Raw genomic sequence first — 46,740 nt, forward strand, 5'->3', positions numbered from 1 at the left:
GTGTTGTTCTGTTGCAGCTTGGTGTAAACCATGTTCAGTTCCACCGCGAGCGAGGAAAGGATCACCATCAACGGAATAAACACGATCAGGCAGATAATGCCGAGTGTAAGGAGGGAAGCCAGCCCGTTGCGATCGCCCAGCGCGGTACGCAATTTGTTTTTCACCGGGTTGAAAATGATGGTCAGGATCGCGGCCCACAGAATCGCCGAGAAATAGGGTGACAGCACGTCAAAGAAAGCCCAGGTAACAAGGGCCAGGATGAGAATAAAGAAACCTTTGGTCAGTCCGTTAAATCGCATAGTGAGTCCTGGTGAAGAAGAAACTGTGTCGACTATAGAACTGATTTAAAGATTTACCAATAATTGCGCCGAAGTCGTGCCGGGTGGCTTTTTGTTAACAATCGCGGTATAACACCCTTCTTTGGATGTTTAGATGTCCATACGTTTAGAAGGTAATATGCAAACAGAACAACAAAACGGGCAGCTTAAGCGCACCATGAAAACCCGTCACCTGATTATGCTCTCGCTGGGGGGCGTTATCGGCACAGGGTTATTCTTCAATACCGGATACATCATTTCGACAACCGGCGCGGCGGGCACGCTGCTGGCGTATCTTATTGGTGCGCTGGTGGTTTGGCTGGTTATGCAGTGTCTGGGCGAGCTTTCCGTAGCAATGCCGGAAACCGGCGCGTTCCACGTCTACGCCGCTCGTTATCTCGGCCCGGCGACAGGGTATACCGTGGCGTGGCTCTACTGGCTTACGTGGACAGTGGCGCTGGGATCGAGCTTTACCGCAGCCGGGTTCTGTATGCAGTACTGGTTCCCGCAGGTTCCCGTCTGGACGTGGTGCGTCGTCTTTTGCGTGGTGATTTTTGCTCTTAACGTCATTTCCACGCGCTTCTTCGCCGAAGGGGAATTCTGGTTCTCGCTGGTGAAAGTCATCACCATCATCGCCTTCATTATTCTCGGCGGGGCGGCGATCTTCGGTTTTATCCCGATGCAGGACGGTTCACCGGCGCCGGGCTTAAGCAACATTACTGCCGAAAGCTGGTTCCCGCACGGCGGTCTGCCGATCCTGATGACCATGGTGGCGGTCAACTTTGCCTTCTCCGGAACGGAGCTTATCGGCATCGCGGCAGGAGAAACGGAAAACCCACACAAGGTTATTCCGGTTGCTATTCGCACCACCATCGCCCGGCTCATCATCTTCTTTATTGGCACCGTATTTGTGCTGGCGGCGCTGATCCCGATGCAGCAGGCTGGCGTGGAGAAAAGCCCGTTCGTGCTGGTGTTTGAAAAGGTCGGCATTCCGTATGCGGCGGATATCTTTAACTTCGTGATCCTGACGGCGATCCTCTCGGCGGCGAACTCGGGCCTGTACGCCTCTGGCCGTATGCTGTGGTCTCTGTCTAACGAGAAAACGCTGCCACGCTGCTTTGCCCGCGTCAACAAAAACGGCGTGCCGCTGACGGCGCTCTCCGTTTCCATGCTGGGTGGCGTGCTGGCGCTGTTCTCCAGCGTGGTTGCGCCGGATACGGTGTTTGTGGCCCTGTCAGCCATTTCCGGTTTTGCGGTGGTGGCGGTGTGGATCAGCATCTGCGCGTCACACTTCGTGTTTCGTCGCCGTCACGTGCAGTCCGGGCAGCCGCTTTCGGCGTTGCAGTATCGCGCGCCATGGTATCCGCTGGTGCCCGTGCTTGGCTTTATCCTCTGCCTGGTGGCCTGTGTCGGCCTGTGGTTTGACCCCAGCCAGCGTATTGCCCTTTATTGCGGGCTTCCGTTTGTCGCCCTGTGTTATGGTGCGTACTACCTGACCCGAAACCTGACCACGCAGGAGCCTGAACATGTCGCAGAATAATCCGCTTACCGCCCTCCTTGAAAACCAGCCGTTTGTCGTGCTGGATGGGGCGATGGCAACGGAGCTGGAAGCGCGCGGTTGTAACCTTGCCGACAGCCTCTGGTCGGCCAAAGTGCTGATGGAAAACCCGGAGCTGATCCGGGACGTGCACCTCGACTATTACCGCGCGGGGGCACAGGTGGCGATCACCGCCAGCTATCAGGCCACGCCTGCGGGCTTTGCCGCACGCGGGCTCGACGAGGCGCAATCCCGGGCGTTGATTGGCAAAAGCGTAGAGCTGGCACGCAAAGCGCGGGAAGCGTACCTGGCAGAGAATGCGCAGGCGGGCACGCTGCTGGTGGCGGGGTCGGTAGGGCCGTACGGCGCGTACCTTGCCGATGGATCTGAATATCGCGGCGATTATGTGCGTCGCGCTGAAGAGTTCACCGCGTTCCACCGTCCCCGCGTGGAGGCGCTGCTGGATGCGGGCGCGGATCTGCTGGCCTGTGAAACGCTGCCTTCTTTCCCGGAGATTAAGGCGCTGGCGGCGTTGCTGACGGCGTATCCTCGCGCCCGGGCATGGTTCTCATTTACCCTGCGTGACAGCGAGCACCTGAGTGACGGGACGCCGCTGCGGGATGTCGTTTCTGCGCTCGAAAGCTATCCACAGGTTGTCGCGCTGGGGATCAACTGTATCGCGCTGGAAAACACCACCGCTGCGCTGACGCATCTGCACAGCCTGACGTCGCTGCCGCTGGTGGTCTATCCGAATTCCGGCGAGCATTATGATGCGGTGAGCAAAACCTGGCATCACCATGGTGACGCCTGCGAGACGCTGGCGGGGTATTTACCGCAGTGGCTGGATGTCGGTGCGAAGCTGATTGGCGGCTGCTGTCGCACCACGCCGCAGGATATTGCGGAGCTGAACGCACAGCGGTAATCCTGACTCCCGGTCAGCGGTTACGCAGGCCGGGAATAATTCTCTTTATACACTTCCCGATATTTCTTTCTGGCCAAATAAGATGCCTGTCCCCAATGGATAACATCAGTTCGTGCACGAATGATATTATCCCCTGACCTCGTTTCTTTTTGAATAAATGTAATTACTTTTCATACTCCAGCAACAAATTCGCGTTGATAATTTCGTGTTTATGACTGTCATTGTGGGTTAAAAAGTTAAGTTTTAGATTGATAATCTATCACTCTTGGTTAATAAAGTATAAAAATCTAACTGCTGGTGGATTCATTTTTATTATTCTAATTAAACCTATTATTTAAGCATGTCTTTTGTTTTTGTTCTTGTAGGGTATTTTGCCTTTTGTTTTTTCATCGTCGGGTTACTATTTATTGCATCAGCGAAGCGCAGGGAGATATGCGTAAGTTCAACTGAATTTGCTGATGACGATGTTTAAGAGATTATTTGATTGCTGAGTAATTTAATTAAGCCCAATTTTCGGGCGGGGCGCATATTGCCCAAATTCAGCCATCAAAAATCTTCTGTGTGTGTCATTCACTTAATTTACAGGACGATTTTTATGAAAATGAACAAACTCTTTACTGCACTGGTTCTGGCTTCTGGTATGGCTGCTTTCGGTGCTCAGGCAGACCAGGGTAGCGGCGTTGTGACCTTCACTGGTTCCGTTATCGACGCGCCATGTTCAATCGCGGCAGGTGACGAAGATCAGACCATTAGCCTCGGCCAGGTTTCCAGTTCCGCAGTGGCGAACGGCGGCACCTCTACGCCGGTTCCGTTCTACATCCACCTGGAAAACTGCTCTGTTGAGACCGCTACCACTGTGACCACCACCTTCTCCGGCGCGGATTCCAGCGTTGACGGAGCGGTGCTGGGCGTGACCGGCAATGCAACCGATGTTGGCGTCGTGATGACCGACGGCGACAGCAACACCATCACCCTGGGTGAAGCCACGACTGGACAGAACGTGGTTAATGGCGACAACACCCTGACCTACTCCGCGTACATCATCGGTGGAGAAGCGCCAACCGAAGGTGATTTCACCGCTGTGACTAACTGGACGCTGGCCTACGAATAAGCCCTGACCTTATTTCGATGACCCGTCAGGCGGCCTTAGCTGGCCGTCTGATATTCGAAACCGACTGAATAAGTGAAAAGGGTTTGCTATGGGTTATATATTTTCGAATACAACAAAAATAGTCAAAACACTCCCTTTTCTCCTGTCTGGTTGTTGCCTGCCTTTATTCGCTGCAAATCAGGGGGAGGGTGCCGTCCTTATTCAGGGGGCGGTGCTCTATACACCCTGTGCAATTGATCTTGGTAGCCGCGATCAAACCATTGATATGGGCGATACGCCCGTGTCGGAGATTGCTACCAAAGGCTATGGCCCCACACGTGCGTTCACCGTTCGCTTAATTAATTGCCTGATGCTGCCGACACCCGGGAGCGGGAGATATGACTCCGAGTACTACCAGATAACGTTTGAACCAATGACGGGCGCAGACCGGTTTTCCGTGCGTGGAGACGCACAGGGAATTGAGCTGGCGATCCGCGATACCGACGGCAATATCGCCGCGCCCGGCGTGGCCTTTCCCGCCAGAGAGGTCACGGCGGGCAGCATGAACCTGAATTATTCGCTTCAGCTTGTCAGCAACGGACAGCCGCTCAAAGCCGGGGATTACCAGTCTCTGATCCGCTTCAGAATGGATTACAACTGAGATGAAAAAAACGATACGGACATTCCGACGCTCAACGCTCAGCGTGCTGATTTTGGCTCTAATCGTGCCGGTGGCGAAAAGCGGGGCCGACGATGACATTCAGTTCAATACTGACGTGCTGGACACGCAGGACAAGAGCAATATCGATCTTAGCCACTTTTCGCGTCGCGGCTACGTCATGCCCGGCGACTACACCTTCAGCATCATGGTGAACAAAGAGATCCTGCGCGAGGAGCGGATTGTGGTCTATCCCGAGGGTGAAAACGGCCGGGACAGCCTGATCTGCCTGACGCCAGAGCAGCTCTCTCGCTTTAACCTGAAGGCCAGCGTCATGGACGATCTTCGCTGGCTGCGCGACGGTGAGTGTCTGGACAAAGCCAGCCTCGAAGGACTGGATATGCGCGTCGACCTGGCAAAGGACACGCTTTATCTGGCGATCCCGCAGGCGTGGCTGGAGTACACCGCGCCAAACTGGGATCCGCCTTCGCGCTGGGATGAGGGTATCCCTGGTGTGATTGCCGACTACAACCTCAATCTTCAGGCGCAGCAGAATCAAACCGGTTCAGACAGCCAAAATATCAGCGGGAATGGGGTCCTGGGGGCCAATCTGGGACCATGGCGCGCCCGCGCCGACTGGCAGACCAGCTGGAACAAGCGTGACGGGAAGACGGACAAGGATTTCGCTTTTAGCCGTTACTATCTCTACCGCGCCATTCCTTCACTGAAAGCGAAGCTGACGGTGGGGGAAGATTACCTCAGCTCCGATATCTTCGATACCTTCCGCTTTAGCGGCGTTAGCCTGAATTCCGATCTCAGTATGTTGCCGCCGAGCCTGCGTGGCTACGCGCCCGAAGTGACGGGCATCTCCCGTTCGGGCGGCAAAGTGACCATCAGCCAGCAGGGACGCGTGATACACGAAACGCAGGTGGCCGCCGGGGCGTTTCGCATTCAGGAACTGAATGATGCCATCTCTGGCACGCTCGACGTAAGGGTGGAAGAGCTGGACGGCAGCGTGCAGGTCTTTCAGGTCACGACGGCTTCGGTTCCCTACCTGACGCGCCCGGGTGCGGTGCGCTACAAGCTGGCGGCGGGTAAACCCTCTGAGTGGGGGCATAGCATGACCGGGCCGATGTTCACCTCGGGCGAAATCTCCTGGGGCGTGGCCAACGGCTGGACGCTGTACGGCGGCTCGGTGATCGGTGGTGACTACAATGCCCTGTCGGTGGGGATCGGGCGCGATCTCTTCATCCTCGGCGCGCTGGCCTTCGACGTAACGCAGTCGCGGGCGGTATTGCCTTCTGAAGGCACGCTGTCCGGTACCTCTTACCGGGTGAGCTACTCAAAAACCTTCGACGAGTATGACAGCCAGGTCACCTTTGCCGGGTACCGTTTCTCCGAACGCGACTTTATGAGCATGTCGGAGTACCTCGATACCCGCTACGGCAGCGGCACGTCGCACAGCCCGAAAGAGAAATACACGGTGTCGTTTAACAAACGCTTCCGGGATGTCGGGCTGAGCGCTTACCTCAACTACAGCCATCAGACCTACTGGAACAGCGCGGATAACGATCGCGTAAGCCTGTCGCTGTCGCGCTATGTCGATCTTGGTCCGTTCAGGAACATGAGCGTATCGCTCACGGCCTACCGCAGCGAGTACTACTCCCTGAAGGATGACGGGGCCTACATTTCGGTGTCGCTACCGATAGGTAACGGCACCTCGCTCAGCTATGGCGCCACAATTAACCGCACCGATAACACCCATCGCGTGAGCTATTACGGCCGGGTGGATGAGCACAATAGCTTCCAGGTCAGCAGCGGCCTTTCCCGCAGCGGCCCGACGGCGTACGGCTACTACACCTGGCAGGGCGATAGCGCGCAGGTGCAGACCAACGCCAGCTATCAGTCCGGCAGCTATACCGCGCTGGGCATGAACGTGACCGGCGGTCTGACCCTGACCACCGAAGGGGGCGCAGCGCATCGCTCGAACGCGCGGGGCGGCAGCCGCGTGCTGGTGGATACCGCAGGCGTCAGCGGCGTGCCCGTTAAGGGATTCGGCGCCTCGGTGAAAACCAACCGATTCGGGAAGGCTGTGATTGGTGATGTGAACAGCTACTACCGCAATCCGATCCGCATTGACGTCGACAAACTTGATGAAAATGCTGACGTCACCCGATCCGTCTCGCAGGCTACGCTCACCGAAGGGGCGATCGGCTATCGGCAGTTTGACGTGATTGCGGGTGGTAAAGCGATGGCCTTTATCCGTAAGGCTGACGGGAGCTTCCCGCCGTTTGGGGCCTCGGTGATGAACGAGAAAAACCAGGAGACGGGGGTGGTGAATGACGAAGGAAGCGTCTGGCTAAGCGGCATTCAGCCAAACGGCAAAATGACCGTCAAATGGGATGGACAAGCCCGCTGCGTGGTAAACCTGCCGGCCACGCTGCCAGCCGTGCTGGAGAACCTGCTTTTAACCTGTTCGCCGGAATAACCGGCCTGAAAAACGAGATGAGTTAATCAAGATGACAATTGTGCGAATTTCCGCCCTGACGGGCCTGGCGCTGATGGTTTCAGGCGTGGCAACAGCCGCCGTATCGCTGGACAGAACCCGGGTTATTTTTGACGGCGCGGCAAAATCCGTGAGCCTGCGCCTGACCAATGAAAATAAAACGCTGCCGTATCTGGCGCAGGGGTGGGTAGAAGATGCTCAGGGTAAAAAAATTACCGATCCGCTGGTGCTGCTGCCGCCGGTTCAGCGCATTGAACCGGGTGAGCAGAGTCAGATCAAGGTGCAATCCACCGCGGGGATCCAGCGCCTGCCACAGGACAGGGAGTCGCTGTTCTATTTCAATCTGCGCGAGATCCCACCCAAAAGCAGCAAGCCTAATACGCTTCAGCTGGCGCTCCAGACCCGCATCAAGCTCTTTTATCGCCCGGCCGCTATTGAAGTGCAGCGTGCTGATTATTCCACGCCGTTTCAGGAACAGCTGACTCTGGCGCGGGAAGGGGATAAATACCGCGTGAATAACCCGACGCCGTATTACATCTCGCTGGTTAATGCGTCTTCGACGCTCACCGGCAAAGCGGCGGCAGGCTTCAAGCCGATTATGGTTGAGCCGAAAGGTCAGCTAGTGCTGGCACCGTCCGCTGCTGCGCTCGGCAGCGCGCCCGTGCTGACTTATGTCAACGACTTTGGTGGCCGCGCAAAGCTCATCTTCAGCTGTGGCGGCAGCGAGTGCAAAGCCGTGCCGCAGGAAAAGAAAAAGTAACCGCCGGGAGAGTGGCATGACTATCGCGTACTGGAAAAAGGGGAGCGGGCTCGCGCTGATGCTGCTGGCAGGATCGCTAAGTGCCGCGGACGAATTGATCGATGGGAGCTATGGGCTGCTGCACGTGCGCGGTGCGCTGACGGAAAGCGCCTGCCGTCTGGAGATGGACTCCGCGTGGCAGGAGGTGGACATGGGAACGACGGCAACGGGGGCGCTTAAAAAACCGGGCGACCAGGGTACGCCGGTGCGGGTGGAGATCCATCTGGAGGATTGTATGCCGTCACCTACCTCAGTACGCGATGCGTGGAGCGGCGATCTGCTCTGGAGCCGGGATCAGCCCTCGGTCACGGTCAGCTTTGTTGCACCGGGAGAGTTGTTTAATCCGGGGTTGGTCCGCGTGAGCGGAGCCAGCGGGGTGGGGCTACACCTGACCGACAGGCTGCATCGTTCGGTTCGTCTTAACGATGAGGGGCATCCGCTGCTGCTGGAGTCAGATGACAACACGCTTTTTTATTATCTCGCACCGGAACGTACCTCTGCACCGCTGGTGGCGGGGGCATGGCAGGCGCTGATCCACTTCAGGCTTAATTATGACTAGTTCACGTTTTGCTCTGCTTATCGCTTTGTTGCTGGCCAGTCCAGCGGCATGGTCATCCCTGACGGTAAACGTCACCGGCGTGGTCGTGGAGGGGGTGTGTGAAATCAACAACGGTGAAACTGTTCACGTGGATTTTGGCAGCAACCTGCAGGCGCGCCAGCTGGACGGTGAGAACTTTATGAAAACCATCGACTATTCGCTGGTTTGTGAAGATCTGACCTCTAACGATCTGGAGATGCAGTTTGAAGGCACGGCCACCTCGTTTAGCGACGACTATCTGGCCACCGACCGCGAAGGGCTGGGGATCAAATTGTATATGAACGGAGAATCGATGCCGCTAAATACCTGGATGCCGTTTACCTGGCCGGAGGTGCCTGTTTTGCAGGCCGCGCCGATAAAAGATGACGCATCTACCGTGGAAACGGGCGTGTTTAGCGCGTCAGCCACGCTGAAAATTCAGTATCAATAACAGGTTAACGGTGATGAATATAATGCTCCGAACGATCCTTGCTATGCTGGTTCTTGTTGCTACTCAGCCCGCTTCAGCCTCTGTCTGGAGCTGGATTGATTCCATTACGCAAAATAGCAGCATTAATTTTGACTATAACTTCACGCTTGCTGATTGGGATGAAAATGACTCAACGCCAAATCCTTGCTATGGGCTTAATGCCTGCACCATTTTTATCAGCCACAGGCATGATGCTTCAGGAACATCAGGCTGGGGGGTTGTTCAAGGATGGGGGGTTGCGGCTTATCCCTTTATAAGCAGTAGTGAAACACTCGGTGAGGTGGGCAAGGAGTTAAAAAAAGTATTTCCTCTGCCCTACAGTGGTACGACTAACCATAACGGTACCGTCAATTTTGAAGAGTGTGTCGGTTTTTTTTATGCGCCAGGCGTCAACATGGGGACAAGCGGCCCCGTGGTCGATCAGAAATATGCAGGATACAACATACTGCCAGGCAGCATTTGCGGTACTGCCCCACAGCCCAGTGGCTCCTGCGATTTCAATCAGGACGTACTGACCCTCGATCATGGCACGCTGACGCGTCAGGAGCTTGACGGGCATGAAGTCAGTGAAAACGTCAGTATTAACTGTACGACATCACAGACGCTCAAGCTGTATATCTACTCCGCAGACAACGTGCAGCTGCGTGACGACGGCAGTCTCTATTCCGAGCTTTATATGAATGACAACGTGCTCGGCACGTCGGGCTTCACTCTGGACGTCGCCGAACAGGAAAATGTCGTTGTGAAATCAGTTCTTCATACAAATGGCAGCGTGGCGGCAGGTGAGTTTGCGGGCTCCACTGTGATGCTGATTACGGTGGAGTGATGACAATGACTGCGTTGCCCTTGAACAATATCGATCTCTACTGCGCGCTTATGATGGGTGAGATCGTTCCCTATTATCAGCCGCTGATTAACAGCCGGACCCAGCGGTTGTACGGGCTGGAAATATTAATGCGTTGGTCACTCTCTGAGGAAAATGTCTCTCCCCTGGCGCTTATCCGCGCATTTGATGAGAACGGCTTGTTGCCAGAAATGACGCAACACCTGCTGCGCCAGGTTGCGGCAGATATTAACGAACTGGATGCATTGCTGCCTGACGGTCTTCATCTTTCGCTTAATGTGAGCCCTTCTCAGGTCGCGAAGCCCGGTTTTGTGTTTGATACGCTTTCGTTTCTGGCGGCTATTCCTCTGGAAAAATACTGTCTGGTGGTCGAGGTCACTGAAGAACAACCATTACCGCCTACGCCTGAGGTTACGGGCGCTTTTCTGAAGTTGCAGCTGGCGGGGGTCGAGATCTATCTGGATGATTTTGGTACCGGCTGCTCGAATCTGGCATACCTTGAGCAATTTAGCGTGGATGGGGTGAAGGTTGACCAGCTTTTCGTTAAGCATCTTTCCTCTGATAAAGCGACAACATCCATTGCAGCGAGGGTTGCGGACCTGGCGAAAGCGCGGGGTCTTGGCATCATTGCTGAAGGGGTGGAAACCCCTGAACAATCACAGCTGCTGCGCGATATGGGGATTGTTATTCAGCAGGGCTATCTTTTTTCCTGCGCATTAAGTCGATCGCAGTTACGGGAGTATCTTGCCGCCAGAAGGTTGCATTTCCAGATGAAAAATAGGGAATAAAAGCGTCGTTGGTTATTATTTGTCATGACGTAAGTAAAAATTTCCAGTCAGTAAGATACGCAATTGAATGGGTATTTTGTCACTTTATCCCAATACGCTAAACTAGCTATCGGCATTAAAGCCATGAAGAGTGTGGGTTAATATTGGAGCTGGTGGCAGTGTTATGCATTTCATAATAAACAACAATGTCTCTTTCAACGTTGCTGAAAGGACGGTGTCGGATGGAAACACGCAACATGTGCTTTCTAATCCGGCATGCAGACTTCTTCTCGTACTCCTGGAAAATAATAACCGGCTTATGACCAGAGAGGATCTTTTGCAGAAGGTGTGGGGCGATTTTGGATTAACCCCATCGAGTAATAGTTTGAACAATAATATCAGTATATTGCGTAAGATTTTTACAGAGTTTGAAATTCATGATGTGCTCAAAACTGTCCCTAAACAAGGCTTTGAGTTGGCGCTGAATAACCTTCAGTTCAACGAAAAATCCAGAGACTATTTGGTGATGCAGGCGATTTCAACACCTGATAAAGAGCCCAGTGTAAATAAGACCAGGTTGATTAAATGGACCGGCGTGTTGTTCATTATTATTGGGGTAGCAATCGCTTTATATCTCAATTTTTTCGACAAACGCGAGGATGTCACGCTTTTAAAACAAGTTCAGCAGTGCAAAATCTTTTATCACAGCAAAGTGAATGCAAAGAGAGTAGAACACTTTTTTTCTGAAGGCAAAGGGATGAAATTGCTGACGAAGTGTTCAACGCCTGCCTATATTTTTTACGATGACAGTAGAGTACATGAGAAAACCGAGCTTCTTGAAATCTTTGTCGCAAAATGTACGGTCGATAGTGAAGGGGAATTTAGTGAATGTAAAAACTTCGTCTCGACTAAAGTGGGCTAGCCTTGCTGTGCTGTTGATTCTGGTGTTTATTGGCGCGCTGCTGTACGTGCCCAAGGATACCCGCGCGCTGGATTGCATAACGGATATGAATCTTGAGCTGGGCAAAGATAATGACAAGATCGTTGCCAACATCCACCTTGTCGTTCACTTCGTTCCAGATGCGCTCAGCTACATTACCGAGTATGGGATCGTGACCTACAACAACCAGCGCTATATCGTCGATCGCTATGCCCGACTGCGTTATTCCGGAGATAACACTCACTCTTTTACTGAATTTAAAAGAGAAGGCATAGAGAAGAACAGTAGCGAAACACTACCTGAGTTTTTATCAGAAAAACTGACTTCAGCCCAAAAGGTCTTTTTATTTAAGGTGCGGAAGTTACAGGGTGAAGTATGGAGCATCAGCGATTTGCGGCGTACGGTATTAGTGTGCGCTAAATCAGACTGACGCCGTTATTTTTTAAATTATCTCTCCGCCTCTTAATGCTAAGAGGCCGGAATCTTTTTGCCGGTAAAACGCATTTGGGTGTAAATATCATGCCATTAAACGTTCTGATAACACAGGATAGTTATCTCTTTCAGGGGTTAAAGCAGTGTATTTCTCTTGTGCATATTCAGGATCTTACGCTGTTTGAAACCCCTCATCGTGAGTGTGTGGTCCTGGTAGACAGCAGAATGCCGATGAACGATCTTGAGCACGGGTGGCGTGTTGTCTCGGCTATGTTTGAGCAAACTAAGGCTATAATGCTTTGTATGAATCAACCCGCGAGCTTGCCCTTCAGCGTAAATCCCTGTGGGGACACTGTTGACATGAAAACCAGCCCAGAAAATATTACGCTAATGATCATCAATAAAATTCCTGTTTTAATGTCGGATAAACGGTCACAGCTGGTGAAAATAAAAATAGAAGAAAAAGAGATGGCATTAATTAACGCATTTCTGTGCGGAAAGGATATCGAAGAGATGGCAAAGATGTTTTGTTGTTCTCAAAAGCAGGTCTATAGACTCAGAGACAAAATTTGCCAGCGGCTTAACGTCAGACATTTTTATCTTGCCTGCCTGTATATTTTTCGCCATGGCTTACTGCAACAATCTTATACATTACCCGAAACCTGGTTACGGGATTAAAAGTGAAGACGCGAAACGGCAACCCGCGTTACCGTTTCGCATTTCATTAAGCCGCCTCCGCCAGTACAAACATCCCGTACGGGTGGATCTCAAGATAGTACGCATCGCCCACGTCCGGCTGCAGGCGCGTGGCGTTCACCTGTAGTAAAATCTCCTGTCCGTGCCAGTCGACAATCACCTCATACTGCGGACCCATATAGGCGACGTGGCGGATAGTGCAGTGCTGGCTCGCCTCGCCGTGCTGGCTGAGCGTAATCGCCTCCGGACGCACGCCGACGGTGCCTTCGCCCTGGGTAGCAAAGTGCAGCGGACGCGGCAGACGATAGCCGTGGATTTCCACGACATCCTCGCTGAAGCGGGCCGGGAAGAGGTTGGCATCACCCATAAAACTCGCCATAAAGCGAGACGCCGGCTGGCGATAGAGATCCTGAGGCGAGCCAATCTGCATAATGTTGCCCTTGTTCATCACCAGCACGGTGTCGGAGACCGCAAACGCCTCGCTTTGATCGTGCGTCACGTACAGCGAGGTGATGTTGAACTGCTTTTGCAGCTCGCGGATTTTGTCCCGCATGCTGCGCCTGAGGTTCGCATCGAGGTTGCTCAGCGGTTCATCGAACAGCAACACTTTGGGTTTGAGGATCAGAGCGCGGGCCAGCGCTACGCGCTGCTGCTGGCCGCCAGAAATCTGATCCACGTAACGATCTTCAAACCCCTCAAGATCAACCATCGCCAGGGCTTCTTTGACCCGCGTTTTTATCTCTGCGCGCGAAACGCCCAGCATCTTCAGACCGTAGCCCACGTTCTCGCCCAGCGACATATGCGGGAAGAGCGCGTAGGACTGGAACACCATACAGATATCACGCTGCTGAATGGAGCGGTGGGTCACATCCTCACCATCGATGTAAATCTGCCCTTCGGTCGGTTTTTCCAGCCCGGCAACCAGGCGCAGCACGGTGGTTTTACCGCAGCCGGACGGGCCGAGCAGCGTTACCATTTGTCCCTGCGGGATCGCCAGGTTGATGTTTTCAATTACCGTGTTTGCGCCAAAGCGTTTGGTCACGTTGCGCAGTTCAACAAAATGTTTCTCAGTCATAGTGTTACGCCTGGTTTTTGGCTTTTGAACGGGAGATACGCGCCTCGCCGATCAGCCAGTCAAAGAGGAAAATGATCGCCAGCATGACCACAATCAGGATCGAGCCGTAGGCAATCGCCACGCCGTATTCGCCGTCTTCCACGCGGTTCAGAATGTAGGCCGTTGCCACGCGGGTGTCCGGCGTGACGAGGAACACAATGGCGCTGACGGTGGTGATGGCGCGCACAAAGCTGTAAATCAGCGCTGATAAAATGGCCGGACGCAGCAGCGGCAGCAGGATGTGGGTGATGGTGCGCAGGCTTCCGGCACGCAGGCTCAGCGAGGCCTCGTCCAGTGACTTGTCGATCTGCCCTAATCCCGCGATCCCGGCGCGAATGCCCACCGGCACGTTACGCATCACCATGGAGATAATCACGATGGCGGCGGTGCCCGTGAGGTACACCGGCGCGCTGTTAAAGGCCAGAATGTAGGACACGCCCGCCACGGTACCCGGTACGGCAAAGCAGAGCATGGTGGTGAACTCGATGGTCTTTTTACCCCGGAACTGCTGGCGCACCACAACCCAGGCAATCAGCAGTCCGAAGGCGGCGGTGATCGGCGCGGCAATCCCGGCGTAGAGCAGAGTATCGAGCAGCGAAGGCCACGCGCCGTCGCTCATCCCCTGGCCGAACAGCTTGATAAAGTTATCCAGCGTCAGGGTGTAATCCACGCCCCAGTTGACGGTAAAGCTGCCATAGAAAATGCTGCCGTAGAGCAGGGCGTTAAAGGCGATCCACACCGCCAGCAGGGCGATCACGCTCCACACCAGCGTCACCGGCAGCGGCTGCACGTCGCCGCGGTACGATTTACCGGACACGGTGACGTAGGAGCGCTTGCCGATCCACATGTACTGGATGCAGAACACCAGCAGCGAGAACAGCAGCAGGAAGGCCCCAAGGGTACTCGCTGCCTGATAATCCAGCTGTGAGCCGGTAATGTAGAAGTAGATCTGCGTGGCCAGCACGTCGAAGTTCCCGCCCAGCACCAGCGGGTTACTGAAGTCGGCCAGCGACTGCACAATCACGATTAAGAACGCATTCGCCAGCGCCGGTTTCAGCAGCGGCACGAAGACGCCGTTAAAGGTCTGCCAGCGGCTGGCGCGCAGGGTGTACGAGGCCTCTTCCAGCGACGGGTGGATGGTTTTGATCGCGCCGTCGAGGATCATAAAGGCCATCGGCGTGAAGGCCAGCACCTGCGCCAGCCAGATGCCGGTGAAGCCGTACAGCCAGTTGGTATTGGTTAACCCAAACCAGTCCACCATCAGCTCCGTCATATAGCCAGAGCGTCCCATCATCAGCGTAACGCCCAACCCCACCACAAACGGCGGGGTCACGATGGGGAGAATCGAGAAGATACGTCCAATGATGGCGCTGCGTTTAGCGATGCGCGTGGTGTAGATCGCCAGCACCAGGCCAAAGAAGGTGCAGCCGACCCCGACGGCTATCGACAGCAGAATCGAGTTGATGATGACCTGGATAATGTGCGCCTGCGACAGCACGTTCATAAAGGCCAGCGGGGCGAATTCACCTGCGTCGTTGGTGAACATCGGAATGAAAATGGCGATGCTCGGCCAGACGATAAAAATGCCGATCAGCGCCACGATGGTAATCAGCGAGCCGATGACAAAGCGATCGCCGCCCAGCCACTCCAGGCGGGTGAGGGCCAGCGTCATGATGGCGCCCAGGGCAACAAACAGCACGATGGTGGCATAGCCTAAACCGCGTCCTTCCACGGTGGCGCTGATGACCACGAACGCCATGCACAGCAGCGCCCAGCCCGCGTCAAGGTAGTGGCGGCTGCGCTGCTCGCGCTTTGCTTCGTTAAACGGGCGCACCAGCAGCAGGCTCGGCATCAGATACCACAGCCAGCTGATGTTGAAGTGCGACCAGCTGTAGGCGTCGAGGATCTCATCCCCGGTAGATTCCAGCAGGCCGTAATCAAGGCTCCAGCTCGGCAGCAGGGCAAAGGCCAGCCAGCCAACGAAAACCCAAAGGAAGACCGCATCCCGTTTTTTCACGGGATGAAGAGCGAGTGTCTGTGACATAGCAATTCCGGGTGTTAAGGAAATTGTAGGCCGGGTAAGCGTAGCGCCACCCGGCAATTACCGCGGTAGTGAGCTTATTTACCCATCTTCACGTCGCTGACCCATTTATTGATTAGCGCTTTACGCACGTCCGTGGAGCCGTATTTGTCCATGTCATAGCTGATGAGCTTCAAATCATCGAGCTTGAGCGAGTTCGGCGAAGTTTCCGCCGTGGTGTTGGTCAGGATTTGGTAGGACTTGCCCTTCTTCCACGCCAGCTCCTGCGCTTCTTTCGAGAGCACCCAGTCCACGAACAGCTTCGCGTTCTCTTCGTTGCGCGCGCCCTTCAGAATGCTCACGCCGCCAATTTCATACCCGGTGCCTTCGCACGGAGAGATCAGCTCCAGCGGCGCACCCTGCTCTTTTTCCAGCGAGTAGTCGTGCAGGAAGCCGATGCCGATGGCGGTTTCACCGCGCGCGGCGTTACGCGCCGGGGCAATACCGGATTTGGTGTACTGAGATACGTTGCCGTTCAGCTGTTTCAGGTAGTCGAAGGCCTGGTCTTCCCCCCACAGCTGGACGAAGGTCGCCAGCGCGGTATAGGCGGTGCCGGAGCTTTGCGGATCGGCGATCTGGATCTCGCCCTTGTATTCCGGTTTGGTCAGATCCTTCCAGCATTTGGGGACCGGCAGGTTTTTCTCTTTCAGGCGCTGGGTGTTGACGCCAAAACCTAAGATCCCGACGTAGACCGCTGAGGAGAGGTTGCCCTTCACCTTGGCCGGATCGCGGAATTTCTCCATGATCTGTTCCAGGTTTTTCGATTTATAGGGCTGGAGTAACCCCATCTCACCGGCCTGGGACTGCGGATCCAGCGTGCCGCCGTACCAGACATCGGCCTGCGGGTTTTTCTTCTCGGCATCCACCTTCGCCAGCGTGCTGCCGGAGCCGTTGCGGATAAACGAGGTTTTAACATCGTATTTATCACCGAACGCTTTGGTTTCGGCTTCGCACATTTCGTTGGTGGCGCTGCAGTACACCACCAGACGGCCTTTGGCCTGTGCGGCACCGGTTAAGGTAGCCAGCGCGATCCCGGAAGCAATGAGGGTAGAGAGAAGCGTTGTTTTCATTATTCAGCCCTTTTTATGACGTTATGTGACTGCGAGAAGCGGTGATGCCCGCCATCAGCAAGGGCATCAGTAATAAACCCATCAGGACGGCGGCAATCGAGAGCAAACTGAACATCCCCGACCAGCCGTAGCGTTCAATCACCTGCGACAGCGGCCACCCGGCCAGCGATGCGCCCAGATAGGCAAATACGCCCAGAAAGCCGGTAATCGAGCCTGCCGCCTGTTTATGTCCACACTCAACGGCGGCAAGGCCAATGAGCATCTGCGGGCCGAAGACGAAAAATCCGACCGTAAAAAAGCACATCGCCAGCAGGGCGTAGTGGTGCACCGGTGCCAGCCACAGCGCGGCGACAGACACCATCAGCCCCAGCGTGAACAGTAAAATCATCGGTGCGCGCTGGCCGCTGAACAGCAGGTCTGATCCCCATCCAGCAAACAATGCACCCAGTAAGCCGCCCACTTCGAACAGCATCACCGTGGCGTTGGCGCTGAGCAGGTTCACGCCGTGGCTTTCTGCCAGCCAGATGTTGCCCCAGTCGTTCAGGGCGATGCGGATGAGATACACCAGCACATACGACGCCCCGAGCAGCCAGATCATCGGGTTTTGCAGCATGGTGGTGCGCAACATCTGCCATAGCCCCATTGGCGGGCTTTGCTGCTGCTGGCGCAGCTCCAGCGGATCGCTCCGCCACTCCCCGACCGTGGGCAGACCCTCTTCCTGCGGTGTGCCCCGCAGCTGTGTGGTCAGCCACAGGCCGAGCACGATACTGATGATCCCCGGTGTCAGCATCGCCGCCTGCCAGCCCCATCGGTGGGCGGCAACGGCGCAAATCAACGGAATAATCGCGCCACCGATATTGATGGAGGTATTCCAGCAGCCCCACCAGAAGCCGCGCTCGTTACGCGAATACCAGTGGGTCAGCAGCCTGGCGCAGGGCGGCCAGCCCCAGCCCTGAAAGAAGCCGTTCAGCGTCCAGATAAACAGCAGCAGCGGGAAAGCATCGCTAAAGCTGAACAGCACGTTCAGCACGCCCGTTGCCAGCAGCCCGATGCCCATAAAGGCGCGCTGTCCGTGGCTGTCGTGCCAGAGCCCCGCGGCGAATTTGGACAGCCCGTAGCTGAGATAAAACAGCGAGCCGATAAGCCCGATATCGCCCTTACTGAGCCCCAAATCCAGCTGTAGCGCGGGTAAAACAGTGTTCAGACTTTTTCGCGTCAGGTAAAACGCGGCGTAGCCAATCACCATACAAAGGAGCAGCCTGGGGCGCAGCGACCGGTAACGTTGTGAAACCTCTTCAGCAGACAGTGCGTGCATGGCGTTCTCCGTTTGAGATGACTGTAGGGAAGTGCGGCATAAATGGGATGAGACAAAGTCTGGAGTGACTAAGACTTTTTCCTGGTCAGCGCGGCGTTTGTTGCAAATTTGTGGGCAGGTTAACAATTACGCGCGTCCCGAGACGGGATTCCAGCGTCAGTTCGCCGCCGAGCGCCGAGACGCGTTCGCGCATGCCCTGAATGCCGAAGCCGGGCAGCTGCTGCGGGCTGATGCCTCTGCCGTTATCGTGCACCTCGAGGTAGAGCCGCGCGTGACGCTGGCAGAGCAGAATCGTGACTTCGCTGGCGTTGGCGTGTTTGCAGACGTTGTTGAGCAGCTCCTGGAGCAGGCGATACAGGGTAAAGACCAGCGTTTCGCTTTCCGGCGGCGTGGGAAGCCGGTAGTCAAAACGGCAGCGGATCCCGCGTTCAGCAAAGGCGAACTCGTTGACAAGGTGGTGCAGAGCCTCCTGGAGCGACAGCTCGTCCAGCACGGGTGGGCGGAGCTGGCGCAACAGCTGGCGCGTGGAGTGGTGAATACGCCGCGCGAGGTCGTTGATCTGTCCGGCGGCCTCAATGACGAGCGGCGTATCGCTCGCCCGCTTCACCAGCTGAGACTGGATCTGGATAGCGGTGATGTTCTGGCCGATTTCGTCGTGAAGCTCGCGCGCCAGCTGCTTGCGGGTGTCCTCTTCGGAATGGATCAGCTTTTCCGCCAGCGCCCGTCTGGCCTGAAGTTCACTCTCAAGCCGATGGCGATAGCGTTCGAGGTTCATCGCCAGATGCTGCTGGCGGCTGATGGCGATCCCCAGGCCAATCCCCAGCAGCGACTGGGTAGAAAGAAAAATTTCCAGTTCGAGAAGGTCGCTAAACCCGACGCCCACCTGGCGGGCAATGGTGATCATCATGCTGCCGAGCAGCCCGGAAAGGACACCGCCCTGCCAGCCGAATTTCCACGCCATCACCACGTTGGGCAGGAACACGACAATCAGCAGCAGCCGCTCCAGCGCCGGGGAGAGCACCATCTGCGTGCCAATGCCGATAATGAAAAACAGGCTGCACCAGATAATCAGCGAGGTGCGCAGCGGCGGATTGCTGGTGTCCAGCCCCAGCAGGTGGTAACGATGCTGCTGGCGTAAAAATTCGAAGACCAGATAGACGAACGGCGTAAGCAGTACGCCACCGGTAAAGGAGCCGAGCAAAAGCAGCGTGGCCGGGCTGTCCAGAAAGGGCGACAGGAGCAAGGTTTGCAACAGGGCATTCACCGTCACCGCCGCAATCAGCGTCGACAGCCGCTGCCAGTAGAGCGGGAAGCGATGCCAGTACTGCTGCGCCAGCCAGGCGCTGACGATGCCGATAAGCGGCACGGCCAGCATCAGATAACGCGTGAGGAGCTGCTCACCGTGCAGCCACAGAATGGCGGCAAGGGGGGGGAGAATTAATGCAGGCCAGTAGCGGCGTGAAAGTAAAATCATCAGCGCCAGCCACACGCCCTGCGGCAGAAACAGCACCGCCTGCTGGCCGTTGTGGGTAAGGTAGAAGCTCAGCGTCCACAGCATCAGCCAGCCGGTTCCCCAGGCCAGCATAATGAACAGGGACAGGATCAGATGCCGGACAGCGCGCCGCATCAGTGGCCCGTGAGCAGTTGGTTATCAAGCGCGAAGTGCACCAGGTCGATGGTGCTGCTGCACTGAAGCTTGCCCAGCACGTTGGCGCGATGGACATGAACGGTTTTATGGCTCAGCGAAAGCGTATAGGCAATCTCCTTCACGCTTTCGCCTTTCACCAGCAGCTCAAACACTTCGCGCTCGCGCGGAGTGAGCGCCTCAAGCACTTTTGGCATCGGCTCGCCGCCGCGCAGCGCTTTTACCGCATCAGCACACAGGTAATGCCCGCCCATGCCGACGGCGCGCACGGCCTGCACCAGCTCCTCCGGGCCGCAGCGCTTGGTCAGATAGCCGCTGGCGCCCGCGTCGAGGGCACTTTGCACAAAGGCGGGTGTGTCGTAGATGCTCAGGATGATGGCGCGAAACGTCGGCCGCTGCTGGCGCAGGCGCTTGAGCAGGCTAAGACCGTTTTCGTCCGGCATCGCGACGTCCATCACCGCCACGTCGATATCGTTGCGCGACAGGGCGGGCCACGCCTCCGCCGCGCTGCTAAACTGGCCCTCAACGATCACATCCTCTTCCAGATTTAACAGCTGGGCGAAACCGGAACGCACCACCACGTGATCGTCCACCAGCACCACTTTAATCATCTCGACACCTTTTGCTCATTCGTTGACCTATGATGCCCGTTGCCGGCGGGCTGGCAATCCTGCGGCTGCGGTTATGTAACCGATGTAACAAAATTGCAATAAAGCCACAGCCCACTTTTTAACTATCCTTTGCCGGTTTTTTTCTAAAAACGATTCGGAATGAGCGATGCCTTTTTATTCCTTTATCAAAATTCCCGCGCCGGAAATACTGCCCTCATAACAACAAGGGGAGCAGGCACTATGGCAATTTCATCGCGAATCACATTACTCGGCGCACTGGCGCTGTGGGCTTTTCAGGCGCAGGCGGTGGACGTCACCGTCGCGTATCAGACTTCCGCTGAGCCGGCGAAAGTCGCGCAGGCGGATAACACCTTTGCCAAAGCGAGCGGGGCGAATGTCGACTGGCGCAAGTTCGACAGCGGCGCGGCGATTGTGCGGGCGTTAGCCTCGGGCGACGTGCAGATTGGCAACCTGGGCTCCAGCCCGCTGGCGGTGGCCGCCAGCCAGCAGGTGCCGATTGAAGTCTTCCTGCTGGCGTCGCAGCTCGGAAATTCCGAAGCGCTGGTGGTGAAGAAAAGCATCACGAAACCCGAAGATTTGATCGGCAAACGCATCGCGGTGCCGTTTATCTCCACCACGCATTACAGCCTGCTGGCAGCGCTGAAACACTGGGGCATTAAGCCGGGCCAGGTGCAGATCATTAACCTGCAACCTCCGGCGATTATTGCCGCCTGGCAGCGTGGCGACATCGATGGAGCATACGTCTGGGCGCCCGCCGTCAACGAGCTGGAAAAAGAGGGCACCGTGCTGACCGACTCCGAAAAAGTGGGGCAGTGGGGCGCGCCAACCCTTGACGTCTGGGTCGTACGTAAGGACTTTGCCGAGAAACACCCTGAAGTGGTGAAAGCCTTCGCCAAAAGCGCCATCGACGCACAGCAGCCATACATCAGCAACCCGGATGAATGGCTGAAACAGCCCGCCAACCTGGAGAAACTCTCTCGTCTGAGCGGCGTGCCGGAAGCTGACGTGCCGGGGCTGGTAAAAGGCAACACCTATCTGACGCCTGCGCAGCAGGTCCAGCAGTTGAACGGGCCGGTGAGCAAAGCGATTGTCGACACTGCGACGTTCCTGAAAGAGCAGGGCAAAGTGCCTGCGGTGGCGACGGATTACAGCCAGTTCGTGACCGATCGCTTTGTGAAATAAGGGGGCTGCAATGCTGAACATTACAAACCTGTCTGCCGATTACGGCGGCAAACCCGCCCTGGAAGAGATCAACCTGACGCTGGACAGCGGTGAACTGCTGGTGGTGCTGGGGCCGTCCGGCTGCGGGAAAACGACGCTGCTGAACCTGATCGCCGGGTTTGTACCGTATCAGCACGGCACGATCCAGCTGGAAGGGAAACGGGTTACGGGGCCAGGCGCAGAGCGCGGCGTGGTCTTCCAGAATGAAGGATTACTCCCGTGGCGAAACGTTCAGGAAAACGTTGCGTTTGGTCTGCAACTGGCAGGTGTAGCGCGTGAACAGCGCCTGAATACGGCGCGCGATATGCTGAAAAAGGTCGGGCTGGAGGGAGCTGAAAAACGCTTTATCTGGCAGCTTTCAGGCGGGCAGCGTCAGCGCGTCGGGATCGCCCGCGCGCTGGCGGCTAACCCACAGCTGCTGTTGCTGGACGAACCTTTCGGGGCGCTGGATGCCTTCACCCGCGAGCAGATGCAAACCCTGCTGCTGCGCCTGTGGCACGAAACCGGCAAGCAGGTGCTGTTAATCACCCACGATATCGAAGAGGCCGTGTTTATGGCGACCGAGCTGGTGCTGCTCTCACCGGGGCCGGGACGCGTGCTGGAGCGCCTGCCGCTTGAGTTTGCCCGCCGCTATGTGGCGGGAGAGCCGGTACGCAGCATCAAATCCGATCCGCTGTTTATTGAACAGCGTGAATACGTCTTAAGCCGCGTGTTTGAGCAACGGGAGGCGTTCTCATGAGCATTGTTTTCAGTGAAAAAACGCGGCGGACGCGCCTTGCCTTACGCTGGCCGTTCTCTCGCCAGCTCACCTTAAGCCTCAGCACGCTGGTGGTGCTGCTGGCGGTATGGTGGGCGGTTGCCGCGCAGCAGTGGGTCAGCCCGCTGTTTCTGCCCCCGCCAGGCCAGGTTCTGGAAAAACTGATTACCATCGCCGGGCCGCAGGGCTTTATGGATGCCACGCTCTGGCAGCATTTAGGCGCCAGTCTGATGCGTATTCTGGTGGCGCTGCTGGCGGCGGTCATTATTGGCGTTCCGGTGGGGATCGCGATGGGACTGAGCCCGACGGTACGCGGCATTCTCGACCCGCTGATAGAGCTTTACCGTCCCGTCCCGCCGCTGGCTTACCTGCCCCTGATGGTGATCTGGTTTGGCATCGGCGAGACGTCAAAGATCTTACTGATATACCTGGCGATATTTGCGCCGGTAGCCATGTCGGCCCTGGCTGGCGTAAAAAGTGCGCAGCAGGTACGCATACGTGCGGCGCAGTCGCTCGGCGCCAGCCGCGCGCAGATACTGCTGTTCGTCATTTTACCAGGCGCGCTGCCGGAGATACTGACCGGGCTGCGCATCGGCCTTGGGGTGGGCTGGTCTACGCTGGTGGCGGCAGAGCTGATAGCCGCCACGCGCGGCCTTGGGTTTATGGTGCAGTCGGCGGGAGAGTTCCTGGCGACTGACGTGGTACTGGCAGGGATCGCGGTGATCGCCGCGATTGCCTTTGGATTAGAACTGGGACTGCGCGCGCTACAGCGTCGCCTGACGCCCTGGCATGGAGAAATACAATGAGTGAACGACTGACCATTACCCCGCTGGGGCCATATATTGGCGCGCAGGTGTCGGGCCTGGACGTAACCCGTCCGCTGAGCGATAACCAGTTTGAGCAGCTGTACCATGCGGTGCTGCGTCATCAGGTGGTGTTCCTGCGCGAACAGGCCATTACCCCACAGCAGCAGCGCGCGCTGGCCCTGCGTTTTGGCGACCTGCATATCCACCCGGTCTACCCGCATGCGGAAGGGGTGGAGGAAATTATCGTGCTGGACACCCATAACGATAACCCGCCCGATAATGACAACTGGCACACGGACGTTACCTTTATCGACACACCGCCAGCCGGGGCGATTCTGGCAGCAAAACAGCTGCCGGAGACGGGTGGGGATACGCTGTGGGCCAGCGGGATTGCCGCGTTTGAGGCGCTCTCCGCGCCGCTCCAGACTCTGCTGAGCGGCCTGCGGGCGGAGCATGACTTCAAAAAATCGTTCCCGGAGTACAAGTACCGCAAAAGCGAAGAGGAGCACCAGCGCTGGCTGGATGCGGTCGCAAAACATCCCCCGCTGCTGCACCCGGTGGTGCGTACCCATCCGGTGACCGGAAAGCAGGCGCTGTTTGTGAATGAAGGGTTCACCACGCGTATCGTGGACGTAGCGGAAAAAGAGAGTGAGGCGCTGCTCGGCTTCCTGTTCGCGCACATCACCAAACCGGAGTTCCAGGTGCGCTGGCGCTGGCAGGAGAACGATCTGGCGATCTGGGATAACCGCGTCACGCAGCATTACGCCAATGCGGATTACCTGCCGCAGCGAAGGATTATGCAGCGGGCGACGATCCTGGGGGATAAACCGTTTTACCGTGCGCCTTGATTGCCGGGTGGCGGCGTTGCCTTACCCGGCCTACGTTTAATTGTAGGCCCGGTAAGCGCAGCGCCACCGGGCAACGGAGCTAAAGGTGTGCTTCTATATACCGCTGATAGCGGTTTGCCTTCAGATAACACAGATCCACCAGCACCAGCCCGTCGATACAGTTATTGAACGCCGGATCGCTGCCGAAATCGATAAACTGCACGCCGCCGGGTTCGCATAGCTCGGAATACTGTTTGTAGAGCGGCGGGATGCCGCAACCCAGGTTGCCGAGCAGGGATTTCAGCTTTGTCAGGTCATCCACGTAATCCACTCCGCCAAACTGTGCCAGCACGTCCGGAAGTGAGGCCGGGTAGGGTTGACGCGAGGCGGCTAAGGGATGGCTGGCCGGAAACCAGAGACGATAAAACGCCACCAGCAGATCCCGTGCGGCAGGCGGTAAGCCGCCGGAGATGGACACCGGACCAAACAGGTAACGGTAATGGGGATAGCGTGCCAGATAGGCGCCAATGCCTGACCACAGATAGTCCAGACCGCGACGCCCCCAGTAGCGCGGCTGTATAAAGCTGCGCCCCAGCTCAATACCGTGCTCAAGTATGTCCTGCATTTTTTCGTCGTAGTGGAACAGGCTGTAGCTGTACAACCCCTCGACGCCGCGCTTTTCCACCTGCATGGCCGTTGGCATAAAGCGGTACGCGCCGACAATCTCCAGGTCATCGTCATCCCACAGAATAAGGTGCAGATAGTCATCATCGTAGCTGTCGGTATCCCGGCGCTTCCCGCTGCCTTCCTCCACGGCACGAAAGGCAATCTCGCGCAGCCGCCCCAGCTCGCGCAGCAGAGGCGCCTCTTCCTGCCCGTTGCGCTGCCAAAGATAGATGGCCTTACCATCGCTGGTTTTGCCCAGACACTCGGCCTGCGCCAGTTCGCGCTTGAGCGTCGCCCTGTCTTCCGGGCGGGCAATGGCGCACTGGGTTTTAAAGACGCCAGGCAATCCCTTGCCAAGACGTATCACGTGCTGACGACACTGCTCGGCCATCTCACGCGATGAAAGGGTAGAACTAAACCGGTCATTCCAGGCAATCTGCTGGCCGATTTTGATCGGCAGCTGACTGTGACGGCGGCGAAACATCTGTTGCATCAGCAGCAGCATGGATACCGTTGGCGAGACCAGGGTACTGGCATAAAACAGCAGGCTGTTGTGCGCCTGGATATGTACCGGGAGTAGCGGCACCCGTAGTTTGCCGGCCAGCTTGATAAAGCCCGGATGCCATTTTTTATCGCGGATGCCTTTGCGCGTTGGGCGGGAAACTTCGCCCGCCGGAAAGAAGATCAGCACGCCGGCGTTTTGCAGGTGCTGCTCCATCTGTATCAGCGAGGCTTTTGCGGTTCTGCCGCCCATATTATCTACGGGAATAAACAATGAACTGAGGGGCTCAAGGTGGGACAGCATCCTGTTGGTAACAACCCTCACGTCGCGTCGCACGCGGGAAACGGCATACAGCAGCGCCAGCCCATCCAGGGTGCCGGTGGGGTGGTTCGCTATCACAATGAGTGGGCCGTGTTCGGGGATTTGTTCGAGGTCGCGGGCGGAAACGGAGCAGTGAATATCAAGGTGTTCCAGAACCTGCTCCACCATATCCAGCCCTTTCAGGTGACGGTGGCTGGCGGCAAACTGCTGAAATTCGTCTTCGTGAAGCAGTCTTTTTAACAGACTTTTTTGCCAGGGTGCGGGCCTCGCCTGAGGCCAAAGGTCATCAAGAACGCTGTCGAGACTAAACATTGATCACTCCTCCTGCCGTCTTGCCCAGACAGTAGAAGGAGGAGATGTCGTTTGTATTGCAGTTTGGTGAAGATTAGTGCAGAGAGCAGGCCGGGTAAGGCGAAGTCGTTACCCGGCGCTAAAGCGGATTAACGCAGAATTTTCTTCTCAGCCAGATCCAGCGCGAAATAGCTGAAGATCAGATCCGCGCCCGCGCGTTTGATCGCCCCCAGGCTTTCGAGGATCACTTTCTCTTCGTCGATGGCACCCGCCTGCGCGGCGAATTTGATCATCGCGTACTCGCCGCTCACCTGGTAGGCGCCCAGCGGCAGTTCGGTGCGTTCGCGAATGTCGCGCAGGATATCCAGGTATGCGCCAGCAGGTTTCACCATCAGGCAGTCAGCGCCCTGGGCTTCATCCAGCAGAGACTCACGAATCGCTTCGCGGCGGTTCAGCGGGTTCATCTGATAGGTTTTACGATCGCCTTTCAGCGCCGTGCCGGCTGCTTCACGGAACGGGCCGTAGAAAGAGGAGGCAAATTTGGTGGAATAGGACATGATGGCGGTGTCGGTGAAGCCCGCAGCGTCCAGCGCCTGACGGATCGCCTGTACCTGCCCATCCATTGCCGCAGAAGGCGCAATGAAATCCGCACCCGCAGCGGCGGCAACTACCGCCTGCTTGCCCAGATTCAGCAGGGTCGCATCGTTGTCCACGCCGTGATCGCACAGCACACCACAGTGGCCATGAGAGGTGTATTCGCAGAAGCAGGTATCGGACATGACGATCATCTCCGGCACACTCTCTTTGCAGATGCGCGACATACGTGCGACGAGGCCGTCTTCTTTCCAGGCATCGCTGCCGGTCGCGTCAGTGTGGTGGGAGATACCGAACGTCATTACCGAGCGGATGCCCGCATTCGCAATGCGTTCGATCTCGCGGGCCAGATGCTTTTCAGGAATGCGCATCACGCCCGGCATCGCGTCGATGGCTTTGTAGTCATCGATCTCTTCTTCAACAAAAATCGGCAACACCAGATCGTTTAAGGTCAGTGTTGTCTCTTCAAACATGGCGCGCAGTGCGGGAGACTTGCGCAGGCGACGGGGACGTGCAATTAAATCGGTCATGGTATGCCTGATGTTTGTGGAACAAAGAGGTATAGTGTACCTGAAAGCAGGGAGCGGTGTTTTACTAAAGTTGTCTTTTAGATTTTCGAAATCGACTAATATTCGCTGTATGTATTTTGTCTATATTATAAAACTTATTCTGGTGTTCAGCGTGGTGTTTAATATTGGTGAGGTTTCTATATTGGTTCGGGATTATAAATATAAATGATTTATTGCTTTTTATTATATGTGCCGAAGCAACTAAAGTAGTTTGCAATCAGTTGAATTTATAATATTTATTCATAATGATTGATATTTCCATGGTTTTATAAGCTTATTTGTCTGAATACGGACTTAATGGAATCATTCATTGAACCTTTTCGAAGTGAAACTGCATAATTCCTTCCGCAATTTAATGTTGCTAAATGATTTGATGGACAAACTTGCTTACGTCCCTGAGGAGGGATGACCCAATGCAAACATGGAAAAAGAAACTGGTTGTATCACAACTTGCATTAGCCTGCACACTGGCTATCGCTTCTCAGGCCAATGCGAAAGATATATCCGGCACAACATATAATACTTTTGGCTATGACAATACCGCGTCCACGCCCTGGTATTATGGTTATGCTGACTGGGATTATTCAGATGCCACACATGATGGTGACATTTATCCAGTCATCAATAAATCAACCGTAAACGGAGTTATTTCGACATACTATCTTGATGATGGTGTCAATGGCCGTGCGAACGCGTTGAGTATTTCTAACAGCACCATTAACGGCATGATCACGTCAGAGTGTATGACCACGACGTGTGCAGATGGCGTGGATACTGACGGTACCACTCATACCCAGTATGATCGTTTTAGCCTGACTGTTGATAACTCCACCATCAACGATACCTACGAGCATTACGCCTACGATGTCGTCAATGGTGAAACCACTGAAACGCATTATCTGGACACCTATGGTCTGGGTAACGCGATCACGCTGGACGTTGAATCTGATATCGTTATTCAGAACAACTCCCATATCGCGGGCATCACGCTGACGCAGGGTTATCAGGAGCTGGATAACACGCCATACGACGGTGTTGAAGGCGTTGCTAATAGCAGCAATGTCTTTACCGATACGCTGGTGGTGAAAGATTCTGTTCTGACCTCTGGCGCGTACAGCGATCTGGGTACCAGTGGCTTCTACGGTCAAACGGCGAAGCCGAGCGACTACGGTGAAACCAACGCCACGGCTGCGGATGATGCGGCGCTGATCGTTGTTGCTGGCGCGTCTGATAACGCTATGCAGACCACCGCTACCTTCGATCACTCTACCATTACCGGCGATATCCTTTTCGCCAGCACCTTTGATAACAACTTCTACGAGAATGGCGATCCGGTAACGGATACCACCGATGACGGCGTCTATAACCCAACTACCAACGGCTGGGATGATACCGACAAGCTGGATGTCACGCTGACCAACGGCAGTAAATGGGTTGGCGCCGCGCAGTCCAGCGTTGAAGCCATCGGCACGGCGCAGATGTATGGTGAAGGCTACAGCGATGTAGACTGGCACACGCTTTCTCCAAACAGCATCTGGCCTGATTCTACCTTTGACAGCAACGGTCATGTTGCAGGTGAAGAAGTTTATCAGAGCGGCCTGTTCAACGTGGCGCTGGATAACGGTTCCGAGTGGGATACCCCTAAGATCTCCAACATCGACGCGCTGACGGTGAACAACCAGTCTCAGGTCAATGTTGAAAACTCCGGCCTGCTGGCAGATTCCATCACCCTGACCAATGCGTCTAGCCTGAATATTGGCGACAGCGGTGGTGTGGCTACCGACAGCCTGTATCTGGATAGCTACAGCCGTGCTGCACTCACTGAAGAGACAGCTGAGCTGTATGCCAACACCATTACCGTGGACAACGGTGCAGAGCTGGCGCTGGGTCTGGGTCAGGTTGATACGCACAATATGGTGCTGACCGATGGCGGTGTGCTTAACGTTGCCAGCCGTGATTATGTGCTGAACAGCGACCTGAACAACGCACGCTATATCACCAACGATCGCTCTAAAGCGGACTACGACTATGGTGTTGTCGCGCTGAACTCTGACGGCCATCTGGCGGTGAACGGTGACGTTGCCGGTAACTATAAAGTGCGCATCGACGATGCGACCGGCGCAGGCTCCGTAGCTGACTACGAAAACAAAGAGATCGTTCGCGTCTATGACAATAACGCGGATACCGCTGCCAGCTTTACTGCGGCAAACAAAGCTGATTTAGGTGCATACACCTATCAGGCGCAGCAGAAGGGCGACACCGTTGTTCTCCAGCAGGAAGAGCTGACTGACTACGCCAACATGGCGCTGAGCATTCCTTCTGCTAATACCAACATCTGGAATCTGCAACAGGATACCGTGGGTACCCGTCTGACCAACAGCCGTCATGGCCTGGCAGATAACGGCGGCGCATGGGTGAGCTATTTCGGCGGCAACTTTGACGCGGATAATGGCACCGTTAGCTACGATCAGGACGTAAGCGGCATTATGGTAGGTCTGGATACTCAGATCGACGGTAATAACGCGAAGTGGATGGTCGGTGGTGCGGCTGGTTTCGCGAAGGGTGATATCAGCGATCGTACTGGTCAGGTCGATCAGGACAGCCAGACTGCGATGATCTACGCGTCGGCGAAGTTCATGAACGACATCTTCCTCGACAGCTCCCTGAGCTACACCCGCTTCAACAACGACCTCTCTGCTACCATGAGCAACGGTCAGTATGTTGACGGTAATACCACGACTGACGCCGTTGGTTTCGGGATGAAACTGGGCTATGACTGGAAACCAAACCTGTCTGGCTACGTCACGCCTTACGCGGCGATCTCTGGCCTGTTCCAGTCCGGTGATGACTACCAGTTAAGCAACGACATGCGTATCGATGGTCAGTCTTACGACAGTATGCGTTATGAACTCGGCGTGGATGCAGGTTATACCTTCAACTACGGCGGCGAGCAGGCATTAACGCCTTACTTCAAACTGGCTTACGTGTATGACGATGCCGACAACAATGCTGATATCAACAATGACAGCATTGATAACGGCGTGGAAGGCTCTGCGGTTCGCGTGGGACTGGGCACTCAGTTCAGCTTCACGAAAAACTTCAGTGCTTACACTGATGCGACTTATCTGGGCGGCGGCGACGTTGACCAGAACTGGGGAGCAAACCTGGGTGTGAAATATACCTGGTAAGAGAAAAGCGCGGGGGATTTTTCCCCCGCTTTTTTATGTGCTTTAAAAATAATAAAGAACCGACAGATACAGATGACTTGAGGTATGCATGAACGTTAATGCGAAACCACTTTCTGAATTAAGCCGGCTCATAAAGTGTCTGGAAGTCGCCGGTACCCCATTTAAGATCGAACCACAACAATTAATAACGACCGGCAATAATGATGATGAACCATTGACCGTTGTCATACAATCCGGCCTGACGGCCGTCCACCGTAAATCAGACGAATTACTTATGGGTATTGCGCGGGCACCGTATATCCACGGTTTAAGCGCATGGATAAATGAAAACTATCTTGAATATTCTTTGATGGCACAGACGCCTTGTACCGGATTTTATTTACCGGCATCTGACGCGTACCAGCTTATTCAGGACGCGCAACTTTGGCAAGAGGCTTTCTGCTGGCTGTCATGGCTTAACCATTTATTGGGAAAACGTGACATGCAGTTGGTCGGAAATAATTCCTATAGCCAAATCCGGGCGATGCTGATCAATATGGCCGAGTGGGATGACACGCTACGTTCAAAAATTGGTGTTATGAATCATATTCAGCGTAGCACTCGTATTTCTCGTTCGGTCGTTGCTGAGGTTCTGGCGGCGCTGCGACAGGGGAACTACATCAATATGAGCCGGGGCAAACTGATCAGTATCAACCGTTTGCCCACGGACTATTGAGATCAGTTAGAGGCCGTAAGCACCTGCGCTTTATTGGCGCTCAGCTCGGCCACCAGGTTATTTATGCCATCACTCATATTCACGAAGCGTGTATTTGGCGACCGGGTGACCACCACAAAAGCGCCTACGTTTGATTGCGGAATCATCGCCATGTAGGTGATGAATCCGCCACCTCCACCGGTTTTTTGAATAATCCCAGGTCGGCCATCTTTTGGCGCCATATACACCCAGCCCATGCCGAGGGCATCGGCTTTACCTGGAACATCCATGCCAATGACGCGTCGTAGCTGAGCACGCTGGTAGATGAGCGTCTGCATTCGGTCGGCCTGATTGCTACGCGCGTAAAAATCCGATGAGAGGAACTGTTGCATCCAGCGCATCATGTCGCCAGGCGTAGAGTAAACGCCACCGCTGCCAATGGCGGCCAGCGTGTTATTGCACGGGCTGGCCCCTTTTTCCGCCACCATCAGACGCTTGCACTGGTCCGGGGAAGGGGTGTAAGTGGTATCTTTCATTCCGAGCGGACGCGTGATCTGCTCTTCAAACAGTTGAGGGTAAGGCTTACCCGACGCCGTCGCTAAAGCGTCGGCCAGCAGATCAAACGCCAGGTTAGAATAGCCGGCCTGCGAGCCCGGGGCCGATTTCAGGGTTGCTGTGCTCAGGTAGTTCCAGCGTTGCTCGCGGGTTGGCCAGACAAAGACAGGGCGATGCGCAGCGCCACCGGGCTGTTCTCGCGGCAGGGCGCTGGTATGGGTCGCCAGATTCACCAGTCTGATCGGCGTTCCCTGATATGTCGGAACGCGAGCGCCGGGCGGTGCATATTTGCTGAGCGGATCGTCGAGTTTCACCACGCCCTGATCGAGCAGTTTCACCAGCATTTCGCTGGTCATCAGCTTGGTTATCGATGCGACACGGATAACGGAATCCAGCTGCGGACGAATGTTATTTCCCGGTCGTGTTTCACCGAAGCTGCGAAACACCCGCTGGTTACCGTCGATCACGACCAGCGCCATTCCCGTCGCACCGCTGCCGTAATAAATAAGGTTGGCGTAGCGATCGGCAATGTCAGAGGCCAGAACCGGGGCCGTCAGAGGCTGTGCTGCCTGGGCGGTGGACAGGCTCACCGCACACAGCGCGGCGATAGATAGCAGACAACGTTTCAACGAAAAGCATCCATCAAGTGAATAAGGAAAGTTACGGGTAGTTATACTACTAATCGGCGTCGGGCAATGGCCCGATTTGCATAACGATAGCGAGAAAAACGTAACCGTGGGTAAATTTGAACAATTTACTTGCGGCGTGGCTCCCATTTTGTGACATCGACCGTATGATAGACGCTACGATCGCTGTTGCGAATGAAACGCACCGAAACAATTCCTGAAAACTGTGAAGCGAACTAATAATTCACCCGCAGGTCTCACTTTTTTGCCTGAGCCGGGAGTCTGGCACAGGCAAGGTTTCGTGTGGCGATATGTTGAACACAGCAACAGCCATAACAACAAGAAGGAAGCACAATGTTTAAGTCTTTTTTCCCAAAGCCGGGGCCCTTTTTCCTGTCGGCATTTATTTGGGCACTGCTGGCTGTCATTTTCTGGCAGGCCGGTGGCGGCGCGTGGCTGACCCGTCTTACGGGGGCAACGGGCGACATTCCCATTAGCGCAGCGCGCTTCTGGTCCATGAGCTATCTGCTTTTCTACGCTTATTACGTGCTCTGCGTAGGGCTTTTTGCCATGTTCTGGTTCGTCTATTCTCCTCACCGCTGGCAATACTGGTCGATTCTCGGCACGTCGTTAATCATCTTTGTCACCTGGTTCCTGGTGGAGGTGGGCGTAGCGGTCAACGCCTGGTATGCGCCGTTTTACGATCTGATCCAGACGGCGCTGAGTTCGCCGCATAAAGTGACCATTAACCAGTTCTACCATGAGGTGGGGATCTTCCTCGGCATCGCCCTTATCGCCGTGGTGATTGGCGTGATGAATAACTTTTTCGTCAGCCACTATGTGTTCCGCTGGCGTACCGCGATGAACGAACACTATATGGCGCACTGGCAGCACCTGCGGCATATCGAAGGTGCCGCACAGCGTGTGCAGGAAGACACCATGCGTTTTGCCTCTACTCTGGAAGATATGGGCGTGAGCTTTATCAACGCCATCATGACGCTGATCGCCTTCCTGCCGGTGCTGGTGACGCTCTCGTCGCACGTTCCGGAGCTGCCGATTGTCGGCCATCTGCCATACGGCCTGGTGATTGCTGCGATTGTCTGGTCGCTGATGGGAACGGGGCTGCTGGCGGTGGTGGGGATCAAGCTGCCGGGGCTGGAGTTTAAAAACCAGCGCGTGGAAGCGGCCTACCGTAAAGAACTGGTGTATGGCGAAGACGATGCCAACCGTGCGTCACCGCCTACCGTGCGTGAGCTGTTTGGCGCCGTACGTCGTAACTATTTCCGCCTCTATTTCCATTACATGTATTTCAATATCGCGCGCATTCTTTATCTTCAGGTTGATAACGTTTTCGGGTTGTTCCTGCTGTTCCCGTCCATCGTTGCGGGTACGATTACGCTCGGTCTGATGACCCAAATCACCAACGTCTTTGGTCAGGTTCGCGGTTCGTTCCAGTATCTGATCAGCTCCTGGACTACGCTGGTGGAGCTGATGTCCATCTACAAACGTTTACGCAGTTTCGAGCGTGAGCTGGACGATAAGGACGTGCAGGAAGTCACCCATACATTAGGTTAAAAAGGAATTGCTATGCCATTTGCCGTACCACGTGCATTACCGCTGACGTTACTCGCCGCTTTTGTGCTGGCGGGCTGTGCCGAAAAAGGGGCTGCCCCGCTCAAAGAAGGGGAGAAGCCCGTTGATGTGGCGAGCGTGGTGCGGCAAAAAATGCCCGCCAGCGTGAAGGATCGCAGTGAGTGGGCTGATGCGCTGGCCGCGACCTTCAAAAGCCAGAAGATCGCGCCTACCGAGGAGAATATCTGCTCGGTGCTCGCGGTGGCGCAGCAGGAATCGATGTATCAGTCAGATCCTGTAGTGCCTGGCCTGAACAAAATCGCCTGGAAGGAGATCGACCGCCGGGCCGAATCGATGCATATCCCGGTTTTCCTGGTGCATACCGCCCTTAAAATCACCTCGCCAAACGGTAAAAGCTACAGTGAACGGCTGGATACGGTGAAAACCGAGAAACAGCTTAGCGCCATTTTCGATGATTTCATCAATATGGTACCGATGGGGCAGAAGCTGTTTGGTTCGCTAAATCCGGTGCATACCGGCGGTCCGATGCAGGTCAGTATCGCATTTGCGGAAAAGCATACCGACGGCTATCCGTGGGATATCGACGGTACGGTACGTCAGGAGGTCTTCTCCCTGCGCGGTGGGCTGTGGTTTGGGACGTATCACCTGCTGAATTATCCGGCCAACTACGATAAACCGCTGTATCGCTTTGCCGACTTTAACGCGGGCTGGTATGCCAGCCGAAATGCAGCCTTCCAGAATGCGGTAAGCCGCGCCAGCGGTGTGAAGCTCGCTTTGGACGGCGATCTCATTGCTTACGGCAGCAGTGAGGCCGGGACCACCGAACGTGCGGTGCGAAAACTCTCGACGAAGCTGGAGATGAGCAACAGCGACATTCGCCGACAGCTGGAGAAGGGCGACAGCCTGGCGTTTGAGAAAACGGATCTGTATAAGCAGGTCTTTGCGCTGGCCGAGAAGAAAAGTGGAAAGGCTTTACCCAGAGCCATTCTGCCAGGCATTCAGCTGGAAAGCCCGAAGATCACGCGTAACCTGACGACCGCCTGGTTCGCGAAACGCGTTGACGATCGTCGGGCACGCTGTATGGGACTGTAATCAGTGGCGGTTGCGCCAGCGCAGGACAAGGGCAATCACGCCCAGAACCATGCTCCCCGCGAGGAAGGGAATGAGTCCAAATACGGTGCTCACGCCTAAACCGATTTCAACGCGCGGGCGGCCTGTATCCTGCACCTGCATCAGATGCTCATACACGCCAGGGGCATGCACCAGCATATTCAGCAGTTGGGTTCCTGCCCAGAAACAAAACAGAACAAACAGGGCATAGGCAATATTCCCCGCCGTGGAGGTTTTTGGTTGTTTTCCGCCAAAAATCGGTTTCGACAATGTAAAGTCTGCCATAAGACCTCCCGATAATATCACTCTGTTTTAATACGCGTCGTACAGGGTGAGTGTGACAGGTCATAGCATTTGTCAATATCAGAATCGTGGGAAATTCGGCTCAGGATTTCTCCTGGATTGTCGATTTCTGCATCACGTCACAAATTGATAACATAAGTGAAACTGCGCTGCATTTCAGAATTTACGTATCCGCCACAGACGCCATTATCAAACTGTGAGAGGATAGTTTTTTTTCTGCCGGAGTTGTCATGAAGCTCACTTCCAAATTACGCCGTGACTGGCATTACTACGCCTTTGCGATCGGGCTGATCTTTATTCTCAACGGTGTTGTCGGGCTGCTGGGATTTGAAGCGAAAGGCTGGCAAACCTATGCGGTTGGGCTGGTAACCTGGGTAATCAGTTTCTGGCTGGCGGGATTTATTATCCGCCGTCGTCCCGATGAGACGACGACGGCGGAGAAAGCTGACTAAGCGTTAGTTAACGGAACTTTTCAGGGCGCTGTCAGCGGCGTGGCGCTCCAGTGCCAGTTCAATCAGGCGGGTGATCAGTTCCGGATAGCTTATCCCGCTGGCCTGCCACAGCTTCGGGTACATGCTGATATTGGTAAAGCCCGGCAGAGTGTTGATTTCGTTAATCACCACCTCGTTATCCGGCGTCAGAAACACGTCGACGCGCGCCATCCCACAGCATCCCAGCGCCTGATAGGCTTCAACGGCGATCGCCCGGATCTTGTCGTTAACGTCGGGATCGAGCGCGGCGGGAACCACAACCTGGGCACCTTTGTCGTCAATATATTTGGTGTCGTAGGAATAGAAGTCACTGTTCAGTACCACTTCACCACAGGTACTCGCCTGCGGGAAGTCGTTGCCCAGTACGGCGCACTCAATTTCACGACCGTTAATTCCCTGCTCAACCACCACCTTATGGTCAAACTCAAAGGCCAGACGAACGGCATCGTTAAACTGCGCTTCGCTGGTGACTTTGCTGACGCCGACGGACGAGCCCTGATTCGCCGGTTTCACAAACAGCGGCAGGCCGAGTTGCGCCTGGATCTGCGCGAAGCTGTGTTTATCGCGGTTGGCGCGAGTGAGCGTCACGAACGGCGCAATATTCAGACCGGCGTCGCGCAGGAGACGTTTTGTGACGTCTTTATCCATGCAGGCGGCAGAGCCCAGCACATCGGAACCGACAAACGGCAGGTTCGCCATCCGCAACATGCCTTGCAGGGAGCCGTCTTCGCCCAGCGTGCCGTGAACGATAGGGAACACTACGTCAATCTGTGCCAGCGCCTGCGCGTTCCCGGCATCGATAAGCTGTCCCTGTTCCACGCCTGGAACCGTTGCGACGCTGATATCAGAAGGATTAAGGGCAATGTGCGCCGGATCGTCAGCGTGTAACAGATACTGGCTGGCATCGTTAACATGCCACTGGCCCTGTTTATCAATGCCCAGCAGCACTACGTCAAAACGGCTTTTATCAATCGCATCAACGATATTTTTAGCCGATTGCAATGACACCTCGTGCTCTGCCGATTTTCCCCCAAAGACAATACCTACGCGCTGCTTTGCCATCTCACTCTCTTCCAGTCTGACGAAAAGCCCATAACATACCACGATGCCCGGCGGGTTTCGCGGCCTTCTGCCATAATGTTTTGGGGATGCTGAAGGGGGGCGCGTGAAAGGAAAAGGTCTGCTTATTCTTATTGTTATTGCCGGGATCGCCACGGTGGGCTACCGCTGGTTGCCGCCGTATTACAATCCTTTCGTGCCGCTTACGCTTGACGATCCGCCCGGAAAAATAACCCAGTTTAAACTTCGGCGTTTAACACCGCAGGCATGCGAAAGCCTGTTAGCGCAGGCGAATCAACACCAGCTTATCCGTACCCAGGCTGTCGCTGACAGCGCCGGTGAGTGTCCGCTGAGTAACGTGGTGCGCGTGCGCGATTTTGGCCCGGTGAGCCTGAACAGCAGCTTTCTGGCCAGTTGTCCGCTGGCGTTAAGTTCTGCGCTGTTTGTCAGCCAGCAGGCCCGACCGCTCACCAAAACCTGGACCGGAAGCGAGCTTACGCGTATTGAACATCTGGGCAGCTTCGCCTGCCGCAATATCTACAGCCGCCCGGATGCGCGGCGCAGCGAACATGCCACGGCGGATGCGCTGGATATCAGCGCTTTCAGGCTGGCAAATGGACAGCGCGTTACCGTCCTGAACGGCTGGAAAGCGGAAAAGACGCAGCCCTGGCTACAGGCCCTGCTCTCGGCAAGCTGTGGCTATTACGGTAACGGTCTGGGGCCGGACTATAATGCCGCCCATGCCAACCATTTCCATCTGGGGATGCGCGGCTATGGATTATGTCGATGAAGCATAATCTTCCGCCAAAAAATGGATAAATTGTGACTTATTTCACAAATATGATGACTGGGAAGATAAAACACCAAAGTCTGCAAGGCCGCATCTCTGGCGCTATGTCATTGCGCGTAACTTGCTAATCTGTCGGCGAATTCGCCTAAAAATGAAGACTATTTCTGTTATGGAATCCTGGAAAGTTAATCTCATTTCAGTCTGGTTCGGCTGCTTCTTCACCGGACTGGCTATCAGCCAGATATTGCCCTTCCTGCCGCTGTATGTGTCGCAGCTGGGAGTGACTTCCCATGAAGCGCTCTCGATGTGGTCCGGCCTGACGTTCAGCGTGACGTTTCTGGTCTCCGCCATTGTGTCGCCGATGTGGGGCAGCCTGGCGGATCGCAAGGGGCGCAAGTTGATGCTGCTCCGCGCCTCGCTGGGGATGGCGATAGCCATTTTGCTCCAGGCCTTCGCCACCAACGTCTGGCAGCTGTTTATTCTGCGGGCGATAATGGGGCTGACCTCCGGTTACATTCCGAATGCCATGGCGCTGGTGGCCTCACAGGTACCGCGTGAGCGAAGCGGCTGGGCGCTCAGCACGCTTTCCACGGCCCAGATCAGCGGGGTCATTGGCGGCCCGCTGCTCGGCGGCTTCCTGGCGGACCATGTCGGGCTGCGTGCGGTCTTTATCATTACCGCGATCCTGCTAACGATCAGCTTTCTGGTCACCCTTTTTCTGATTAAAGAGGGCGGGCGGCCTGTTGTCAGTAAATCCGAACGCCTGAGCGGAAAAGCGGTTTTCGCCTCGCTGCCTTATCCTGGCCTGATGATTAGCCTCTTTGTGACGACGATGGTGATCCAGCTCTGTAACGGTTCGGTAGGGCCGATTCTGGCGCTGTTTATCAAGTCGATGGCGCCGGACAGCAGCAACATTGCTTTTCTGAGCGGGATGATTGCCGCGGTGCCGGGCGTGTCGGCGCTGATGTCTGCTCCGCGTCTGGGGAAACTGGGCGACAGGATCGGTACGGCACGTATTCTGATGGCAACGCTCATCATTGCGGTGATCCTTTTCTTTGCCATGTCATTCGTCACCACACCTCTTCAGCTCGGCATCCTGCGCTTCCTGCTTGGCTTCGCGGATGGCGCCATGCTGCCCGCTGTTCAGACGCTGCTGGTGAAATATTCCAGTGACCAGGTAACCGGCCGCATTTTTGGCTACAACCAGTCGTTCATGTATTTAGGCAACGTAGCAGGCCCGCTTATCGGCGCCTCGGTCTCGGCGATGGCGGGTTTCCGCTGGGTATTTGCCGCGACGGCGGTGGTGGTCCTGCTGAATATTATTCAACTGGCCTTTGCCTTGCGACGCCGCAGGCGAATCGCTGAGGCAAAGTCGGCCCGGTAAACACGATAATATATTATTTATTCTTATGAACGCCGCATTTTTATATAACGAAATGCGGCGCCTTTCTTTCAGGAAAACGTTTCGCTTTCGCGCTGAAATATCTTTTTTGGCAGCGATGTCACTTTTGCATAAGATAAAGCCAATCCATGCTTTTCATTATTCAGAGAGGGTGTTAATTTCAGGGGAAATCACATAAGGAAATAGCACCATGAAAAATCTCATTGCTGAGTTGTTGGTTAAGCTTGCCCAAAAGGAAGAAGAGTCGAAAGAGCTGGTTGCCCAGGTCGAGGCGCTGGAAATCGTTGTGACGGCGCTGCTGCGACAGATGGCAAAACCGGAGCAGGAGGCGTTGATCGACAACGTTGAAGGCGCGCTGGAAAAAGCGCGTCCTGATTCCCAGGTGCCTGCGGAAGATGCGGAGCTGCTTCAGCAATACGTAAAGAAGCTTTTAAGGCATCCTCGCAGCTAACCTGTCTGAGGTGAAATGACGTGTCACAGAATTGTCATGCAGGATGCCTGGCGTCGCTCTGTTTTTATTTTTACACATTTATGCAGGGAAAATTAAATTGAGACAGAGCACACCTTTCACCGCATAATTTCTGTTATTAATTACCGCCTCCCCCCCGGCGAAACCGGTTAATGAATATTGTGCCGATACAGGGCTGAAATAACCGCAGAGCCCGGCGAAAATCAGAGTCGCAGGGTGGTTTTTTTCCCGTAACGAGCCAGACTTAACGTGGAACTTCACATAAAGGATGGTGCAATGAAAACAACAATACTGGTTACCCTGCTCTCTGGCCTGTGTCTGATCGCCTCAGCACACGCGGAAGAGAAAACGTTAACGCCCCAGCAGCAGCGCATGACGACCTGTAACCAACAGGCGACATCGCAAAGCCTGAAAGGGGATGCCCGTAAAACGTACATGAGCGACTGCCTTAAAAATGGTGCGGCTAAACCCGGTGAAAAAAGCCTGACCCCACAGCAGCAAAAAATGCGTGAGTGTAACGCCCAGGCGACACAGCAGATGCTGAAAGGCGACGATCGCAGCAAGTTTATGAGCGCGTGCCTCAAAAAACAGGCGTAGTGCTAACGGGTGAGTCACGGCTGTGGCTCACCCAAAATTTCATACTTTCCCCGCTATCCCCCTCTCTATAATTTGGGAAAATGTTTCAGAATATTCCCAAAAATGATGAATGATGAGTTTTATGACAATCACGAGAACATTCGGGAAGCGTGGCACCAGCAGCTTTCTCAGGATGATTCATACCGTTCCGGTCTGCGATTTGCCCGGCGAATACGGCTGGCACGCATCGTTGGTCTGGCGGCGCTATTTGTTCCGCTTGCCAGCGTTCTGGTGAGCCAGTTTCTTTCCGGCGTCTGGTGGTTATTGCTGGTGGGCTGGGTCTTTGTCTGGCCCCATCTGGCCTGGCAGCTGGCTTTTCGTTCGGCTGAACCCCACAGCAGTGAAATTGTTAATCTGAAAATCGATGCCATTATTGCCGGTGTCTGGATGGGGCTAACAGGGTTCAATGCGCTACCAACGGCGGCGCTGATCGTGATGATCGGCATGAATATGATGGGATCGGGGGGATGCCGGTTATTTCTGACAGGACTCGCGCTACTTGCCCTGTCTGCCCTGTTGACCGTGCAATCCACGGGTACTCCTGTGGTATTGACCTCTGAACCGCTGGCGTTGTGGCTGACGCTCCCCGTGCTGGTGGTCTATCCCATACTGTTTGCCTGGCTCAGCCACCGCACGGCGATCCGTCTGGCAGAGCATAAGCGTCGGCTTGAGCTGATGAGTACCCGCGACGGAATGACCGGCGTGTTCAATCGCCGTCACTGGGAAACGCTGCTGCGTAACGAATTTGAGGCCTGCCGTCGCAGCCATCGACAGGCGACGATACTGCTCATCGATATCGATCACTTCAAGACGATCAACGACACCTGGGGGCATGACGTGGGGGATGAAGCGATTGTCGCCATCACGCGCCAGCTTCAGCTGACCCTGCGCTCAGGCGATTATATTGGCCGTTTTGGCGGGGATGAGTTCGCGGTGATCATGTCCGGCACGCCTGCCGACAGCGCGATTGCAGCGATGTCGCGCGTCCACGAACGGCTGGTCAACATGCCGCTGCACGGAGCACCTATGGCGAGGTTGTGTATCAGCGTTGGGGTTGCCCCCTGGGGGGCGCAGTTCACCCACTATCGTGAATGGCTAAAGGCGGCGGACGTGGCCCTCTATAAAGCCAAAAATGCCGGACGGGGCCGCACCGAAGTGGCCGCCTGACGCCCGGCGTAGCGCATCAGGACTTACTGAGCTTCTCTGATTTTTCCATGCATTTTTCCATCGCCTCGATCACGGCGGAGCGGAACCCGCGATCTTCCAGCACGCGCACGGCTTCAATGGTTGTGCCCCCCGGTGAGCACACCATATCTTTCAGTTCGCCCGGATGTTTACCCGTTTCCAGCACCATTTTGGCCGAACCCATCACCGCCTGCGCTGCAAATTTGTAGGCCTGCGCGCGCGGCATTCCACCCAGTACGGCGGCATCGGCCATGGCTTCGATAAACATAAAGACATACGCCGGGGCAGAGCCGCTCACGCCGACTACCGGGTGGATCATCGGTTCGGCAATCACTTCCGCTTCGCCGAAGCAGCGGAAAATATTCAGTACATCCGCCACGTCTTCAGATGTGACCAGCGCGTTCGGGGTAACGGATGTCATACCGGCATTCACCAGCGACGGGGTGTTTGGCATGGCGCGAACAATCTTACGGTCGTGGCCCAGCGCGCGGGCGAGCTGATCGAGGGTCACGCCTGCGGCAATCGATACCACCAGGGTCTCTTTGTTAAGGCTGGAGGTGATCTCGCTCAGGACTTTAATCATGATATTCGGCTTAACGGCGCCAAAGACAATATCCGCCACCTGAGCCACGTCCTGTGCGCTTTCGGCAGCGTTGACACCATACTCATCACGCAGCGCCGCGACTTTATCCGGGGATGGGGTATAGACCCAAATCTGCCCCGGCAGCACCTGCCCGCTGGCAATCAGTCCGCCGAGGATAGCTTTGCCCATATTTCCGCAGCCGATAAACCCGATTTTCTTATCCATCACGTCTCTCCGTTTTTATGCGTTGTTATCTCTCATTGATAGCTTAACAACGAAATGCAGGCGACAATAGTCACCAGAATCATAATGGGGAGAGACTATGGCGATTTGGGTTGATGCGGACGCGTGTCCGAATGTCATCAAAGAGATTTTATTTCGTGCTGCCGAGCGCGTGCAGATGCCGCTGACGCTGGTGGCGAACCAGAATATCCGCGTGCCGCCCTCCAGATACATCCGTTCTCTGCGCGTTCCGGCCGGGTTTGACGTGGCGGATAACGAGATAGTACGCCTGTGTGACGCAGGAGATCTGGTGATCACCGCGGATATCCCGCTGGCTGCCGATGTACTGGCGAAAGGGGCGGCGGCGCTGAACCCGCGCGGAGAACGCTATTCGCCGGCAACGATCCGGGAGAAGCTCACCATGCGTGATTTTATGGATACGCTTCGTTCCAGCGGCGTGCAAACCGGTGGGCCGGACAGCCTGTCGCAGCGCGATCGCCAGCAGTTTGCCGCCGAGCTGGATAAATGGCTGCTGGAAGTGAAGCGCCGCCCGGCGTAGCCCACCTCCGGGCGGTTTTGTGGTACAGTGTGGCTTCCACAGGCTTGTCATTCCGTACCGCTTTGCAGTAAAGTTAGCGCAACATCTACTGCAATCATTTCTTTACAGCCTTCAGTTATCCGGCAGCAAGGGGAACACCTGGTTATGAACCCACCCATCTTTTTAGTTGGCCCTCGCGGCTGTGGGAAAACCACCGTTGGTCTGGAGCTGGCGCGTCTGTGCCAGAGTCAGTTTGTCGATACTGACCATTGGCTCCAGGAGAATGCCGGTAAGACCATCGCCGATATCGTTGAGGATGAGGGTTGGGAGAGCTTTCGTGCGCGTGAAACAGCCACGCTGGAAGCGGTGACCGCGCCGTCAACCGTGATCGCGACCGGTGGGGGCATTATTCTGGCACCGTATAACCGCCAGTTTATGCGCGAAAAGGGTGTCGTGATCTACCTCTGTGCCCCGGTCTCTACGCTGGTGGGGCGGCTGGAGGCGTTTCCGGAAGAGGGACAGCGCCCGGCGCTGACCGCGAAACCGCTGAGTGAAGAGGTCAGCGACGTCCTCGCCGAACGCGATGCACTGTACCGCGAGGCGGCACACCACGTTGTAGATGCGTCGGCGTCACCCGAGAAAGTTGCGATTCAGATTATTACCGCCCTGCGTTTGGCTTGCGCCAGCTAACAGCCGTCTATACTCATAGCTCAGACATAAAAAAAGGATGAGCTATGCCAACCAGACCTCCCTATCCACGTGAAGCCCGCATCGTTACCGTTGAAAAAGGTAACGGCGATCAGACCGTAACCTGGTACCAGCTGCGTGCCGATCACCCTAAACCTGATTCGCTGATCAGCGAACATGAAACCGAACAGGAAGCGCTGGATGCAAAACGGCGCTATGAGGATCCTGAGAAGTCCTGACAGGAATCCGAATTCGTTACAACCGTGCCTGAATCACACTTTTAACATATCGCTGATGTTAAGCAGCAGTTAATATTTAGTTATTACAGGTGGATTCGGAAAGGCCAGTCGATCTTTACATTACGGTGTAGAGATCCCCTGCTACCCTTGGTGCTGTTTTGTTGAAAAAATGAACAGTGCAGCGTAGTGAGCCTGTACTTATGTGGCAGTTGTGGTAGTAACGGAAGGCGATCAAAATGAAGGCGACGTTGGCGATCCTCACGATTGGTGTGGTGCCTGTAAGCGAAGTATTACCGCTCTTAACCGAGCATGTCTCTGAACAACAAATTACGCATCTCAGTCTGTTAGGGAAGCTCAGTCGGGAAGAGGTCATGGAAGACTACGCGGTCGGAGAGGGGGAAGATCCCCTGGCAACGTTACTCAGTGACGGTAAACTGGCGCATGTGTCGCGCCAGAAAATCGAGCGCGCGCTACAGGGCGTGATCGAAGTGCTCGACAATCAGGACTATGACGTTATTTTGCTGATGAGCACGGCACCCGTTAAAGGGCTCAGCGCGCGTAATGCCATTCTGCTCGAACCGATGCGGATTATCCCTCCGCTGGTGGCCTCAATTGTTGATGGTCATCAGGTTGGGGTCATCGTTCCCGTTGAGGAACTGCTGGATAACCAGACGGTGAAGTGGGCCGCGCTGGAGCACACCCCGCTGTACGCACTGGCAAACCCGTTCTGGGACAGCGAAGCGAAGCTGATTGCGGCCGGGCAGGAGTTGATCGACAGAGGGGCGGATGTCCTGATGCTCGACTGCCTGGGCTTCCATCAGCGGCATCGTGATTTACTGCAAAAGGCGCTGGATGTTCCGGTGCTGCTCTCTAACGTCCTGATGGCGCGCCTGGCGTCAGAATTACTGGTGTAATGATTTTGCGTGACAGGTCATGAGCATGGCCCCTATAGTGGATTTTTCTCAATAAATATAAGGGCCAGTTCATGCTTCAAAGTAACGAATACTTTTCCGGTAAAGTGAAATCCATTGGTTTTACCAGCAGCAGCACTGGCCGCGCCAGTGTCGGCGTAATGGCGGAAGGGGAATACACCTTTGGCACCGCAGAAGCGGAAGAGATGACGGTGGTCAGCGGCGCGCTGAACGTCCTGCTGCCGGGTGAAACGGAGTGGAAAGTCTATAGTGCCGGGCAGGTCTTCAACGTGCCGGGCCACAGCGAGTTCCATTTGCAGGTTGCAGAGCCAACCTCTTATCTGTGCCGCTATCTGAAATAAAAGCATGCCGGGTGGCGCATTCGCTTACCCGGCCTGCGTTTTGCCTGTCAGCGCTGCGCTTCGCCGCCGAGACCTTCCACCAGGTTCTGAATTAACGCCGCCAGCTCGCCGGTCATCAGGATAAAGTCTGCGTCAAAGCGCTGAGCATAATCTTCGCGGTCGATATCTTCGTTCTGATCGCGCAGTTCATCGCAGAACTTAAGGCGCTTCACGGAGCCGTCATCACACATCACAAACTGAATGCGCTGCTGCCAGTCGAGTGCCAGTTTGGTCACCACTTTGCCCGCTTCAATGTGCACGGCGATTTCGTCGCTCACCAGATCCTGTTTCTTCGCGCGGATCACGCCGCCATCTTCCAGCAGCGCTTTCAGCTCTGCTTCATCAAGGATCTGGAAGCCCTGCGCGGCAGTCCCGCTGCGCACCCACTCGGTCAGGGTCAGCTCAATCGGCGTTTCCAGCGCCAGCGGTACTACCGGTAATGAGCCAAGGCTCTTACGCAGCAGCGCCAGCGTATCTTCCGCTTTTTTGGCGCTGGCGCAGTCCACCATGATCAGCCCGTTCACGGTGTCGATCCACATCATGGTCTGGCTAAAGCGGCTAAAAGCGCGCGGCAGCAGCGAGTGCAGCACTTCATCCTTCAGCGAATCTTTTTCGGTTTTTTTAAGCTTACGGCCCTGTTCAGCTTCCAGCTTGAAGATCTTCGCTTCGAGCGCCTGCTTAACCACGGGCGTCGGCAGGATCTTCTCTTCTTTACGGGCGCAAACGATGATTTGCCCCGTGCTGCTGGCGTGGGTCAGCGCATCGCTTTGAGAACCCATTGGCGGAACCCAGCCGGTTTTTGCCATATCCTGGCTACCGCAAGGGGTAAAGGAGTAAGCGGCTAACTGTTTTTCCATCTCTTCTGCACGCAGCGAAACGTCGCGGCTGAGACGGTAAACCATCAAATTTTTGAACCACAGCATGATAATTTCCACGGCCTTGTCGTTAAATCAGCGGGCATGATAACGAATTGTCGCATCGCTTGCATTGCTAATCGGGAAGCGGGCTTCTACTCTGTTGATAATCAAAATAATGAGGAGTGTCTTGTGCGTATTGGGATTGATTTGGGCGGCACCAAAACAGAAGTTATTGCGCTGAGCGAGCAGGGGGAGCAACTGTTTCGCCACCGTCTGCCTACGCCGCGCGATGATTATCACCAGACCATAGAGACGATTGCCCGCCTGGTCGATATGGCAGAGCAGGCAACGGGCGAGACGGGCACGGTCGGGATGGGGATCCCCGGCTCCATTTCGCCGTATACCGGCGTGGTGAAAAACGCCAACTCCACCTGGCTCAACGGTCAGCCGTTTGATAAAGACTTAAGCCAACGCCTGAACCGGGAGGTGCGTCTGGCGAATGATGCCAACTGCCTGGCGGTGTCTGAGGCCGTGGATGGCGCAGCGGCTGGCGCGCAGACCGTATTTGCGGTCATTATCGGCACCGGCTGCGGGGCGGGCGTGGCCTTCGGTGGGCGCTCGCATATTGGCAGCAACGGCACCGCGGGCGAGTGGGGACACAATCCGTTGCCGTGGATGGACGAAGATGAACTCAAATACCGCGCCGAAGTACCGTGCTACTGTGGCAAGCAGGGCTGTATTGAGACCTTTATTTCCGGCACGGGGTTTGCCACCGATTATCATCGTCTGAGCGGTCAGCCGCTGAAAGGTAACGAGATTATGCGTCTGGTTGAGGAGCAGGATCCGGTGGCTGAACTGGCGCTCAGCCGCTACGAAATGCGGCTGGCTAAGTCACTGGCGCATGTGATCAATATTCTTGATCCCGACGTGATTGTACTGGGCGGCGGCATGAGCAACGTCGACCGGCTGTACGCCACGGTGCCAACGCTGGTGAAACAGTGGGTATTTGGCGGCGAGTGCGAAACGCCGATCCGCAAAGCCGTCCACGGAGATTCCAGCGGAGTGCGCGGCGCGGCGTGGCTCTGGTCGGAATAAACGCAAAACCGTTTTTGATGTTTGTGCCCTCTCCCCGTGGGGAGAGGCTACCCCAGTAATTTGAAAGCAAAAGCTATAACGTTGCCTCAGAATAACTGAGGGCTTTCAGCGATGCCTCGGT

General features: G+C 55.4%; 47 protein-coding genes (1 of these 47 only partly in view). 33 read left to right on the top strand and 14 right to left on the bottom strand.

The window, feature by feature from the left end; genetic code table 11:
- Positions 1–299, bottom strand: the 5' end (the start) of a protein-coding gene (locus tag ACOTYH_RS20565; RefSeq protein WP_017383139.1) for an AI-2E family transporter. The gene continues 811 nt to the left of window position 1, outside the view; the window shows 299 of its 1,110 coding nt (coding positions 1–299); the start codon lies at positions 297–299; the stop codon falls past the left edge of the window.
- A 157-nt stretch (positions 300–456) separates the two neighbouring features.
- On the opposite strand from ACOTYH_RS20565, the gene mmuP reads away from it, so the two are divergent.
- From mmuP to ACOTYH_RS20630, 13 genes are all read left to right on the top strand, one after another.
- A complete protein-coding gene (gene mmuP, locus ACOTYH_RS20570) occupies positions 457–1,857 on the top strand; it encodes an S-methylmethionine permease (RefSeq protein WP_421637881.1) in 1,401 nt (466 codons plus the stop codon).
- Positions 1,844–2,776 (top strand): homocysteine S-methyltransferase, encoded by a 933-nt coding sequence (mmuM, locus tag ACOTYH_RS20575; protein WP_058689279.1) that lies wholly within the window; start codon positions 1,844–1,846, stop codon positions 2,774–2,776. The genes mmuP and mmuM overlap by 14 nt, the downstream gene beginning before the upstream one ends.
- Positions 2,777–3,371: 595 nt before the next feature.
- Positions 3,372–3,887: a fimbrial protein gene (locus ACOTYH_RS20580; protein ID WP_033487723.1), complete on the top strand. Its 516-nt coding sequence runs from the start codon at positions 3,372–3,374 to the stop codon at positions 3,885–3,887.
- Positions 3,888–4,098: 211 nt separating this feature from the next.
- Positions 4,099–4,527 carry a fimbrial protein gene (locus ACOTYH_RS20585; protein WP_240512400.1) on the top strand — a complete coding sequence of 143 codons (429 nt, stop codon included), beginning with the start codon at positions 4,099–4,101 and terminating at the stop codon, positions 4,525–4,527.
- 1 nt (position 4,528) lies between these two features.
- A complete protein-coding gene (locus ACOTYH_RS20590) occupies positions 4,529–7,012 on the top strand; it encodes an outer membrane usher protein (RefSeq protein WP_077579989.1) in 2,484 nt (827 codons plus the stop codon).
- Positions 7,013–7,043: 31 nt separating this feature from the next.
- A complete protein-coding gene (locus tag ACOTYH_RS20595) occupies positions 7,044–7,790 on the top strand; it encodes a fimbria/pilus periplasmic chaperone (protein WP_033487720.1) in 747 nt (248 codons plus the stop codon).
- Between the two features lie 16 nt (positions 7,791–7,806).
- Positions 7,807–8,388 carry a fimbrial protein gene (locus ACOTYH_RS20600; RefSeq protein WP_033487719.1) on the top strand — a complete coding sequence of 194 codons (582 nt, stop codon included), beginning with the start codon at positions 7,807–7,809 and terminating at the stop codon, positions 8,386–8,388.
- Positions 8,381–8,857: a fimbrial protein gene (locus ACOTYH_RS20605; RefSeq protein WP_033487718.1), complete on the top strand. Its 477-nt coding sequence runs from the start codon at positions 8,381–8,383 to the stop codon at positions 8,855–8,857. Before ACOTYH_RS20600 ends, ACOTYH_RS20605 begins: the two co-directional genes overlap by 8 nt.
- A 43-nt stretch (positions 8,858–8,900) precedes the next feature.
- Positions 8,901–9,722 carry a hypothetical protein gene (locus tag ACOTYH_RS20610; protein WP_223230159.1) on the top strand — a complete coding sequence of 274 codons (822 nt, stop codon included), beginning with the start codon at positions 8,901–8,903 and terminating at the stop codon, positions 9,720–9,722.
- A gap of 5 nt (positions 9,723–9,727) precedes the next feature.
- Positions 9,728–10,528, top strand: a complete 801-nt coding sequence (locus ACOTYH_RS20615) for a cyclic diguanylate phosphodiesterase (protein ID WP_033487717.1) — start codon at positions 9,728–9,730, stop codon at positions 10,526–10,528.
- A gap of 130 nt (positions 10,529–10,658) precedes the next feature.
- Complete coding sequence (locus ACOTYH_RS20620) at positions 10,659–11,429, top strand: winged helix-turn-helix domain-containing protein (RefSeq protein WP_230373129.1); 771 nt, start codon at positions 10,659–10,661, stop codon at positions 11,427–11,429.
- Entirely contained in the window at positions 11,392–11,877 is a 486-nt protein-coding gene (locus ACOTYH_RS20625) for a hypothetical protein (RefSeq protein ID WP_033487715.1), read from the top strand. Before ACOTYH_RS20620 ends, ACOTYH_RS20625 begins: the two co-directional genes overlap by 38 nt.
- Positions 11,878–12,110: 233 nt before the next feature.
- The gene (locus ACOTYH_RS20630) at positions 12,111–12,557 is read left to right on the top strand and encodes a hypothetical protein (protein ID WP_141414082.1); all 447 of its coding nucleotides are present in this window, start codon (positions 12,111–12,113) and stop codon (positions 12,555–12,557) included.
- A 46-nt stretch (positions 12,558–12,603) separates the two neighbouring features.
- On the opposite strand, the gene fbpC is transcribed toward ACOTYH_RS20630, so the two are convergent.
- From fbpC to ACOTYH_RS20660, 6 genes are all read right to left on the bottom strand, one after another.
- Complete coding sequence (gene fbpC, locus ACOTYH_RS20635; protein WP_033487714.1) at positions 12,604–13,650, bottom strand: ferric ABC transporter ATP-binding protein; 1,047 nt, start codon at positions 13,648–13,650, stop codon at positions 12,604–12,606.
- A 4-nt stretch (positions 13,651–13,654) separates the two neighbouring features.
- Complete coding sequence (locus tag ACOTYH_RS20640) at positions 13,655–15,733, bottom strand: ABC transporter permease (RefSeq protein WP_033487713.1); 2,079 nt, start codon at positions 15,731–15,733, stop codon at positions 13,655–13,657.
- 74 nt (positions 15,734–15,807) lie between these two features.
- Positions 15,808–16,839, bottom strand: a complete 1,032-nt coding sequence (locus ACOTYH_RS20645; RefSeq protein ID WP_063135461.1) for an ABC transporter substrate-binding protein — start codon at positions 16,837–16,839, stop codon at positions 15,808–15,810.
- Positions 16,840–16,852: 13 nt separating this feature from the next.
- Positions 16,853–18,154, bottom strand: a complete 1,302-nt coding sequence (gene uhpC / locus ACOTYH_RS20650) for an MFS transporter family glucose-6-phosphate receptor UhpC (RefSeq protein WP_077579992.1) — start codon at positions 18,152–18,154, stop codon at positions 16,853–16,855.
- A gap of 85 nt (positions 18,155–18,239) precedes the next feature.
- Positions 18,240–19,781, bottom strand: coding sequence for an MASE1 domain-containing sensor histidine kinase (locus ACOTYH_RS20655; protein WP_421637882.1), 1,542 nt, complete (start codon positions 19,779–19,781; stop codon positions 18,240–18,242).
- A complete protein-coding gene (locus ACOTYH_RS20660; RefSeq protein ID WP_010427966.1) occupies positions 19,781–20,410 on the bottom strand; it encodes a response regulator transcription factor in 630 nt (209 codons plus the stop codon). Before ACOTYH_RS20660 ends, ACOTYH_RS20655 begins: the two co-directional genes overlap by 1 nt.
- A 240-nt stretch (positions 20,411–20,650) precedes the next feature.
- On the opposite strand from ACOTYH_RS20660, the gene tauA reads away from it, so the two are divergent.
- Genes tauA through tauD form a run of 4 tightly spaced genes read left to right on the top strand, consistent with a single transcriptional unit; the run spans position 20,651 to position 24,063 of the window.
- Positions 20,651–21,613, top strand: coding sequence for a taurine ABC transporter substrate-binding protein (gene tauA, locus ACOTYH_RS20665; protein WP_045911125.1), 963 nt, complete (start codon positions 20,651–20,653; stop codon positions 21,611–21,613).
- Between the two features lie 10 nt (positions 21,614–21,623).
- Positions 21,624–22,391: a taurine ABC transporter ATP-binding subunit gene (tauB, locus tag ACOTYH_RS20670; RefSeq protein WP_015571326.1), complete on the top strand. Its 768-nt coding sequence runs from the start codon at positions 21,624–21,626 to the stop codon at positions 22,389–22,391.
- The gene (gene tauC, locus ACOTYH_RS20675; protein ID WP_017383144.1) at positions 22,388–23,215 is read left to right on the top strand and encodes a taurine ABC transporter permease TauC; all 828 of its coding nucleotides are present in this window, start codon (positions 22,388–22,390) and stop codon (positions 23,213–23,215) included. The genes tauB and tauC overlap by 4 nt, the downstream gene beginning before the upstream one ends.
- Positions 23,212–24,063, top strand: coding sequence for a taurine dioxygenase (gene tauD / locus ACOTYH_RS20680; RefSeq protein WP_017694443.1), 852 nt, complete (start codon positions 23,212–23,214; stop codon positions 24,061–24,063). Before tauC ends, tauD begins: the two co-directional genes overlap by 4 nt.
- A gap of 79 nt (positions 24,064–24,142) precedes the next feature.
- Here tauD and ACOTYH_RS20685 read toward each other — a convergent pair whose 3' ends face one another.
- Together ACOTYH_RS20685 and hemB are read right to left on the bottom strand one after the other, a co-directional pair.
- Positions 24,143–25,843, bottom strand: coding sequence for a lysophospholipid acyltransferase family protein (locus ACOTYH_RS20685; protein ID WP_015571324.1), 1,701 nt, complete (start codon positions 25,841–25,843; stop codon positions 24,143–24,145).
- 128 nt (positions 25,844–25,971) lie between these two features.
- Entirely contained in the window at positions 25,972–26,946 is a 975-nt protein-coding gene (gene hemB / locus ACOTYH_RS20690; protein ID WP_015571323.1) for a porphobilinogen synthase, read from the bottom strand.
- A 452-nt stretch (positions 26,947–27,398) separates the two neighbouring features.
- Here hemB and ACOTYH_RS20695 point away from each other — a divergent pair, with 452 nt between their 5' ends.
- The gene (locus tag ACOTYH_RS20695) at positions 27,399–30,173 is read left to right on the top strand and encodes an autotransporter outer membrane beta-barrel domain-containing protein (RefSeq protein WP_421637883.1); all 2,775 of its coding nucleotides are present in this window, start codon (positions 27,399–27,401) and stop codon (positions 30,171–30,173) included.
- 88 nt (positions 30,174–30,261) lie between these two features.
- The gene (locus ACOTYH_RS20700) at positions 30,262–30,888 is read left to right on the top strand and encodes a helix-turn-helix domain-containing protein (RefSeq protein WP_015571320.1); all 627 of its coding nucleotides are present in this window, start codon (positions 30,262–30,264) and stop codon (positions 30,886–30,888) included.
- Positions 30,889–30,890: 2 nt separating this feature from the next.
- On the opposite strand, the gene ampH is transcribed toward ACOTYH_RS20700, so the two are convergent.
- Positions 30,891–32,051 (bottom strand): D-alanyl-D-alanine-carboxypeptidase/endopeptidase AmpH, encoded by a 1,161-nt coding sequence (ampH, locus tag ACOTYH_RS20705; protein WP_033487706.1) that lies wholly within the window; start codon positions 32,049–32,051, stop codon positions 30,891–30,893.
- A gap of 351 nt (positions 32,052–32,402) precedes the next feature.
- Here ampH and sbmA point away from each other — a divergent pair, with 351 nt between their 5' ends.
- The gene (sbmA, locus tag ACOTYH_RS20710; RefSeq protein ID WP_003859162.1) at positions 32,403–33,623 is read left to right on the top strand and encodes a peptide antibiotic transporter SbmA; all 1,221 of its coding nucleotides are present in this window, start codon (positions 32,403–32,405) and stop codon (positions 33,621–33,623) included.
- A 12-nt stretch (positions 33,624–33,635) separates the two neighbouring features.
- Positions 33,636–34,733, top strand: coding sequence for a DUF1615 domain-containing protein (locus ACOTYH_RS20715; protein ID WP_017383149.1), 1,098 nt, complete (start codon positions 33,636–33,638; stop codon positions 34,731–34,733).
- Here the strand turns inward: ACOTYH_RS20715 and ACOTYH_RS20720 are convergent, their stop codons facing one another.
- On the bottom strand, positions 34,734–35,036 hold the full coding sequence (locus tag ACOTYH_RS20720; protein ID WP_003859159.1) for a DUF2755 family protein: 303 nt from the start codon (positions 35,034–35,036) through the stop codon (positions 34,734–34,736).
- A gap of 248 nt (positions 35,037–35,284) precedes the next feature.
- Between ACOTYH_RS20720 and ACOTYH_RS20725 the strand changes: the two genes are divergently transcribed.
- On the top strand, positions 35,285–35,506 hold the full coding sequence (locus ACOTYH_RS20725; protein WP_015571318.1) for a DUF2754 domain-containing protein: 222 nt from the start codon (positions 35,285–35,287) through the stop codon (positions 35,504–35,506).
- A 3-nt stretch (positions 35,507–35,509) separates the two neighbouring features.
- Here the strand turns inward: ACOTYH_RS20725 and ddlA are convergent, their stop codons facing one another.
- On the bottom strand, positions 35,510–36,607 hold the full coding sequence (gene ddlA, locus ACOTYH_RS20730; protein WP_023296002.1) for a D-alanine--D-alanine ligase: 1,098 nt from the start codon (positions 36,605–36,607) through the stop codon (positions 35,510–35,512).
- A 103-nt stretch (positions 36,608–36,710) separates the two neighbouring features.
- Here ddlA and ACOTYH_RS20735 point away from each other — a divergent pair, with 103 nt between their 5' ends.
- From ACOTYH_RS20735 to adrA, 5 genes are all read left to right on the top strand, one after another.
- A complete protein-coding gene (locus tag ACOTYH_RS20735) occupies positions 36,711–37,394 on the top strand; it encodes an extensin family protein (RefSeq protein WP_421637884.1) in 684 nt (227 codons plus the stop codon).
- A 169-nt stretch (positions 37,395–37,563) separates the two neighbouring features.
- Positions 37,564–38,778, top strand: a complete 1,215-nt coding sequence (locus ACOTYH_RS20740) for a multidrug efflux MFS transporter (protein WP_015571317.1) — start codon at positions 37,564–37,566, stop codon at positions 38,776–38,778.
- 208 nt (positions 38,779–38,986) lie between these two features.
- Entirely contained in the window at positions 38,987–39,247 is a 261-nt protein-coding gene (iraP, locus tag ACOTYH_RS20745; RefSeq protein WP_003859148.1) for an anti-adapter protein IraP, read from the top strand.
- A 294-nt stretch (positions 39,248–39,541) separates the two neighbouring features.
- The gene (gene psiF / locus ACOTYH_RS20750; protein WP_015571316.1) at positions 39,542–39,862 is read left to right on the top strand and encodes a phosphate starvation-inducible protein PsiF; all 321 of its coding nucleotides are present in this window, start codon (positions 39,542–39,544) and stop codon (positions 39,860–39,862) included.
- 102 nt (positions 39,863–39,964) lie between these two features.
- Complete coding sequence (gene adrA / locus ACOTYH_RS20755; RefSeq protein ID WP_023296005.1) at positions 39,965–41,068, top strand: diguanylate cyclase AdrA; 1,104 nt, start codon at positions 39,965–39,967, stop codon at positions 41,066–41,068.
- Between the two features lie 16 nt (positions 41,069–41,084).
- Here adrA and proC read toward each other — a convergent pair whose 3' ends face one another.
- Entirely contained in the window at positions 41,085–41,894 is an 810-nt protein-coding gene (gene proC / locus ACOTYH_RS20760) for a pyrroline-5-carboxylate reductase (RefSeq protein ID WP_015571314.1), read from the bottom strand.
- Positions 41,895–41,991: 97 nt separating this feature from the next.
- Here proC and ACOTYH_RS20765 point away from each other — a divergent pair, with 97 nt between their 5' ends.
- From ACOTYH_RS20765 to ppnP, 5 genes are all read left to right on the top strand, one after another.
- Positions 41,992–42,450: a YaiI/YqxD family protein gene (locus ACOTYH_RS20765; RefSeq protein ID WP_003859141.1), complete on the top strand. Its 459-nt coding sequence runs from the start codon at positions 41,992–41,994 to the stop codon at positions 42,448–42,450.
- A 144-nt stretch (positions 42,451–42,594) separates the two neighbouring features.
- On the top strand, positions 42,595–43,119 hold the full coding sequence (gene aroL / locus ACOTYH_RS20770; RefSeq protein WP_017383154.1) for a shikimate kinase AroL: 525 nt from the start codon (positions 42,595–42,597) through the stop codon (positions 43,117–43,119).
- Between the two features lie 44 nt (positions 43,120–43,163).
- Entirely contained in the window at positions 43,164–43,355 is a 192-nt protein-coding gene (yaiA, locus tag ACOTYH_RS20775; protein ID WP_003859135.1) for a protein YaiA, read from the top strand.
- Positions 43,356–43,591: 236 nt separating this feature from the next.
- A complete protein-coding gene (locus ACOTYH_RS20780; RefSeq protein ID WP_003859133.1) occupies positions 43,592–44,269 on the top strand; it encodes an AroM family protein in 678 nt (225 codons plus the stop codon).
- A 71-nt stretch (positions 44,270–44,340) separates the two neighbouring features.
- Complete coding sequence (gene ppnP, locus ACOTYH_RS20785) at positions 44,341–44,628, top strand: pyrimidine/purine nucleoside phosphorylase (protein WP_003859131.1); 288 nt, start codon at positions 44,341–44,343, stop codon at positions 44,626–44,628.
- Positions 44,629–44,675: 47 nt separating this feature from the next.
- Here the strand turns inward: ppnP and rdgC are convergent, their stop codons facing one another.
- Complete coding sequence (gene rdgC, locus ACOTYH_RS20790; protein ID WP_006809928.1) at positions 44,676–45,590, bottom strand: recombination-associated protein RdgC; 915 nt, start codon at positions 45,588–45,590, stop codon at positions 44,676–44,678.
- A 123-nt stretch (positions 45,591–45,713) separates the two neighbouring features.
- Here rdgC and mak point away from each other — a divergent pair, with 123 nt between their 5' ends.
- Entirely contained in the window at positions 45,714–46,619 is a 906-nt protein-coding gene (gene mak, locus ACOTYH_RS20795; protein ID WP_204267801.1) for a fructokinase, read from the top strand.
- Positions 46,620–46,740 lie beyond the last annotated feature (121 nt).

The organism is Enterobacter cloacae complex sp. SHL001, from assembly GCF_049236825.1.
GTDB classification, from domain to species: Bacteria; Pseudomonadota; Gammaproteobacteria; order Enterobacterales; family Enterobacteriaceae; genus Enterobacter; species Enterobacter hormaechei_C.

Excerpts from the sequence above, each read along its gene's own strand:
- ACOTYH_RS20765 (WP_003859141.1), top strand. The coding sequence starts at position 41,992 with ATGGCGATTTGGGTTGATGCGGACGCGTGTCCGAATGTCATCAAAGAG.
- proC (WP_015571314.1), bottom strand. The coding sequence starts at position 41,894 with ATGGATAAGAAAATCGGGTTTATCGGCTGCGGAAATATGGGCAAAGCT.
- yaiA (WP_003859135.1), top strand. The coding sequence starts at position 43,164 with ATGCCAACCAGACCTCCCTATCCACGTGAAGCCCGCATCGTTACCGTT.
- hemB (WP_015571323.1), bottom strand. The coding sequence starts at position 26,946 with ATGACCGATTTAATTGCACGTCCCCGTCGCCTGCGCAAGTCTCCCGCA.
- ACOTYH_RS20740 (WP_015571317.1), top strand. The coding sequence starts at position 37,564 with ATGGAATCCTGGAAAGTTAATCTCATTTCAGTCTGGTTCGGCTGCTTC.
- ACOTYH_RS20695 (WP_421637883.1), top strand. The coding sequence starts at position 27,399 with ATGCAAACATGGAAAAAGAAACTGGTTGTATCACAACTTGCATTAGCC.
- sbmA (WP_003859162.1), top strand. The coding sequence starts at position 32,403 with ATGTTTAAGTCTTTTTTCCCAAAGCCGGGGCCCTTTTTCCTGTCGGCA.
- ACOTYH_RS20780 (WP_003859133.1), top strand. The coding sequence starts at position 43,592 with ATGAAGGCGACGTTGGCGATCCTCACGATTGGTGTGGTGCCTGTAAGC.
- fbpC (WP_033487714.1), bottom strand. The coding sequence starts at position 13,650 with ATGACTGAGAAACATTTTGTTGAACTGCGCAACGTGACCAAACGCTTT.
- iraP (WP_003859148.1), top strand. The coding sequence starts at position 38,987 with ATGAAAAATCTCATTGCTGAGTTGTTGGTTAAGCTTGCCCAAAAGGAA.
- ACOTYH_RS20660 (WP_010427966.1), bottom strand. The coding sequence starts at position 20,410 with ATGATTAAAGTGGTGCTGGTGGACGATCACGTGGTGGTGCGTTCCGGT.
- tauD (WP_017694443.1), top strand. The coding sequence starts at position 23,212 with ATGAGTGAACGACTGACCATTACCCCGCTGGGGCCATATATTGGCGCG.
- rdgC (WP_006809928.1), bottom strand. The coding sequence starts at position 45,590 with ATGCTGTGGTTCAAAAATTTGATGGTTTACCGTCTCAGCCGCGACGTT.
- ACOTYH_RS20725 (WP_015571318.1), top strand. The coding sequence starts at position 35,285 with ATGAAGCTCACTTCCAAATTACGCCGTGACTGGCATTACTACGCCTTT.
- ACOTYH_RS20615 (WP_033487717.1), top strand. The coding sequence starts at position 9,728 with ATGACTGCGTTGCCCTTGAACAATATCGATCTCTACTGCGCGCTTATG.
- ACOTYH_RS20645 (WP_063135461.1), bottom strand. The coding sequence starts at position 16,839 with ATGAAAACAACGCTTCTCTCTACCCTCATTGCTTCCGGGATCGCGCTG.
- ACOTYH_RS20595 (WP_033487720.1), top strand. The coding sequence starts at position 7,044 with ATGACAATTGTGCGAATTTCCGCCCTGACGGGCCTGGCGCTGATGGTT.
- tauB (WP_015571326.1), top strand. The coding sequence starts at position 21,624 with ATGCTGAACATTACAAACCTGTCTGCCGATTACGGCGGCAAACCCGCC.
- ACOTYH_RS20685 (WP_015571324.1), bottom strand. The coding sequence starts at position 25,843 with ATGTTTAGTCTCGACAGCGTTCTTGATGACCTTTGGCCTCAGGCGAGG.
- ACOTYH_RS20720 (WP_003859159.1), bottom strand. The coding sequence starts at position 35,036 with ATGGCAGACTTTACATTGTCGAAACCGATTTTTGGCGGAAAACAACCA.
- tauA (WP_045911125.1), top strand. The coding sequence starts at position 20,651 with ATGGCAATTTCATCGCGAATCACATTACTCGGCGCACTGGCGCTGTGG.
- ddlA (WP_023296002.1), bottom strand. The coding sequence starts at position 36,607 with ATGGCAAAGCAGCGCGTAGGTATTGTCTTTGGGGGAAAATCGGCAGAG.
- uhpC (WP_077579992.1), bottom strand. The coding sequence starts at position 18,154 with ATGCACGCACTGTCTGCTGAAGAGGTTTCACAACGTTACCGGTCGCTG.
- tauC (WP_017383144.1), top strand. The coding sequence starts at position 22,388 with ATGAGCATTGTTTTCAGTGAAAAAACGCGGCGGACGCGCCTTGCCTTA.
- ACOTYH_RS20600 (WP_033487719.1), top strand. The coding sequence starts at position 7,807 with ATGACTATCGCGTACTGGAAAAAGGGGAGCGGGCTCGCGCTGATGCTG.
- adrA (WP_023296005.1), top strand. The coding sequence starts at position 39,965 with ATGATGAATGATGAGTTTTATGACAATCACGAGAACATTCGGGAAGCG.
- ACOTYH_RS20655 (WP_421637882.1), bottom strand. The coding sequence starts at position 19,781 with ATGCGGCGCGCTGTCCGGCATCTGATCCTGTCCCTGTTCATTATGCTG.
- ACOTYH_RS20590 (WP_077579989.1), top strand. The coding sequence starts at position 4,529 with ATGAAAAAAACGATACGGACATTCCGACGCTCAACGCTCAGCGTGCTG.
- ACOTYH_RS20605 (WP_033487718.1), top strand. The coding sequence starts at position 8,381 with ATGACTAGTTCACGTTTTGCTCTGCTTATCGCTTTGTTGCTGGCCAGT.
- mmuP (WP_421637881.1), top strand. The coding sequence starts at position 457 with ATGCAAACAGAACAACAAAACGGGCAGCTTAAGCGCACCATGAAAACC.
- ACOTYH_RS20630 (WP_141414082.1), top strand. The coding sequence starts at position 12,111 with ATGAACGATCTTGAGCACGGGTGGCGTGTTGTCTCGGCTATGTTTGAG.
- ACOTYH_RS20580 (WP_033487723.1), top strand. The coding sequence starts at position 3,372 with ATGAAAATGAACAAACTCTTTACTGCACTGGTTCTGGCTTCTGGTATG.
- ACOTYH_RS20700 (WP_015571320.1), top strand. The coding sequence starts at position 30,262 with ATGAACGTTAATGCGAAACCACTTTCTGAATTAAGCCGGCTCATAAAG.
- ACOTYH_RS20640 (WP_033487713.1), bottom strand. The coding sequence starts at position 15,733 with ATGTCACAGACACTCGCTCTTCATCCCGTGAAAAAACGGGATGCGGTC.
- ACOTYH_RS20610 (WP_223230159.1), top strand. The coding sequence starts at position 8,901 with ATGCTGGTTCTTGTTGCTACTCAGCCCGCTTCAGCCTCTGTCTGGAGC.
- mmuM (WP_058689279.1), top strand. The coding sequence starts at position 1,844 with ATGTCGCAGAATAATCCGCTTACCGCCCTCCTTGAAAACCAGCCGTTT.
- ppnP (WP_003859131.1), top strand. The coding sequence starts at position 44,341 with ATGCTTCAAAGTAACGAATACTTTTCCGGTAAAGTGAAATCCATTGGT.
- ACOTYH_RS20715 (WP_017383149.1), top strand. The coding sequence starts at position 33,636 with ATGCCATTTGCCGTACCACGTGCATTACCGCTGACGTTACTCGCCGCT.
- aroL (WP_017383154.1), top strand. The coding sequence starts at position 42,595 with ATGAACCCACCCATCTTTTTAGTTGGCCCTCGCGGCTGTGGGAAAACC.
- psiF (WP_015571316.1), top strand. The coding sequence starts at position 39,542 with ATGAAAACAACAATACTGGTTACCCTGCTCTCTGGCCTGTGTCTGATC.